General features: G+C 61.8%; 49 protein-coding genes, 2 pseudogenes and 1 riboswitch (1 of these 52 only partly in view). Of the genes and pseudogenes, 33 read left to right on the plus strand and 18 right to left on the minus strand.

The genetic code is table 11. The annotated features are described in order from the left end of the window. Nucleotides 1-161 precede the first annotated feature (161 nt). Complete coding sequence (groES, locus tag NKI54_RS22765; protein WP_006203049.1) at nt 162-458, minus strand: co-chaperone GroES; 297 nt, start codon at nt 456-458, stop codon at nt 162-164. A 217-nt stretch (nt 459-675) separates the two neighbouring features. On the opposite strand from groES, the gene NKI54_RS22770 reads away from it, so the two are divergent. Continuing rightward, nucleotides 676-1,611, plus strand: coding sequence for a bifunctional helix-turn-helix transcriptional regulator/GNAT family N-acetyltransferase (locus NKI54_RS22770; RefSeq protein WP_352636553.1), 936 nt, complete (start codon nt 676-678; stop codon nt 1,609-1,611). 40 nt (nt 1,612-1,651) lie between these two features. Here NKI54_RS22770 and NKI54_RS22775 read toward each other — a convergent pair whose 3' ends face one another. Then, the gene (locus NKI54_RS22775; protein WP_352636554.1) at nt 1,652-3,040 is read right to left on the minus strand and encodes an FAD-binding oxidoreductase; all 1,389 of its coding nucleotides are present in this window, start codon (nt 3,038-3,040) and stop codon (nt 1,652-1,654) included. A 140-nt stretch (nt 3,041-3,180) separates the two neighbouring features. Between NKI54_RS22775 and NKI54_RS22780 the strand changes: the two genes are divergently transcribed. Then, nucleotides 3,181-4,089, plus strand: coding sequence for a LysR substrate-binding domain-containing protein (locus NKI54_RS22780; protein ID WP_352517858.1), 909 nt, complete (start codon nt 3,181-3,183; stop codon nt 4,087-4,089). A gap of 79 nt (nt 4,090-4,168) precedes the next feature. On the opposite strand, the pseudogene NKI54_RS22785 reads toward NKI54_RS22780, so the two are convergent. Further along, nucleotides 4,169-4,286: pseudogene (locus NKI54_RS22785) on the minus strand (AraC family transcriptional regulator); the annotation flags it as partial. A 135-nt stretch (nt 4,287-4,421) separates the two neighbouring features. Continuing rightward, nucleotides 4,422-4,625: riboswitch (cobalamin riboswitch) on the plus strand. Nucleotides 4,626-4,717: 92 nt separating this feature from the next. Here NKI54_RS22785 and NKI54_RS22790 point away from each other — a divergent pair. The 7 genes from NKI54_RS22790 to NKI54_RS22820 all read left to right on the plus strand — a co-directional run bounded on the left by NKI54_RS22790 (nt 4,718) and on the right by NKI54_RS22820 (nt 13,947). Next, nucleotides 4,718-5,536: an ABC transporter ATP-binding protein gene (locus NKI54_RS22790; protein ID WP_502897392.1), complete on the plus strand. Its 819-nt coding sequence runs from the start codon at nt 4,718-4,720 to the stop codon at nt 5,534-5,536. After that, nucleotides 5,533-6,480 carry an ABC transporter substrate-binding protein gene (locus NKI54_RS22795; protein ID WP_352636555.1) on the plus strand — a complete coding sequence of 316 codons (948 nt, stop codon included), beginning with the start codon at nt 5,533-5,535 and terminating at the stop codon, nt 6,478-6,480. Before NKI54_RS22790 ends, NKI54_RS22795 begins: the two co-directional genes overlap by 4 nt. A 29-nt stretch (nt 6,481-6,509) precedes the next feature. Further along, nucleotides 6,510-7,511 (plus strand): FecCD family ABC transporter permease, encoded by a 1,002-nt coding sequence (locus NKI54_RS22800; RefSeq protein ID WP_352624298.1) that lies wholly within the window; start codon nt 6,510-6,512, stop codon nt 7,509-7,511. 81 nt (nt 7,512-7,592) lie between these two features. Then, nucleotides 7,593-8,072: a MarR family winged helix-turn-helix transcriptional regulator gene (locus tag NKI54_RS22805; protein ID WP_352517870.1), complete on the plus strand. Its 480-nt coding sequence runs from the start codon at nt 7,593-7,595 to the stop codon at nt 8,070-8,072. Further along, a complete protein-coding gene (locus tag NKI54_RS22810) occupies nt 8,069-9,247 on the plus strand; it encodes an HlyD family secretion protein (protein ID WP_352517859.1) in 1,179 nt (392 codons plus the stop codon). Before NKI54_RS22805 ends, NKI54_RS22810 begins: the two co-directional genes overlap by 4 nt. Before the next feature lie 303 nt (nt 9,248-9,550). Then, nucleotides 9,551-11,086 carry a DHA2 family efflux MFS transporter permease subunit gene (locus tag NKI54_RS22815; RefSeq protein ID WP_352636556.1) on the plus strand — a complete coding sequence of 512 codons (1,536 nt, stop codon included), beginning with the start codon at nt 9,551-9,553 and terminating at the stop codon, nt 11,084-11,086. A gap of 173 nt (nt 11,087-11,259) precedes the next feature. Next, entirely contained in the window at nt 11,260-13,947 is a 2,688-nt protein-coding gene (locus tag NKI54_RS22820; RefSeq protein WP_352636557.1) for an EAL domain-containing protein, read from the plus strand. A 43-nt stretch (nt 13,948-13,990) separates the two neighbouring features. Here the strand turns inward: NKI54_RS22820 and NKI54_RS22825 are convergent, their stop codons facing one another. Together NKI54_RS22825 and NKI54_RS22830 are read right to left on the minus strand one after the other, a co-directional pair. Then, nucleotides 13,991-14,509, minus strand: coding sequence for a CAP domain-containing protein (locus NKI54_RS22825; protein WP_352636558.1), 519 nt, complete (start codon nt 14,507-14,509; stop codon nt 13,991-13,993). A gap of 235 nt (nt 14,510-14,744) precedes the next feature. Continuing rightward, nucleotides 14,745-15,200, minus strand: coding sequence for a MarR family winged helix-turn-helix transcriptional regulator (locus tag NKI54_RS22830; RefSeq protein ID WP_352592996.1), 456 nt, complete (start codon nt 15,198-15,200; stop codon nt 14,745-14,747). Nucleotides 15,201-15,262: 62 nt separating this feature from the next. Between NKI54_RS22830 and NKI54_RS22835 the strand changes: the two genes are divergently transcribed. Continuing rightward, nucleotides 15,263-15,712 carry an SgcJ/EcaC family oxidoreductase gene (locus NKI54_RS22835; RefSeq protein WP_352636559.1) on the plus strand — a complete coding sequence of 150 codons (450 nt, stop codon included), beginning with the start codon at nt 15,263-15,265 and terminating at the stop codon, nt 15,710-15,712. A 276-nt stretch (nt 15,713-15,988) separates the two neighbouring features. Here NKI54_RS22835 and NKI54_RS22840 read toward each other — a convergent pair whose 3' ends face one another. Continuing rightward, nucleotides 15,989-16,354: a winged helix-turn-helix transcriptional regulator gene (locus NKI54_RS22840; RefSeq protein WP_023674333.1), complete on the minus strand. Its 366-nt coding sequence runs from the start codon at nt 16,352-16,354 to the stop codon at nt 15,989-15,991. 107 nt (nt 16,355-16,461) lie between these two features. Between NKI54_RS22840 and NKI54_RS22845 the strand changes: the two genes are divergently transcribed. Further along, on the plus strand, nt 16,462-17,166 hold the full coding sequence (locus tag NKI54_RS22845) for a glutathione S-transferase family protein (protein WP_023674334.1): 705 nt from the start codon (nt 16,462-16,464) through the stop codon (nt 17,164-17,166). A 143-nt stretch (nt 17,167-17,309) separates the two neighbouring features. Further along, nucleotides 17,310-18,134, plus strand: a complete 825-nt coding sequence (locus tag NKI54_RS22850; protein WP_023674335.1) for a DUF2189 domain-containing protein — start codon at nt 17,310-17,312, stop codon at nt 18,132-18,134. A gap of 6 nt (nt 18,135-18,140) precedes the next feature. Here the strand turns inward: NKI54_RS22850 and NKI54_RS22855 are convergent, their stop codons facing one another. Together NKI54_RS22855 and NKI54_RS22860 are read right to left on the minus strand one after the other, a co-directional pair. Next, on the minus strand, nt 18,141-18,773 hold the full coding sequence (locus NKI54_RS22855) for a LysE family translocator (RefSeq protein WP_023674336.1): 633 nt from the start codon (nt 18,771-18,773) through the stop codon (nt 18,141-18,143). Nucleotides 18,774-18,892: 119 nt separating this feature from the next. After that, complete coding sequence (locus NKI54_RS22860; RefSeq protein ID WP_023674337.1) at nt 18,893-20,848, minus strand: pilus assembly protein; 1,956 nt, start codon at nt 20,846-20,848, stop codon at nt 18,893-18,895. Nucleotides 20,849-21,179: 331 nt separating this feature from the next. On the opposite strand from NKI54_RS22860, the gene NKI54_RS22865 reads away from it, so the two are divergent. Then, nucleotides 21,180-22,040, plus strand: a complete 861-nt coding sequence (locus NKI54_RS22865; protein ID WP_023674338.1) for a TIGR01459 family HAD-type hydrolase — start codon at nt 21,180-21,182, stop codon at nt 22,038-22,040. Between the two features lie 9 nt (nt 22,041-22,049). Beyond that, nucleotides 22,050-23,033: a bifunctional riboflavin kinase/FAD synthetase gene (locus NKI54_RS22870; protein WP_023674339.1), complete on the plus strand. Its 984-nt coding sequence runs from the start codon at nt 22,050-22,052 to the stop codon at nt 23,031-23,033. 78 nt (nt 23,034-23,111) lie between these two features. On the opposite strand, the gene NKI54_RS22875 is transcribed toward NKI54_RS22870, so the two are convergent. Then, nucleotides 23,112-23,666, minus strand: coding sequence for an HdeD family acid-resistance protein (locus tag NKI54_RS22875; protein WP_023674340.1), 555 nt, complete (start codon nt 23,664-23,666; stop codon nt 23,112-23,114). Nucleotides 23,667-24,009: 343 nt separating this feature from the next. Here NKI54_RS22875 and NKI54_RS22880 point away from each other — a divergent pair, with 343 nt between their 5' ends. Both NKI54_RS22880 and NKI54_RS22885 read left to right on the plus strand, forming a co-directional pair. Then, nucleotides 24,010-24,906: an alpha/beta hydrolase gene (locus NKI54_RS22880; protein ID WP_352692486.1), complete on the plus strand. Its 897-nt coding sequence runs from the start codon at nt 24,010-24,012 to the stop codon at nt 24,904-24,906. A 198-nt stretch (nt 24,907-25,104) separates the two neighbouring features. Then, nucleotides 25,105-25,908 carry a MipA/OmpV family protein gene (locus NKI54_RS22885; RefSeq protein WP_023674342.1) on the plus strand — a complete coding sequence of 268 codons (804 nt, stop codon included), beginning with the start codon at nt 25,105-25,107 and terminating at the stop codon, nt 25,906-25,908. A 3-nt stretch (nt 25,909-25,911) separates the two neighbouring features. Here the strand turns inward: NKI54_RS22885 and NKI54_RS22890 are convergent, their stop codons facing one another. Both NKI54_RS22890 and NKI54_RS22895 read right to left on the minus strand, forming a co-directional pair. Then, nucleotides 25,912-26,346 (minus strand): RES family NAD+ phosphorylase, encoded by a 435-nt coding sequence (locus tag NKI54_RS22890; protein ID WP_023674343.1) that lies wholly within the window; start codon nt 26,344-26,346, stop codon nt 25,912-25,914. 5 nt (nt 26,347-26,351) lie between these two features. Beyond that, on the minus strand, nt 26,352-27,056 hold the full coding sequence (locus NKI54_RS22895) for an Xre family toxin-antitoxin system antitoxin (RefSeq protein ID WP_023674344.1): 705 nt from the start codon (nt 27,054-27,056) through the stop codon (nt 26,352-26,354). 42 nt (nt 27,057-27,098) lie between these two features. Here NKI54_RS22895 and ileS point away from each other — a divergent pair, with 42 nt between their 5' ends. Then, the gene (gene ileS, locus NKI54_RS22900) at nt 27,099-30,089 is read left to right on the plus strand and encodes an isoleucine--tRNA ligase (protein WP_352636560.1); all 2,991 of its coding nucleotides are present in this window, start codon (nt 27,099-27,101) and stop codon (nt 30,087-30,089) included. Between the two features lie 195 nt (nt 30,090-30,284). After that, entirely contained in the window at nt 30,285-30,965 is a 681-nt protein-coding gene (locus tag NKI54_RS22905; protein ID WP_352458053.1) for a hypothetical protein, read from the plus strand. 85 nt (nt 30,966-31,050) lie between these two features. Here NKI54_RS22905 and NKI54_RS22910 read toward each other — a convergent pair whose 3' ends face one another. After that, nucleotides 31,051-31,503: a nucleoside deaminase gene (locus NKI54_RS22910; protein ID WP_352636561.1), complete on the minus strand. Its 453-nt coding sequence runs from the start codon at nt 31,501-31,503 to the stop codon at nt 31,051-31,053. A 76-nt stretch (nt 31,504-31,579) separates the two neighbouring features. Between NKI54_RS22910 and NKI54_RS22915 the strand changes: the two genes are divergently transcribed. The 5 genes from NKI54_RS22915 to NKI54_RS22935 all read left to right on the plus strand — a co-directional run bounded on the left by NKI54_RS22915 (nt 31,580) and on the right by NKI54_RS22935 (nt 37,764). After that, a complete protein-coding gene (locus NKI54_RS22915; RefSeq protein ID WP_352636562.1) occupies nt 31,580-33,484 on the plus strand; it encodes a pseudouridine synthase in 1,905 nt (634 codons plus the stop codon). Next, entirely contained in the window at nt 33,465-34,019 is a 555-nt protein-coding gene (gene rsmD, locus NKI54_RS22920; protein ID WP_352636563.1) for a 16S rRNA (guanine(966)-N(2))-methyltransferase RsmD, read from the plus strand. Before NKI54_RS22915 ends, rsmD begins: the two co-directional genes overlap by 20 nt. Before the next feature lie 97 nt (nt 34,020-34,116). Next, on the plus strand, nt 34,117-35,481 hold the full coding sequence (locus NKI54_RS22925) for a M16 family metallopeptidase (protein ID WP_352636564.1): 1,365 nt from the start codon (nt 34,117-34,119) through the stop codon (nt 35,479-35,481). Nucleotides 35,482-35,647: 166 nt separating this feature from the next. Then, nucleotides 35,648-36,898: a M16 family metallopeptidase gene (locus NKI54_RS22930; protein ID WP_502898243.1), complete on the plus strand. Its 1,251-nt coding sequence runs from the start codon at nt 35,648-35,650 to the stop codon at nt 36,896-36,898. Next, nucleotides 36,895-37,764 carry a patatin-like phospholipase family protein gene (locus tag NKI54_RS22935; protein ID WP_352569779.1) on the plus strand — a complete coding sequence of 290 codons (870 nt, stop codon included), beginning with the start codon at nt 36,895-36,897 and terminating at the stop codon, nt 37,762-37,764. The genes NKI54_RS22930 and NKI54_RS22935 overlap by 4 nt, the downstream gene beginning before the upstream one ends. Before the next feature lie 169 nt (nt 37,765-37,933). Here the strand turns inward: NKI54_RS22935 and NKI54_RS22940 are convergent, their stop codons facing one another. Next, complete coding sequence (locus NKI54_RS22940) at nt 37,934-38,830, minus strand: MBL fold metallo-hydrolase (protein ID WP_352636567.1); 897 nt, start codon at nt 38,828-38,830, stop codon at nt 37,934-37,936. Between NKI54_RS22940 and NKI54_RS22945 the strand changes: the two genes are divergently transcribed. Together NKI54_RS22945 and NKI54_RS22950 are read left to right on the plus strand one after the other, a co-directional pair. Continuing rightward, complete coding sequence (locus NKI54_RS22945; RefSeq protein ID WP_023674354.1) at nt 38,808-38,939, plus strand: hypothetical protein; 132 nt, start codon at nt 38,808-38,810, stop codon at nt 38,937-38,939. The two genes, NKI54_RS22940 and NKI54_RS22945, sit on opposite strands and share 23 nt — an antisense overlap. Before the next feature lie 30 nt (nt 38,940-38,969). Beyond that, nucleotides 38,970-39,875, plus strand: a complete 906-nt coding sequence (locus tag NKI54_RS22950) for a LysR family transcriptional regulator (RefSeq protein ID WP_352692488.1) — start codon at nt 38,970-38,972, stop codon at nt 39,873-39,875. Between the two features lie 187 nt (nt 39,876-40,062). On the opposite strand, the gene NKI54_RS22955 is transcribed toward NKI54_RS22950, so the two are convergent. Beyond that, nucleotides 40,063-40,599, minus strand: coding sequence for a dihydrofolate reductase family protein (locus NKI54_RS22955; RefSeq protein WP_352593045.1), 537 nt, complete (start codon nt 40,597-40,599; stop codon nt 40,063-40,065). Between the two features lie 37 nt (nt 40,600-40,636). Here NKI54_RS22955 and NKI54_RS22960 point away from each other — a divergent pair. Further along, nucleotides 40,637-40,864: pseudogene (locus NKI54_RS22960) on the plus strand (hypothetical protein); the annotation flags it as partial. Nucleotides 40,865-40,883: 19 nt separating this feature from the next. Here the strand turns inward: NKI54_RS22960 and NKI54_RS22965 are convergent. Further along, nucleotides 40,884-42,614: an adenylate/guanylate cyclase domain-containing protein gene (locus NKI54_RS22965; RefSeq protein WP_352692504.1), complete on the minus strand. Its 1,731-nt coding sequence runs from the start codon at nt 42,612-42,614 to the stop codon at nt 40,884-40,886. 81 nt (nt 42,615-42,695) lie between these two features. Next, entirely contained in the window at nt 42,696-43,037 is a 342-nt protein-coding gene (locus NKI54_RS22970) for a dihydrofolate reductase family protein (protein ID WP_352692489.1), read from the minus strand. Nucleotides 43,038-43,622: 585 nt separating this feature from the next. Here NKI54_RS22970 and NKI54_RS22975 point away from each other — a divergent pair. The 6 genes from NKI54_RS22975 to NKI54_RS23000 all read left to right on the plus strand — a co-directional run bounded on the left by NKI54_RS22975 (nt 43,623) and on the right by NKI54_RS23000 (nt 54,245). Then, nucleotides 43,623-47,216 carry a YobI family P-loop NTPase gene (locus NKI54_RS22975; RefSeq protein WP_502898244.1) on the plus strand — a complete coding sequence of 1,198 codons (3,594 nt, stop codon included), beginning with the start codon at nt 43,623-43,625 and terminating at the stop codon, nt 47,214-47,216. Between the two features lie 551 nt (nt 47,217-47,767). Further along, entirely contained in the window at nt 47,768-48,829 is a 1,062-nt protein-coding gene (locus NKI54_RS22980; protein WP_352692491.1) for a LacI family DNA-binding transcriptional regulator, read from the plus strand. Between the two features lie 83 nt (nt 48,830-48,912). Then, nucleotides 48,913-50,166 (plus strand): ABC transporter substrate-binding protein, encoded by a 1,254-nt coding sequence (locus NKI54_RS22985; RefSeq protein ID WP_352692492.1) that lies wholly within the window; start codon nt 48,913-48,915, stop codon nt 50,164-50,166. A 285-nt stretch (nt 50,167-50,451) separates the two neighbouring features. Continuing rightward, nucleotides 50,452-51,378, plus strand: a complete 927-nt coding sequence (locus NKI54_RS22990) for a carbohydrate ABC transporter permease (protein WP_023674365.1) — start codon at nt 50,452-50,454, stop codon at nt 51,376-51,378. Then, nucleotides 51,378-52,235: a carbohydrate ABC transporter permease gene (locus NKI54_RS22995; protein ID WP_254817449.1), complete on the plus strand. Its 858-nt coding sequence runs from the start codon at nt 51,378-51,380 to the stop codon at nt 52,233-52,235. The genes NKI54_RS22990 and NKI54_RS22995 overlap by 1 nt, the downstream gene beginning before the upstream one ends. 27 nt (nt 52,236-52,262) lie before the next feature. Then, complete coding sequence (locus NKI54_RS23000) at nt 52,263-54,245, plus strand: glycoside hydrolase family 127 protein (RefSeq protein WP_352692493.1); 1,983 nt, start codon at nt 52,263-52,265, stop codon at nt 54,243-54,245. Here the strand turns inward: NKI54_RS23000 and NKI54_RS23005 are convergent. Together NKI54_RS23005 and NKI54_RS23010 are read right to left on the minus strand one after the other, a co-directional pair. Continuing rightward, the gene (locus NKI54_RS23005; RefSeq protein WP_023674368.1) at nt 54,232-54,972 is read right to left on the minus strand and encodes a gamma-glutamylcyclotransferase; all 741 of its coding nucleotides are present in this window, start codon (nt 54,970-54,972) and stop codon (nt 54,232-54,234) included. The two genes, NKI54_RS23000 and NKI54_RS23005, sit on opposite strands and share 14 nt — an antisense overlap. A 210-nt stretch (nt 54,973-55,182) precedes the next feature. Beyond that, nucleotides 55,183-56,565, minus strand: coding sequence for an FAD-binding oxidoreductase (locus NKI54_RS23010; RefSeq protein WP_352569790.1), 1,383 nt, complete (start codon nt 56,563-56,565; stop codon nt 55,183-55,185). Between the two features lie 224 nt (nt 56,566-56,789). On the opposite strand from NKI54_RS23010, the gene NKI54_RS23015 reads away from it, so the two are divergent. Further along, a protein-coding gene (locus NKI54_RS23015; protein WP_023674373.1) for an AraC family transcriptional regulator crosses the window boundary here: on the plus strand, nt 56,790-57,345 show its 5' portion. The gene runs 452 nt beyond the window's last position; the window shows 556 of its 1,008 coding nt (coding positions 1-556); its start codon is at nt 56,790-56,792; its stop codon lies off the right edge, out of view.

Here is a 57,345-nt window from a genome sequence, read left to right on the forward strand (position 1 = left end):
GGGGCCGAGCGTGACCTTCACCGCGTCGGCGAGGATGTTGACGCCGCGCAGCATGCGCTCACGAGCGTCGCGGGAGAATTTTACGTCTTTGGCAGCCATTTTTAGCTCCTGGCAGGGGCTTGGATTGAGCCCGAAGATTTAAACGAGGGTGAGGCCGATATTCAGCCGATGATGCCCATAATGTCGGATTCCTTCATGATCAGAAGGTCTTCGCCATTGAGCTTGACTTCGGTGCCCGACCACTTGCCGAACAGGATGCGGTCGCCGGCCTTGACGTCCAGCGGGACGAGCTTGCCGGCTTCGTCGCGGGCGCCGGAACCGACGGCGATGATCTCGCCTTCCTGCGGCTTTTCCTTAGCCGTATCGGGGATGATGATCCCGCCCGCGGTCTTGGATTCGGATTCGACCCGACGAACGACCACGCGGTCATGAAGCGGGCGGAACTTCGACTTTGCCATTTTTTATTCCTCGATGAGAATGGTGAGAACAGTTCCTCCGTCCGGCGGCGCCGGACATGTGGTTAGCACTCATCTTGGGGGAGTGCTAACGTGGCGCTGAAATAGGCTGGCAGCTCGTGCGAGTCAAGGCGCCCGCTGGGCATAATCAGGACAATTGCTTCAAACGGATACTTGACCAAGTCAACTAAATCGCTGATCTTGCCGGGAGGAGGATGCCATGACCATTCATCATCACCCAGGCAAGGAGCGGATCGACGCGGTGCGAGCCTTCAACCGCTTCTACACCCGCCAGATCGGGCTGCTCGACGAAGGGCTGCTGAAAAGCACCTTCTCGCTGACCGAGGCGCGGGTGCTCTATGAGCTGGCGCATCGCGATGGCCTGACCGCCACCGACCTTGCGCGCGATCTCGGCCTCGATGCCGGTTATCTCAGCCGGCTGCTGAAGAAGTTCGAGGAGCGTGATCTGGTCGAGCGCGCCACGATCGAGGCGGATGCGCGGCGCTCGTCGATCGCGCTGACCAAGGCCGGGCGGCAGGCCTTCGCGCCGCTGAACCAGGGTTCGCACGACCAGGTCGGGGCTTTGCTCGAACGGCTTTCGGTTGCCGAACAGGACAGGCTGGTCAAGGCCATGCAGACGGTGCAGCGTTTGCTGGGCGGAAGCGCCGAGCCCAAAATTCCCTATATGCTGCGGCCTCTGCAAGTCGGCGACATCGGCTGGATCATTCATCGCCAGGGCCTGCTCTACGCGCAGGAATATGGCTGGGACGAAACCTATGAAGCGCTGGTCGCCGAAATCCTCGGTGCCTTCGTCAAATCCTTCGATCCGAAATGGGAACGCAGCTGGATCGCCGAGCGGGAAGGCGAGGTCGTCGGCTCCGTCTTCGTCGTGCGCCAGTCGGACGCGGTGGCGAAGTTGCGCCTGCTCTATGTCGAGCCTTCGGCGCGCGGCCTCGGGATCGGCAAGCGGCTGGTCGAGGAATGTGTCGGCTTTTGCCGCGCCAGGGGTTACAGGACACTGACGCTGTGGACCAACGGCGTGCTCGCCGCCGCTCGCCACATCTATGAGGCTGCGGGCTTTAAATTGACCAACGAGGAGCGCCACCATTCCTTTGGCAAGGATCTGGTCGGCCAGAACTGGAATTTGGAGCTGTAGCAGCGCCGCAGAATTTCGAGCATCGGCCTGGGGCGGTCGCTCAGGCCGCAGGCTTAATGTTTTGGTTCAAGCGAAAGAAATTGGTGGGATCATACTTGTTCTTTAGTGCGGCCAACCTCGGATAATTCTCGCCGTAAGCCGCCAGAACCCGATCAGTGCCCTCTTCGCCGAGATTATTCGCATAGACGCCGCCGGTCGAGAACGGTCTCATTGCATCCCACAGGTCGCGCGCCCATCGGATGTGCGTTTCGTCGTCAGACGGATTGTCCCAAATCGATATCGGGAAGCAATCGTAAAGTGCATCTCTGTTGGCGTAGGGCGTTCCGTCCATCGGTACTCGCGAGATGGCGCCGCCAACCTGCTGCAGGACTAGAAGCGATTCGCTGGGTGCAGTCATGTAAGCCGCAAGCATGGTATCGATCGCCTGATCTGTGATTTCGCGCATGAACTGCGCCTTCCAGTAGTAGCGCCGCCCGCGCGGAAAGAGGCTGTCCCCGGCCGATTGGATTTGAAGATAGGGGACAGGAGCAACCCGGCGCTCAACTGGCGTGCCATACTCTCTCAGAGGTTGAATGATTTGCTGGCCTTCGTCGAGTGGGCCGATGTAGCACGCCGATATGCTGAAGAAGCGTTCGCCCGAGGGCGCCGTCACAAGTGCTGCATCCAGGCTCAGCTCATCCGTGGCGCCGCTCGAGAACGCACGATAGAACCGCATCGCTTCGCGTGCCTCTTCGTAGCGGTATAACATCGATCCCGCGATGAGAAGCGGACCCACTGGATGGAGCTTGTATTCGAAGGTGGTGACTATTCCGAAATTGCCGCCGCCGCCCCGAATGCCCCAGAACAAATCTGCATTTTCGGCCGCGTTTGCCGTGAGCAACCGGCCGTCCGCCGTCACGATTTCGACAGCGACAAGGTTGTCGCAGCTCAGTCCATGTTTGCGGCCAAGCTTGCCGAACCCGCCGCCGAGTGTCAGTCCGGCTATGCCGGTATCCGCGTTGACACCCATGGTCGTCGCAAGACCATGGACCTGTGTGGCTGCGTCGAACTCGCCCAGGTTCAGGCCGGCCTCTGCGCGCGCAACACGGCGGATCGGGTCGACTTCGATCCGCTTCATGCGTGACACATCGATCACCAAGCCGCCGTCGCATACCGAACTGCCAGCGACGTTATGACCACCGCCGCGGACGGCGACGAGGAAGCCTTGCGATCGGGCGAAGTTGACGGCCGTGACGACATCGCTGGATTCGGCGCAATAGAAAACAGCCGCCGGCCTCTTATCGACCATGCCATTCCAAACTCTGCGCGCCTGGTCATAGCCAGGGTCGTCCGGAAGGATCAGATCGCCGCTAATCGCCTGCCTGAGCCGGGCGATATCTGGCGCCTGCAACGTCGGCTCGGAACCGTCTATAAGCTTGAACATGCTCATCGAGGGATACCCTTCGTGATTCAGCACGGTTGGACAGGCCGCTGTCGTTCACCGGATCACAATGATCTCATGCGGCGCCATTCGCTGCAAAATCGAATATCTCAGTCGCTGGATGAGCTAAATTCATCTAAACTGCCTGGATGAGAAAACTTCCGCCGCTCGGGTCGCTTCGCGCCTTCGAAGCCGCTGCCAGGCTGATGAGCTTCAGGAAGGCCGCGACGGAACTCGGCGTGACGCCAACGGCCATCAGCCACCAGATTCGATTGCTGGAGGAGGTCTGTGGGCAACTGCTGTTCCGGCGGCGCCCACGACCGCTCGTGCTCACAGGCGTGGGCGAACGGCTATTCCCGGTAATTTGCAGCGGCTTCGACGCTTTCGCTGCGGCAATAGCATCAGCCTCGGCCGGAGTTGGCCAACGCCCGTTGCGCGTGACGAGCCCAAATGCATTTGCCAGCCGATGGCTGGTTCCGCGCCTGTCGAAGTGGCGCGAACAGCATCCGAACATTCCACTGGAGATCATCGGGACAGACGCCGTTCTGGACCTGCGAGCCGGTGACGCCGACGTCGCGATCCGCTATGCGCGCAGGATGCCGCGGGATGTTCCCGCGCAGGAAATTTTTCGGGACGCATTCTTTCCGGTATGCAGCCCGGAGTTGTTCGCAGGAGGCGACCGACAGATCGAGCGCGCCGCCGATCTGCTGCAATACCCGCTCATCCATTTCAATTGGACGAACCGCGACCCGGAAGCGCCGACTTGGCAACGATGGCTGGCGATCGCACGCTCGATCGATCCCAGCATCCCCAATGCCAACCAGGCATGGGACCTAAGCTTCCGCGAAGAGCTGCACGCGATTGACGCGGTAGCGGCAGGCCAAGGTATCGCTATCTGCAGCGATGTGGTCGTCAGTGGCGAACTCGAGGCTGGCAGGCTAGTCAAGGCACATGATCTCTGTCTGCCAGGCTATGGCTTTTACCTTGCCTGCGTAGCCAATCACCCCCGACAAGCGCATATCGAAGCGTTTTCCGCCTGGATGAGATCGATAGTCTGAGCATCTGAACGCCGATCTTCTGCATGCTCGTCACAAGCGGTAGCAGCGCTTCCTGCGCTTCGGGGTCGCCTGCCGCGCCTCACACTTTGACCGGTATCCAAATTTCCAGCCTTGCCGCTACAGGGATCGAATTCCGGCGCATCGGCGACCTCGCGCCCAGATGCCGGCAGCCATTTGTCCCAAATCGTGTTGGGGGTTGACAGAAGCAGACAACGTCCTCTAGGTACGTAATGTTATTACATTACGAGGTATGCATGACTCCTTCTGACAAGACCCTTGCTCCAGCGGCTGTCCGAACTCCGAAAATTTATTGCGCTGTGAGTGGCGGAAAATTAGGGTGGCTGAGTGATGGTCCCCGAGTCGAAAGGCAAGGGGTGAAAAGGGAACACGGTGAGGTCTTCGGATCGAGGCCGTGGCTGCCCCCGCAACTGTAAGCGGTTAGCAAGATCCGAAGTGCCACTGGCCGGCAAGGCTGGGAAGGCAGGATGGCGCAAAGACCCGCGAGCCAGGAGACCTGCCATCAGCATGAGTTGACCGGACGGGGTGTGCCGGGAGGAGACGTGGACATCGGTCTTGTCGGCCGGTCCGTCCAGCTTCCTTCCGTCGCCATTGAGAAAGTGACGGTAAGTTGGACGCCTCCCAGCCTCTTCTTGAAGCGCGCGAACTGAGTGCGACGGCAAATGGCCAGCGCCTGGTCAGTGCGGTGAGCCTTTCGCTAGCGGCGGGCGACCGCCTCGCCATCATCGGCCCTAACGGCGCCGGCAAGACGACGCTGCTGCGCATGCTCTGCGGTACGCTGCGGCCAAGCGCAGGAGACGTGAGATTCTCCGGACGCCGGCTGGAGAGATTTTCGGCCGCCGAGCGGGCGCTGCACATGGCGGTCGTCGGCCAGACCGATCAGCCCGACCCGCGGCTTGCCGTGATCGACTATGTCGAGCTTGGGCGCGTCCCCCATGCGGGCTTGCGACGAAGGAGCGAGCAACGCGACATCGTCATCGAAGCGCTTCGCAGAACCGGCCTGATGCCGCTGCTCGGCCGCACAATCGGCTCGCTATCCGGTGGCGAGCGGCAACGCGCCCAGCTGGCGCGCGCCATCGCCCAGGAGCCCAAAATCCTGTTCCTCGATGAACCGACCAATCATCTCGATCCGCGCGCCCGCAGCGACCTTCTCGAACTCGTATCGCAGTTTGGCATGACCGTGGTGGCGGTGCTTCATGATCTGTCGCTGGTCACGCCATTTGCCACCAGGGTCGCGGTGATGAACGAGGCCCGCCTGCAGGCACTCGCCGGTCCGCACGAGGCGCTGACCAAGCAATTGATCCGCGAGACTTTCGGCGTCGACATGCTTCGGCTGCGCCATCCCACCGAGGACCGCGAACTTACGATCTTCGACGTTCCTAACCGTGCCTCTTCCCATCCTGATCTGACCAAGGAGCAACATTCGTGAAACGCCTCGTATTGTCTTTTGCCCCCCTACTGCTTGCCCAGGCCGCCTTCGCTTTTCCCGTGACCGTTGACAGCTGCGGCACGCCGCTGACGTTCGAAGCCGCGCCGAAGCGCGCCGTTATCCAAGATCTGAACATGGCGGAGATGGCCTTCGCGCTGGGGCTGCAACCGTCGATCGTCGGCCTGACGGGCATCACCGGATGGTACAAGGTCGGTCCGGAATTCAAGGCTGAGCAGGGCGCGATCCCGGAACTCGCGCCGAAATACCCGACGCTCGAAAACCTCGTCGCCGTCGAGCCCGATTTCTTCTTCGCCGGCTGGTATTACGGCATGAAACCAGGTGGCGAGGTGACGCCCGATACGCTGGCGCCGTACGGCATCAAGACGCTTGTGCTGACGGAAAGCTGCGTCCATCTCGACAAGAACCGCCCCGCGGCCTCGATGGACCTGCTCTATGGTGATGTCGAAAAGCTGGGCAAGATTTTTGGCAAGGAGGCCCAGGCGGGAAAGCTTGTGTCGGACTGGAAGGCACAACTTGCCGATATCACGGCAAAGATCGGCGACCGCAAGGGAACGCGCGTGTTTCTTTACGACTCCGGCGAAGACAAACCTTTCACATCAGGCAAGTTCGCGATCCCCAGCGCCATGATCGCTGCTGCCGGCGGCGACAACATCATGGCCGACATGGCGACGAGTTGGGGCAATACGGATTGGGAGACGGTGGCGGCCCGCAATCCGCAATTCCTTATCCTGCTCGACTACCAGGACGGCGGCGGCTACAGGAAACTGCTCGATTTCCTCAAAGCCCATCCGGCGATGAAGGAGACTGATGCGGTCAAAAATGAACGCTTCGTCGCGCTGCGCTATGCCGAACTGACACCTGGGCCTGCCAACATCGAGGCGATCGGCAAGATCGCCAGGGCGATGCACCCGGAAGCTTTCTGAGCTTGCGCCAGAGAGCGTTCGAATTGGCCATGACAGCAGGAGCAGCAGCAATTGCCGCTCTTGCTTTGTTGTCGATTGCCTATGGATCGACGGTCATCGCGCTGAGCGACGTGATTGCTGCGCTCGGACATGCGGCCGGGCTGGACGGAGATATCGTGTCCGGTCCGGCCGGCAAGATCCCGATTGCCAAGATCGTTGTCGATCTCAGGCTGCCGCGCACGATTATGGCCATCTGTGTCGGCGCCGGGCTGGGCGTCATCGGCGCGCTGCTGCAGACGGTAACGCGCAACGACCTCGCCGATCCGTTCCTGTTCGGCCTGTCGTCCGGAGCGGCGGCCGGCGCGGTTTCCGTCATCACCATTTTTGGCGACCATTTCGGCATCTGGACGTTGCCGGTCGCGGCCTTCACGGGCGGCGTATTAGCCGCCGGCATCGTGCTGTTGCTGGTTTCGCGGGTGAGGGGGCAAGGCCCCGAACGGCTGATCCTCGCCGGGCTTGCTGTCTCCTTCATGTTCACCGCCTTGACCAACTATCTCGTCTTTGCCGGAGACCAGCGCGCCGCTCACTCGGTGTTGTTCTGGACGATGGGCGGGCTCGGGCTCGCGCGTTGGGACAATGTCGGGCTGGCTGCTCTGGGCGCAGGCACCATCCTTGTCTATGGACTTTGGAACCATCGTCGGCTCGACGCTTTCCTGGCCGGCGAGAATGCCGCCGAAAGCCTCGGTGTGCCGGTTGCGCGGATGCGCAGGATGACATTTCTCGTCGCCGCTTTCTCGACAGCAATCCTTGTCTCGGTAGCAGGCGTCATAGGTTTCGTTGGCCTGATGATCCCGCATTTGTCCAGGACCCTTGCCGGCCCGCTACACCTTCGCCTGATCGCAACCTGCGCTATCTTCGGAGCGGTGCTGTTGCTGGCAAGCGATCTTCTCGCGCGCACGCTGCTGCCGCCGCAGGAACTGCCGATCGGCATCATCACCAGTTCGTTCGGTGCTTTCTTCGTGGTCACGATGCTCATTCGCAATCGCTCATGATGTGACTGCCATGCACACTTGCCGGCTTCTGGCACAATCCGGCTCCTTGAATTATGAGCACGCTTATTATATATGTCGCTCATGGTTTCCGACGGCATCGACAGATTGGGCTTTTTGATCCACGACGTGCAGCGCCTGATGCGCAAGCGCTTCGAGGCGCGCGCCAGTGGTTTCGGCCTTTCTTCGGCGCAATGGCGGCTTCTGGTACGTGTCGCCAAGGAGGCGGGTGTCGCGCAGGCGCGGCTTGCCGAGCTTCTCGAAATCGAGCCGATCAGCGTCTCGCGTCTTGTCGATCGCATGGAGGAGGGCGGCTGGATCGAGCGCCGTCCCGACGCAACCGACAGGCGAGTGCGCATGATTTTCCCGACCGCCAAGGCCAACGCGGCCTACACCCACGTCAAGAGCCTTGCCGGCGAGGTTTATGAGGAATCGCTCGTTGGCGTTTCGCCGGAAGATCGCCACGTCCTGGTCAGGGCGCTGGAGACAATGGTGCAGAATCTTGCAGATGGTGAGACGCCGCCCTCGGAAAAAGTGAAGAATACGGAAGGCGCAGCAGCATGAACGCGGTAGCCAAACTAGATGAGAATGCGGCCAAGCTGGAGATGGAAGCTCCCGCGAAGCCGGCGGCAGCTCCGGTAACGGTCGCTCCGCAGATAGCTCCGGCGCCGGTGGCGCCGAAGAAGAAGCGCCGTGCCGGCCGCTTCCTTTTGATGTTTGTGCTGCCCGCTGCGTTGATCGCCGGCGGCAGCTATGTCTGGGTGACCGGCGGCCGCTATCAGGAGACCGAGAACGCCAATCTGCAGCAGGCCAAGGTGTCGATAGCCGCCGATACGGCGGGCCGCATCGTTCAGGTCGACATTTTCGACAACCAGTCTGTCAAGCAGGGCGACGTGTTGTTCGCTATCGATCCCGAGCCCTACCGGATCGCATTGGCCCAGGCCGACGCGGCGGTGGCTGGCGCACGGCTCAATGTCGAGCAGCTGCGTGCGGCCTACAGCCAGGCGCTGGCGCAGGAGAAGTCCGACGAAAGCCAGGTCCAGTACGCGCAGTCGCAATATGACCGCGCCGCCGACCTTGCCCGCAAGGGCATCAACGCCAAGTCGTCTCTGGACGAAGCCAAGAACGACCTCGACAAGGCGAAGCAGCAGCTGGCCGTGGCCCAGCAAGGGATCGCCAGCGCCAAGGCGGCACTTGGCGGCAATCCCGACATCGAGACCGACAAGCATCCAACGGTAATGGCGGCGCTCGCCGCACGCGACAAGGCGGCCTACGATCTGGTCCAGACCACGGTCAAGGCACCTGCCGACGGCATCATCAGCCAGGCCGCTTCGTTCAAGGTCGGCCAGTATGTCGGTTCGGGCACGCCGCTGTTTTCGCTGGTCGAGACCGGCGACACCTGGGTCGACGCCAATTTCAAGGAAACCCAGCTCACCAACATGAAGCCGGGCCAGAAGGCCGAAATCGTGGTCGATACCTATCCGGGCAAGACGTTCGAAGCCACCGTCAAGGCGATCGGCGCCGGCACCGGGGCCGAGTTCTCGCTGCTGCCCGCGCAGAACGCCACCGGCAACTGGGTCAAGGTCACGCAGCGCATTCCGGTCCGCCTGGAATTGGCCGATGCCGACGCCAAGACGGCGCTGCGCACCGGCATGAGCGCGACGGTCACGGTGGACACCGGCGTTTCCCGCGGGCTGCCGAGCATTTTCGGCCGCGCCACGGCAGGCGAGGCCAGGTAAAGAGGCCTGGTAGCGGCCGCATAGCAAACAGCGAGATGGATGCAGGATTGGTCCGAGGGAGGCGCAGGAAAAGTTGAATGCGTGGACGGGCTGCGCTGTAGCCTGCCTGAGCAGACAACGCCGCGCAGGATCTTCGGTCCTCAGGTTTCCGGGCGGCAGGCGCCCGCTTGTCGAGACGCTCAGTCGATGTAACCCCCACATCGATGCTCGCGTCCCACCGCGATGAGGGTCTCTCTACAGCGAGGGCCTCGCCGTCCGGAAACCTAATGTACACGTTTTGTTACCTGCTGGAAGTTTTAGCTCATGAGCAGCCCAGAACCCTTTCGCGAAGTACCGCACCGCGGCCTGATCACAGTTGCGCTCATGCTTGCGACGATCATGCAGGCGCTCGACACGACGATCGCCAACGTTGCGCTGCCGACCATGACCGGCGATCTCGGCGCCTCGCCCGACAACATCAACTGGGTGCTGACCTCCTACATCGTTGCCGCGGCGATCATGACGCCGGTGACCGGCTGGCTTGCCGACCGCTTCGGCCGCAAGGAGCTGTTCCTGACGGCCGTGGTCGGTTTCACCGTCTTCTCAATGCTGTGCGGCATCGCCTGGAGCCTTGAGACCATCGTTTTGTTCCGGCTCATGCAAGGCGTGTTCGGCGCGGCCATCGTGCCGCTGTCGCAGACCTTCCTGCTCGACATCAACCCCAGGGAACGCCACGGCCAGGCCATGGCCATCTGGGGCGCCGGCATCATGCTGGGACCAATCCTTGGCCCGACGCTGGGTGGCTGGCTGACCGAGAATTTCAACTGGCGCTGGGTGTTCTTCATCAACCTGCCGGTCGGCATCATCGCCTTCCTTGGCATGGCCGCATATCTTCCCAGCGTCGCCCGTCGCGTGCGCAGCTTCGATTTCTTCGGCTTCACCATGCTCTCGCTCGGTGTCGGCGCGCTGCAGCTGATGCTCGATCGCGGCGGCGAGGTCGACTGGTTTTCCTCGATCGAGATATGGATCGAGCTTGGTCTTTCCATCACCGGTTTCTGGGTATTCACCATCCACACGTTGACGGCGGAGCACCCCTTTATCGACCCGAAGATCTTCCTCGATCGCAATTTCGTCACCGGGCTCGCGTTCATCTTTGTCATGGGCGTGCTCATCCTGGCGAGCATGTCGCTGCTGCCGCCAATGCTGTCGACCATCTTCGGTTATCCGACCCTCACCATAGGCATCGTCTTGGGCCCGCGCGGTGTCGGCACGATGATCGCGATGCTGTTCGTCGGGCGGATCATGCACAGGATCGATGCCAGGATCCTCGTCGTCATCGGCTTCCTGCTGACCGCGCAATCGCTCTACACGATGTCGAGCTTTTCGCCGCAGATGGACAACTGGCTTATCCTCAGCTCCGGCGTCATCCAGGGCCTTGGAATGGGAATGGTGTTCGTGCCGCTGTCCACCGTGGCTTTCGCCACGCTCGACGCACGCTTCCGCACCGATGCAACGGCGCTGTTCAGCCTGGTGCGCAATCTTGGCTCGTCGATCGGCGTATCGGTGGTGACGGTTCTGCTGGTACGCAACACGCAGATCAATCACGCCGAGCTCTCGGCCTATATCAATCCGTTCAATCCCAACCTCTGGGCGGCATCGCCGGCAGCGGCGGGCGGCGATCCGACGGCGCTGTCGCTGATGGATAGCATGGTCAATATCCAGGCGATGATGATCTCCTACGTCAATGACTTCAAGCTGCTGATGATGATGACACTGCTTGCTGTCCCCTTTGTTTTCCTGCTGCGCAAGCCAAAGGCTGCGCCGCCCGCCGGTGGGGCGCCTGCCGCGCATATGGACTAAGTCTCACGGCTCCGGCACCGCGACCGGCTCACGGCTTCCGTTGCCTGTGCCGGTAGCGTCGGCGTTGAGCCAGGTTCACCTGCCATTAGTATATCCGGACCAATATGCAGTCGCTTTTGGGTTGAAGGCGAGCCTCCTTAGCTTGCCTCAAGCATCAGCGGGAGGAATTGTGTTTGGCCACGAAGTCATCCAGGCAAACCGCCGACGCGCCCGAATCCGCAAATTTGACGACGCTGGCACAACTGGCGACTGCCTCATATGAGGCCCTCGAGCGCGAGCTGCGCGCCACGATTGCGGCACTTCAGGACCAGGCACTGCGGTTCCAGACCGCGATAGAGAACATCTCGCAAGGCATCTGTTTCTTTGATGCCGATGAACGGCTGATCCTGTGCAATCGACGCTATGCGGAAATCTATCGCCTTGCACCGGAGCAATTGCAGCCGGGTGCGGCGCTGCGCGAAATCGTCGAGCGGCGCGTCGCTGTCGGAACCTCGGCAATGAATGCGGACGCTTATCTGGCGTTGGCCCGGGCAGTCAATTCGGGCACGGCTTCGGGGAACTGGACAGCCGAGCTCGCCGATGGCCGGACAATTCAGGTCTGCCATCAGCCGATGCCTGACGGCGGCTGGGTGGCCACGCATGAGGACATCAGCGAGCTCAGCGCCAACCGCTTGGTCGTCGACGAGCGTATCTCCTTGCAGACGCTGATCGACCTGGTGCCTGACTACATGTGGGTGAAGGACACCGAAAGCCGCTTCGTCGTCGCCAACCGAGCCATCGCGTCCGACAGCGGTCGAGACAGCACGAGCGACATGATCGGTCTGAGTGACTTCGATCTTCACGCGCCGGATCTTGCGCAGAAATTTCGCCTCATCGAGCAGCAACTGATGCGCGACGGAAAACCGATGATCGACCAGGAGGAGTTCGTCGTCGATGCGTCAGGCACCGGCAAATGGTTCCTGTCTACGAAACTGCCGTTGCGCAACGTTCAGAACAACATTTTCGGCCTCGTCGGCATTGCCCGCGACATCACTGCGCGCAAGCAGGCCGAAATCCTTCGCGACGGGCAGGCGCATATCCTCGAGATGATCGCAAAGAGCGCTCCCCTCGAAGACGTGCTCGAGCGGCTCATGCGTCTGGTCGAGTCCCAACTGGCGGGGATATTCGGTTCGGTCTTGCTGCTCGACAAGGATGGCAGCCACTTGCGCCACGCCGCCGCGCCGAGCCTGGCGAGAGACTACACCGACGCCGTCGACGGCGCCGCGGTAGGCCCAAGGGCAGGGTCTTGCGGTACCGCAGTCTATCGGCGCGAGCCGGTGATTGTCGCTGACATCATGCAGGATCCGCTTTGGCAGGACTATCGCGAACTCGCGCGGCCACACGGTTTGCGTTCATGCTGGTCGACGCCGATCCTGTCGCATCAGGGCGCCGTGCTCGGCGTTTTTGCGATGTATTCTATGACGGTGCGCGAACCGACCGAGGCCGAGACTCGCCTCATCGATTTCACCACGCGCATCGCCGGAATCGCCATCGAACGCAAACAGGCCGAAGACCGGATCCACTTCATGGCCAATCATGACGTGCTGACCGGGCTTCCCAATCGCGCCTTGTTGGAGGACCGGCTTTCACAGGCGGTCTTGTACGCCCAGCGATACGATCGCTGGGTGACAGTGGTGTTCATCGATCTGGACAATTTCAAATTCGTCAACGACACGCTCGGCCACAATGCCGGCGACGAGCTCCTGAAGATCGTCGCAAGTCGCATGGTCGACTGCGTCCGGGCGACCGATACCGTCGTGCGACTTGGCGGCGACGAATTCGTCGTCGTGCTTTTCGACCAGCCGGCGAACGTCGATCTCGTTTCCGAGACCTTGCAAAAGCTCAGGGCTGCACTCGCCGAGCCGGTTCAGCTCGGAGCGCATCTTGTGCGGGCGACGGCCAGTATCGGCATTGCCAACTATCCCAAGGATGGAACGGATCCCGATACGCTGCTGGCAAATGCCGATGCGGCCATGTATCGCGCCAAGGAGTTCGGCCGCGATAATTTCCAGTTTTACGCTCCGGAGTTCAACACCAGGGCGCATGAAAAATTCGTGCTTCAGGAAGAGTTGCGAAACGCCTTGGCGCGTTCGGAATTCACGCTGCTCTACCAACCGCAGGTGGACCTTCGGTCAGGTCGGGTTTTTGCGGTCGAGGCGCTGATACGCTGGAACCACCCAACGCTTGGCACGGTAATGCCGACGATGTTCATCCCGACCGCCGAGGAGACAGGTCTGATCGTACCGATCGGCGACTGGGTTCTGCATGAGGCGTGCCGGCAGAACAAAGCCTGGCAAGACGCAGGACTGCCGCCCTTGACCGTTTGCGTGAATGTGTCGGCGCGGCAATTCAGGGAGCGCAACCTGATCGATCGCATCGTCAGCGCGCTGAAGGACAGCGGCCTGGAGGCCAGGTATCTCGAGCTGGAGGTGACCGAGAGCCTTATCATGCAGGATATCGAGCTGGCGGTCGCCACCATGAACGCCCTGCAAAGCCTGGGTGTCCAGATCTCGATCGATGATTTCGGCACCGGCTATTCCAGCCTCAGCGCACTCAAGACCTTTCCCGTGGCGCGGCTGAAGATCGACAAGTCCTTCATCAAGGATCTCGCCGCCGACGAGAACGATCAGGCTGTGGCCAGCGCGGTGATTTCATTGGGGCAAAATCTCAACCTGAGGGTCATCGCCGAGGGCGTTGAGACAGATGATCAGGTGGCTTTCCTGCGCAGGAACAATTGCGACGAAATGCAGGGCTATCATTTCAGCAGGCCGGTTTGTGCGCAGGACATCGAGGAATTGCTCGGCGGCGGCCGCAAAAACTGACGGATCGGTCGCCAGCAGGCTTCCGCCGACCAAATGGCGGAAATTATCTGCCGAGCACAAGGCACCAATAGCGAAGCGTGCTGTCGCGGCCGTCGCGCACATAGGCGAGGCCGAAGCGGGTGAAGCGCGGGTCGAGCATGTTGCGGCGGTGGCCTGGCGAATGCACCCAGATATCAAACAGCTTCTGCTGGTCGAAGCGGCCTTCGGCGATGTTTTCGGCGGCAGCGCCGGCAATGCCATTGTCTTTGACGCGCGAGGCAAAGTCCTTGCCCCAGCCGGTGGTGTGGTTCATTCGGCCGCCGCGCGCCATATAGCCGGCCTGCTGCAGCGCCGCCTGCTCGAGCGGCGCATCGGGGACAAGCGGCCCGAGACCCGCCGAAGCACGGATGCCGGCCAGCGTGCCGGCGGCGGAAGCAGAGACACCGGCGCTTTCGCCGGTAGGCAGCACGGCGGTTGCGCATCCGGTGAGCCCGGCAAGGGCGCCAAGGCCGGCAGCTCTGAGCAGCACGCGCCTGCTTAGGCTTGGTTGGGCCTCATAATTTTCGATTTTCGTAACGGTCATGCCGGCCTGACATAACCGCGATCATGGCTTTTGCCGGGCAGGGCGGTGAAAATGCGTGATGAATGGTTTCGACGCGATGGCACTGTGTCAGATTGATTTCACCGCTCAATCGAAACAGGCTTGCTCGGATGGCAGCATTCGCCCAGGCGGCTGTTCGGGCTCGACACTCCCAGGGACTCGATACCCAGTCAGGCATTCACGGACAGAGAGCTTCTTTTGCCCTACCTTTGCGGCTTCACGAGCGCTGGCGAGGTATCCTCGGTTGCAAATTTTCGCTGGGGGATATCGCTTGCAATGACGACCGGAGCGATTCGTACGCCTGAGCACCAAGCAGCCTTCGGTATTGGTCTTCGAGACGCTGATTGAAATCGTGGACGGTCCGGATCACCGCAAGCGCCTCGTCAGTTGCAACGATTAATTTGGCCCGTCGGTCGTTCGGATCATGTGAACGCCGAACATAACCGAGGCGCTCCAGTTCATCGATCAACTCACCCATCGATGCTTTGCCAATGCCCGCACGCTCTGCGAGGACGCTGGGTCGGGTTCCTTCCGCGTCGATGTTGGCGAATACAGCGCCGTGTTTGGGCTTGATTGCCGAATGGCCGCTCTCCCGGAGCACCTGGACCAAAGCGCTCGCCGACGATTGATAAGCATAGAGAAGCAGAGACTGCGTGTATGGCTGATTATCCATCTTTCCAAACTTATATGGTGCCCATATAGTATGGCAACCGAACTATATGACAGGAGATCAGCATGGCTACCGGCAACATCCGAACTGAAGGGGTGGAAAGTGTCGCGCACAGGCTGATCGAAGCTTGGAATCGTCACGATGCTCGCGCCTTTGCCGCCGTATTCGCGGCAGATGCCGAGTTTACAAACGTCTTCGGTATGCAGGCGACTGGACGTGACAAGATCGAGCAGTTCCATGCCCCAATTTTTGAGAAGATGTTCAAGCACAGCCATCTATCCGCCGAAAGCGTGCGGAACAGGCTTGTTCGCCCTGACGTTGCCACGCTCGACCTGCGGTGGTCCATGACTGGCGCGCTCGATCCGATGGGAAACGAATGGCCGCGTCGGCGCGGATTAATCAGCGTAGTGGCGACGCGGGATCATGATGAATGGTTGATTACAACGATGCACAATATGGAACTTGGGGACGATCAAATGGCAAAGTCTCAGGAGAAACTTCAAGAGGATAAGTAGGCTCTTCATTCACGTCAGAATCGAAAGCGACAGCCATCCAGCATAGTCAAGCCGATCTGATCGGGCAATGAGATCGAACGGCGGGTCAGGTGATCGGGATTGGCGAGCTATGCTACAGGAGTTGGTGCTGGATGGCCCGTGCCTTGTCCGGTTTGGCCGACCACAATGGCGCGCCTCATAGCCGGTCGCCTTGGTCTTGCGGGATCTAATGTATGAACGGCTTGGAGCGCTGGGCTCTCGCCGGCAGTTCTTGGCGGCGCGGTGATCGCCGGTCGGCTATTCCGCCGCCACGAGTTTGGTTTCCGGCGTCGATGTAGCCCGGCTGGCCCGATCGTCCTCGGTATCTTCCCACCAATCGCCCAGGGCGTCGATGAGCGGCACAAGCTTGAGACCGGGCTCCGTCAGGTCGTAATCCACGTGTAGCGGATAGCCGGCATGCGCTGTTCGCCGCACAATCCCGGCTTCCTCCAGCTTGCGTAGTTCGAGCGCCAGGATGCGGTGCGACACTGTCGGATTGTCACGCCTCAGGTCGCTGAAGCGCTTGGTACCGTCCTTGAGATAATAGAGCAGCAAGGTGGGCCAGCGACCGCTGAGCACACGCATGGTCTCCTCGATCGGGCAGCGTGAGACGACATCTTTCATGGCGGGACCTGGTTACAGAATAGTGCGTAATTTACATGGGGCGACCAGCGTTTAGGGTCAAGTTTCGCTGCGCAGCGTGACCCCTAAATCATGGAAGAGACAAAGAAATGGAACCTATTCTCCTTTACGGCTTCCCGCTGGGAAGTTCGATGGGGCTTGTCGCTGCTTTTGAACGCCTCGAACAACGCTACCGCCTGTGTCGTGTCGACATGCTCGCTGAGATGAAGAACGACGCCTATGCCAGTATCAACGGCCGCCAGGAAACGCCGGTGTTGATCACCGACGAAGGCAGGGTGCTCACCGAGACCATGGCGATTGCCGCCTGGCTCGAAGCTCGCGATACGCAACGTCGTATCAGCTTTGAGTCTCGCTCGCCGGAAGCCGACCGGATGCACCAGCTGATGGCTTTCGTGAACACCGGTTTCACCGCCGCTTTCACCCCGCTCTGGGCTGCTTATGAAATGGAGCCGGCCGAACCGGTGCTGCTGGCGACCTTGCGTGACTTTGGCCGCAAGGTCGTTACCAACCGCCATGACCAGCTCGAGGCGATGATCCTCGACACGGATTTCCTGGTCGGCGACCGGCTGACGCTTGCCGATACCACGCTGATCGGCGTGGCGCGCTGGGCGGAGTTCCACCAGGCGGTCGACGGCGCCGCTTATCCCAGGGTGGCGGCGCTACGTCGCCGCATCGAAGCCGATCCGGCCGTGCGATACGCGCTCGCTGTCGAGGCTGGCGAAAAGCCCGCCGGGTCAGGCGCTTGCCTCGGTCACGTGCCGCTGGCCGAGGTGATCGATCGCTTCGCGGCCTAATCCGTTCGTTCAGCCGCCCGGCGCCCCGGCGCCGGGCGGTGGCGACAAGCACGCCGAGATCCGCTATCTTACGGGCGTTCTTGAAGTGGCAGCTGCGGGCGGCCATCCTGGCGGTGACCGCCCCGACACACGGGAGAAAGGTTATGGCCGGCTTTCATGTCATGGCGGACGCACGTGGAATGCATGTACAGCCCACGGTGCGCCGCATCAGCACCGAGGATCTGATAGATGCGCTCCGTCTCGGCGTAGAGGATTTCTGGGCCAAGCCGTCGCATTATGTGTTCCTGTGCCTGATCTATCCGGTGGTCGGCCTGATCCTGACGCAGTGGACCTCGGGCTCGAACGCCATCCAACTCATCTATCCGCTGATGTCCGGCTTCGCATTGGTCGGTCCGTTCGCCGCTATCGGCCTTTACGAAATCAGCCGCCGGCGCGAGTTCGGCATGGATACATCCTGGTGGCATGCGCTCGACGTGCGCCACTCCCCGGCGCTGCCCGCGATTGCAGTCATCGGTATCACGCTGGTGGTACTGTTCCTGCTCTGGCTGTTCACCGCGCAATCGATCTACACCAGCCTGTACGGCAATCAGCCTCCGGCCTCTATCGTCGGCTTTATTCGCGAAGTGCTGACGACCAGCAAGGGCTGGACGCTGATCCTGCTCGGCAACCTGGCCGGGTTCGCCTTCGCCGCGATCGTGCTGGCGACGACTGTCGTCGCCTTTCCGCTGCTGCTCGACCGCGACGTCGGCGCGGTCTCGGCAGTCGAGACGTCGGCGCGCGCAGTTATGACAAACCCGCTGCAGATGGCGCTGTGGGGCCTGATGGTCGCCGTGCTCCTGGTCATCGGCTCGATCCCGCTATTTGCCGGGCTTGCCGTCGTCATGCCCATCCTTGGCCACGCGACCTGGCATCTCTACCGCAGGGTGGTCGAACCGGAGCGGGCAGAGCAGGTCAGGCGGCCGATGTAGGACCGATCAGCGTTGCGCGTCGGTTGCCATCTTGACGGCCAGCGCGGTCAGCACCGTGCCCATCATCCAGCGCTGGATCACCAGCCATAGCGGCCGCCCGGCGAGGAAGATGGCGATCGAGCCGGCCGTCACCGCGATGATGGCGTTGACGGTCAGGCTGATCGCGACCTGCGTGGCACCGAGCACCAGAAGCTGCGACAGCACGTGGCCCTTGCCGGGGCTGATGAATTGCGGCAGCAGCGACAGATAGAGCACTGCCACCTTCGGGTTGAGCAGGTTGGTCATCAGGCCCATGGCGAACAGCTTGCGCGGCCTGTCTTTCGGCAGTTCGCGGATCTGGAAGGGCGAGCGCCCGCCGGGCTTCACCGCTTGCCAGGCGAGCCACAGCAAATAAAGCGCGCCGGCAAGGCGCAGCACATCATAGGCAAAGGGCACGGCGAGCAGCAGCGCGGTGATGCCGAACGCCGCCGACAGCACATAGAACAAAAAACCGAGCGCCACACCGCCCAGCGAGATCAGCCCGGCCTTCGGCCCTTGCGACAGCGAGCGCGAGATCAGATAGATCATGTTCGGGCCGGGCGTCAGCACCATGCCGAGGCAGACCAGCGCGAAGGCAAGGTGGTTGGCGGGTTCAGGCAAGAGCGCATCTCCGGGTGGGGACACTCACCACATGCTTCCATCACCCGCAAGGGCATGACGGCAGGAGCCTTTGCGCCAGCGCGCCGGGCCCCCTGCCTTAGTTGCCAATCCCATCGCCTTCAGCCGACGATGCGCAGGTTCGACAATTCGTTGGCGATTTCCTTGAAATTGTCGGACAGCGTCGCGCCGGTTGCATTCCAGAACAGCTTGGCAGGCTTGCTCGGGTCGGCCGAATCCTTGCGGAAGCGCGAATCCGACGAACACGCCTTCAGCGCATCGATTGCCTTCTTGTCGCTGGCATCTGTGGGCGACAGGTCGAGCGCCACCGTCATCACCAGAACGTTCGAATTCTTTGCATTGGCGCAGAGCGTTTTCATCTGCTCGTCGAGTGCTGCCGTGTAGTTGGCACCGGTATAGGTGGTCTTGCCGATATCGGTGCTGGTATTCATGAACAGGCGGGTTACGCTTCCAGATCCCGGATAGGTCAGCCCAGTGTAGCCGTAGGCGGCGTAGGTCGACCTGTTGTTGGCGTAGCTGCCGTCGCTGACGGCACTATAAGTATTGGCTCCGTCGGTCAGCACCACGACCACCTTGTCGTTGCCCCTCTCGCTGTTCGGCCGACCATCGGTGAACGGTGGGTTGCTCGATACAGTTCGCCAGCCCCAGGCAAGGCCCTCCGGCACGTTGGTGTTGCCGTTCGGCGCCATGGCGTCGATGGCGTCCTTGATCTCCTGCTTCTCTGCGTCCTGGCTGACGTCCTTCAACGGCGTGATCGGGTTGGTGGTGCAGGAGGAATTCGGCCCATCGCCCGCGGCTGCGGATTGCGAACCGTATGGTTTTACCAGGAAATATTTGCGCATGTCAGACTGGCGCTGGGAAGCGGTAGGACCGGCGACATAGGGCCAATCGGCCCACCAGTTGTTGCCGTAATTGTAGGACGTGCTGATGACGTCGTTGATGCCGTCACGGTTGAAATCGAGCCACAGAGTGCCAGCCTCATCCGGGGCGAACATCGGCACGAAAAGCGTGGCCGGCGCGGCTGTATCGGGCGTGGTGTCGTCGACATTGTAGGGATATGGCCGTGCTTCGACGCAACCTTGCCAGCTCGCATAGCGGCTTGTGGTGTAGATATATTCCGGTGCGCTCCAGTGGCCGTACTGGCAGGTGCCGTTCTTCTTGTATGTGTCGCAGACATATTGCTTCGAATTGGGTACCTCTTCGCGGCCCGATTCGACCGTCATGTCGGCGTAGAGGCTGAAACGCGTCAGCGGCTGGTCCTTGGTCTCGCCCCAGCCGGTGCCGCGCTTGTACCAGACGCCGTTGAGCTTCTCGGCATATTTGTCCGGATTGTTGGCGGCACTCATCGTCGTCCAGTCGAAATCCTCGTGCTGGATCGGGGAGATGCCGTCCTGATCCATCCAGCTGTCCTGGTCGTGGGTAGGGCCGACATTGACCGAGGCCGCAAACGGCACGAGAGAAAACTGCACCGGTTTGGTGATCTGCTTCATCTGCTGCGCCTGAAGCGCCAGCGTATCGACAAGCTGCTTGGCGGCCGACTTCAGCAGGTCTATTCGCTTCTCGCCGGTGCCGGAGCCGAGATCGCTCATCGAGCCGGAATTATCCAGCACAAGCGCGACTTCGAGGGTGTTCTTGAGGCGGAGTTCCGAACATTCGGTGAAGGTCGTGTCGCTTGCCGTGCCGCCGATCAGCAGGCTGGCGGCCGGTAGAAAATAGGGGTGGAAGGTGAGGCCGGCGCAGAGCTTCAAGGTGCCGCCGCCGGCATTGTTGTTGGGCAGCGTGACGGTCAGCGCTGTGTTCGCCGGGTCGATACGTGCGAGATTGGTTTCGAAAAATGTCTTGGCGTAGGCCTTGACGTCGTCGTCGCTGGCGCCGGCAACGATCTGCTGGGCGGCGGCGAGGCCGGCCGCATCAAGTGCGTTCAGCGTTTCGTGCTTTTGGCGCAGCAACTCCCCGTAATCGACACTGAGCGCCAACCCGCCCATCAGCGGTACAATGGTGATTGCGGTCATTAAGGAGTAGTTGCCACGTCTGTCGCGTCGGAAATTTCCGATCATTGCCTTCAGCATTCCCGCCCGCCCTGTTTTTTTCCGGACGATGCCACGCATTTTTAAATTTCCGATTGCTAAAATACGTTCAAGGTCGGCACGGTTTTTCAATGCCCGTTAACCACACGTCCGCAATCGGCAATGCTGCTCCGCGGCAAAGCCCCATAAGGCTCTGAAAAAGAAGGCTTTCGCCATCACGTCCTCGCCGGCGTCCCCGGGCGGCAATCTTGCGGGCACAACGAAAGCTGGTGACAGAGCGAAGCGCTTCGGTTAATCCGGGCCGGCCGCTACGGACCGTCGGTCGCGGCGCTTGCAAGCATCATGGTACAGGGACAACGGCATGGCGGATTCGCCCGACATCATCGGTTCGCTCGCAGACCTGTCGGGAGCCTATTCAGCCATCCTGTGCGACGTCTGGGGCGTGGTGCACAATGGCGAATGGCATTTCCCGGCGGCGGCTGCCGCGCTGATCGCTGCTCGCGCGGCGAAAATACCTGTCGTGCTGATCACCAATTCGCCGCGTCGCAGCGCCGACGTGGTGGCACAGATGAACGCCATCGGCGTTCCGCCCGCCGCCTACGACCGTGTCGTGACGTCCGGCGACGTTACCCGCGACCTGATCGCCGAAGGGCCGCGAAAGATCTTCCACATAGGCGCCGATCGGGATTTCACGCTCTATGAGGGCCTCGACGTCGAACTCGTCGAGGAGTTCGAAGCATCCGGCGTGGTCTGCACCGGCCTGTTCGACGACGAGGTGGAGAAGCCGGAAGATTATGCCGATCTTCTGCAGAGGCTGCGTGCCAGGAACCTGCCCTTCATTTGCGCCAATCCCGACATCGTCGTCGAGCGCGGCGAACGCATGATCTGGTGCGCAGGCGCTTTGGCCCGCGAATACGCACAGCTTGGCGGACGCACGCTGATCGCCGGCAAACCCTACGCGCCGGTCTATGACGTCGCCATGAAGGAGATCGCCGTCATTCTCGGCCGCCGGGTCGAGCGTTCGCAAGTTCTGGCCATCGGCGACGGCATGATGACCGACATCAAGGGCGCGGCCGACAATGGCTTCGACGTGCTCTACGTATCGGGCGGCATCCATGCCCGCGATTACGGTGAGACGCTGCAGCCGGATCCGGCCAGGCTCGCGGCCTTCCTGGAAAAATATGGCTACAGGCCGGTCGCGGTGATTCCCAGGCTGCAATAGGTTCAAGCCATGACGGCCATGTTCGAACGCATTTCCGCAACCGCACCGCTGCCGGCCCATCTGCGCGGCGGCGTGGTGGCTATCGGCAATTTCGACGGCGTCCACCGCGGCCACCAGGCGGTGCTCGAACGCGCGCGCGCCGAAGCGGAGCGTCGCGGCGTACCCGCCCTGGTGCTGACCTTCGTACCGCATCCGCGAAAGGTGTTTAGGCCGGACATGCCGTTGTTCGTGCTGACGCCGCCGCCGATGAAGGCGCGGCTGTTGTCGCATCTGGGCTTTGCGGCGCTGGTCGAACAGCCGTTCACACGCGAGTTCGCCTCCTTGTCGGCGGAGGCCTTCGTCACCGGCGTGCTCGAGCGCAACCTCGGCATAAGCCACGCCGTTACCGGCTTCGATTTCCATTTCGGCAAGGACCGCCAGGGCGGTCCGGCCTATCTGATGGCTGCCGGCGAGCGCCACGGCTTCGGCGTCACGCTGGTGGATGCGTTTCGCGACGAAAGCGCCGAGGTGGTGTCGTCGAGCCGCATACGCACGCTGCTGTGCGAGGGCAATGTGGCCGAGGCCGCCGGCTTGCTCGGCTACCGTTTCACCGTCCAGGCGGAGGTGATCGGCGGCCAGCAGCTCGGCCGGACACTCGGCTTTCCGACCGCAAACATGAGGCTTTCGCCGGAAGCCACCCTCAAGGAAGGGATTTATGCCGTCCGCTTCCGCCGCGCCGACGGTTCGCTACATGATGGCGTCGCCAGCTTCGGCCGCCGGCCGACGGTCGACGACAGTGGCGCGCCGCTGCTGGAGACCTTCGTCTTTGACTTTTCCGGCGACCTCTATGGAGAGATTTGTGCCGTGTCCTTCTTCGGCTACCTGCGCTCGGAGGTGAAGTTCGATGGGCTTGACGCGCTGGTCGCCCAGATGAAGCGTGACGAGGCCGAGGCGAAGGCACTGCTCGCCGGCGTCAGGCCGCTTTCCGGGCTGGACGCGGCCATAGCTTTTTAGAGCATGGTCCCGAACTGAAGGTCAGCGAAGCAAAAACTGGGAACCGGTTTTCCGATTAAGATCATGCTCAACCAGAATTTATCTCTTCAGTGCCAAGCCAAGGGCGATGAAGGTCCAGCCCTGGAAGATCAGGTCGACGGCCAGGAACAGGCCGAGCACCCACACGCTGTTGACCGGCCAGCCCATGGCGATGACCAGTCCCGCCAGTGCGCTGATGATGCCGGCCGCGACCACCCAGCCCCAGCCCGGCTGCGGCCGGTGGCTGTAGCCTACCCAGGCCCTGAGCACGCCTGAAGCAAGCAGCGCGACCGCCAGGAGGAAGGTCAGCACCGTCGAGGCGAGGACCGGATTGTCGAAGGCGAAGAAGCCGGCGACGGCGTAGAGGAGGCCGCTGAGCAGCCAATAGAAGAAGCGGCCCCATGTCTTCACGCCGAAGGCATGGATAATCTCAACAATGCCGGCCATCAGCATCAGCCAGCCCACGACAAAGACGGAGGCGACGGTTGCGATGAACAGATTGCCGAAGGCGATGCCGCCGAAGACAAGCAGCAGCACCCCGAGCGCCACGAACCACCCCCATTTCGCCCGCGTCTGGCCAATGGCGTCTTTCATGGCATCGCTGTGCACGGTCATTGCCCTTCTCCCTCAAGGTTGCCTAGCTTCTTTGTTCCGGAAGGTAGCGCCGATCGCCTTGCCCGTCCAGCGAGCAGGCTGTGAGCGCCACACTCCCGAGCGATCCGCTAGACCTCCGTTTTTGACCCGAAGCGGCCAAATACCAGATGGAATAATTCGATCATGTGGGGGGTGAGCCAGTGCTAAAAGATAACAAGCGGGTTTACGGGCGACCCGTCGTCCCGTGTATTCGCCGCGGCGCAAGTGTAACGAAAATTCCCAGTGCTGGCATTGGCCCTTTATACGATGACGTGTGCTGCTGCTATATGCCGTTTTCTACGCTTGATGAGGCTAGGGAAGCAAAATGAGCGATGCGGACGAACACCTCGATCTGACGGAGATCAACGCCGTCCGCAGGTTGTTGACCTCAAAGCCTCGAACGGTCCGCTGGGACGAACGCCGGGCACGGCTCGACGAAGTCGGTTCGGTGTGGCCAGTCGCGGAGGACATCCGATGCGAGCATGTGGTTTTCGATGGCCTCGCGGGCGAGTGGTCCCTGGCGCCTGGGAGTGACAGGGATAAGGTTCTGCTCTTTTTCCACGGTGGTGGCTACTGCTCCGGCTCCCTTAAAAGTCATCGTCGAATGGTTACCGAGGCAGGTCGGGCAATGGGAATACGCACCCTCGCGATCGACTATCGCCGCGCACCGGAACATCCTTTCCCTGCGCAACATGAAGACGCACTCACCGCATGGCGCTTTCTGAGCCGGCAAGGCATCGCGTCGGATCGCATCGTGGTTGGCGGAGACAGTGCGGGCGGCAACCTCACTCTGTGCCTGGTCAGTATATTGCGCACGGCAGGCGAGCCGTTGCCGCGATGTCTTTGGCTGGTTTCGCCTTGGACGGACCTTTCGATGTCCGGCGCGACACTATCAACCAAGGACGCAATCGACCCTATCATCCACCGGGCGTATTTGGAGGAACTGGGTGTTCCCAATGGCGTTGGTCGGCGCGATCCGCTGATCTCGCCTTTGTTCGCCGATCTGAGCGGATTTCCCCCAATGCTGATACAAGCCGGTTCGGCCGAGACGCTGTTGTCGGACGCAACTCGGCTCGCCGAAGCCGCTGGCGCGGCTGACGTTAAAGTAGGTCTCGAAATTTGGCCTCATATGATTCACGCTTGGCCGGTTTGGAATGCGGGGTTGAGCGCCGGTCGCCGCGCTCTTCACAGCGCAGGCATGTTTGTCCGCGAATGTTTGTAACCCCTGCCGAGGCAACTGCTATCGTATTCCAAACACTTGATCTGGAATCTTGGTGCGCCAAACAATCGACTGCAACGCGGAACAGGCCGGCCAACGCTGCCAATGTTGCGGATATTAAGTCAAATTTTACCGAACTGGCGCCATGGCTTCAGTCAAGGCTGGTTGTATCGGCCAATGCGTTCGACGTATGGAGTAACGATGCGGTCTGTCCCGACGATCTTGGCCGCATTCATGCTCGGCACCTGCGGCGTTGCCAAGGCCGGCGAGGGAACCTTCGGCTGGCTGTCCGGAGACTGGTACCTGACGGTCGGCGCCACCGGCATGGTTGCCCCGAATTTCGAGGGCGGCAAGAAGTACCTGCTCAGTGCCTCGCCGATCATCTCGCTCGGCAAGGCTGGTCCCGCGGCGCGCTTCACCTCGCGCAACGACAATATCTCATTGGCATTGATCGACGATGGCGGCGTCCGCGCCGGCCTGACAGGCAAGTTCCTGTTTTCCCGCGACGGTGGTGACGCCGACGAATTGAAGGGTCTCGACCCGGTGCACTGGGGCGGCGAGGCTGGCGGCTTCTTCGAATTCTATCCTTTGGATTGGCTGCGTGCCCGCGCCGAATTGCGGCACGGCATTCGCGCCCATAACGGCTTTGTCGCCGACATCGCCGCCGACGCCTTTTACGATGTGACGTCCGACGTTAGGATTTCGGCCGGACCGCGCGTTTCGTTCGCCTCATCGGACTATTTCGACGCCTATTACGGCGTTGATGCCAAGGAGTCCCTGGCCTCGGGACTTAGCGAATATCATCCCGGCGGCGGGGTGAAGTCGGCGGGCCTGGGCGGCGCGGTGACCTGGAAGGTGACCGAGCCGATGACGGCCAGTCTGTTCGGCGAATATTCCCGCCTGATGGGCCCGGCCGCCGATTCCAGCCTGGTCAAGGAGCGCGGCTCCAGGGATCAGTTCATGATCGGCGTGTCGACGACCTATCGCTTCGATTTTTCGATGTGATGTCTACCCCAGCAATCGGGTATCGATAGGATGCGTTGTGACCTCAACGATGTGGATGCCGTCGCGCGCCAGCAAATCTGGGTTGAAGAGATAGTTCCTTGTAAACGGGACGATCACACAGGGGACTTCCATAACGGCGTGCTTGGCTGTGGCGATAAAATCCGTGCCGAGCCGCTGCGTCGTGGCTGTATCGTGCTTCCAGTCATCAGATAATTCCAGAGATGCAACGGTAACGCCGTCCGGCACTTCGATTTCCAGAAGCTGATAGGTCTGGGGCAGGTCTTCCGCGTCCACATGCACCAGAATTTCGAGAAGCGCTGTAGCTGGATGATCGGCGCAGTAGACGATCGGTGTCCCCATGACATGCCAACGGCCGGCGCTGACCATGCCACCGGCGCCGGAGAGATCGGCGTAGCTGGAAATGCGCCACAGCCGCATATGTGTTAGGCGAGAATGCCGTAATCGATGCGATGGAGCTCTTCTTCCACCAGGACGGCACCCGTCTCGGACTGCAAGAGGTTGATCGGTATCTCGTTGAGCACTCTGCTGCGCTTGCGCAACCAACGCTGCGCCTTTTCATGACTGCCGAAAACCCGGTCCGCCATCGCTGAAACCCGCTCAAGTCGCTGGACGCGGTCGGATTCGGTGATCGTCAGAGTCTCGTTTCGCTCTTTACGACGCGCCAGGGTCCGTCGCGGGCCGACGATCTTGTAGATTTCATCACTACTGAAGCCCCGTTGACGGAGCCCTTCGACCCTGGTGACATGAACGAGAAACCGTTCCGTCGCGGTATCGGGAATTGCGGCGTCGGCGGGATCGGCTTCTGGGCGAACCTTGCTATGCAGACTAGACATGAGCTGGCTCCGCTGCCACTTGCCCCTAGACATAGGCGCAAGTGGCACATCATGCAAGGAAAACCACGACAACAAACTAACGACCATGATGCCCCGACAGGAAACCGCCGAGAGTTCGGGCTTTTCAACATCGCCTGTGTCGGTTAAAAGCCCAGCCATGACGAGCTTTTCGCGCCTTCTCGCGACTGCGATACGAATTACAGGCCCGGTGTTCCGGGCGGCCTGACCGCCGCCGGAGCCGCCGGGAATCTTGCGCGCGGCCTCTCGCGCTTTTTCCAGATCATGATAGTTCAACGCCCGGGCTCTTTTGCCGCCGGCAACGCATATGGCAGACGAATGACTGATACCGAGACCGCCGAGACGATCGATTATTCCAAAACGCTCTACCTGCCGCAGACGGATTTCCCGATGCGCGCCGGGTTGCCGGAAAAGGAACCGCTGCTGGTCAAGCGCTGGCAGGACATGGACCTTTACCGCAAGTTGCGCGAAGACGCAGTCGGCCGCGAAAAATACGTGCTGCACGACGGCCCGCCCTACGCCAATGGCAACATCCATATCGGCCACGCGCTGAACAAGATCCTCAAGGACGTCATCACCCGCTCGTTCCAGATGCGCGGCTATGACTCGAACTATGTACCCGGTTGGGATTGCCACGGCCTGCCGATCGAATGGAAGATCGAGGAGCAGTACCGCGCCAAGGGCAAGAACAAAGACGAGGTGCCGGTCAACGAGTTCCGGCAGGAATGCCGTGAGTTTGCGGCGCACTGGATCAACGTGCAGGGTTCCGAATTCCAGCGGCTCGGCGTCGTCGGCGACTTCGACAATCCCTATACGACGATGGCTTTCCATGCCGAGGCGCGCATCGCCGGCGAGCTGCTGAAATTCGCAATGTCCGGCCAGCTCTATCGCGGCTCCAAGCCGGTGATGTGGAGCGTGGTCGAGCGCACCGCGCTGGCCGAGGCGGAGGTCGAATACCAGGACTATGAGTCGGACACGATCTGGGCGAAGTTTCCGGTCGTCAGCCTCGCTCGCCAGGTCATCAACATCGAGGATGGGCAGCCAGCCCTGGACCCCAAGCTGACGCAGACGTCGCTCGATCTGCTTGATGCCAACGTCGTCATCTGGACGACGACGCCGTGGACAATCCCCGGCAACCGCGCCGTCAACTACTCGCCGCGCATCAACTATGGTCTCTACGAGGTTACGGCGGCCGAGAACGCCTTTGGTCCTCAGCCCGGCGAAAAGCTGATCTTTGCCGAGAAACTTGCGGACGACGCTGCCGCGAAGGCCAAGGTCACTCTGAATCGGCTTCGCAGCGTTGGCGCCGAAGAGATTGAAAACCTTACGCTTTCGCATCCCCTCAAAGCTCTGGGCGGCGGCTACGATTTTCCCGTGCCGATGCTCGCCGGCGATCACGTCACCGACGATGCCGGCACCGGTTTCGTCCACACCGCGCCGGGGCATGGCCGCGAAGACTTCGACGCCTGGATGGATGCTGCCTCTGATCTTCGCCAGCGTGGCATCGACACCGCGATCCCCTTCACCGTCGACGATGCCGGCTTCTTCACCAAGGACGCGCCGGGCTTCGGCCCGGACCGCGAGGGTGGAGCGGCGCGCGTCATCGACGACAATGGCAAGAAGGGCAACGCCAACCAGGCTGTCATCGACGAGCTGATCAAGCGCAACGCGCTGTTCGCGCGCGGCCGCCTGAAGCACTCCTATCCGCATTCCTGGCGCTCGAAGAAGCCGATCATCTTCCGCAACACGCCGCAATGGTTCGTCTATATGGACAAGGAGCTTGGCGACGGCACGACGCTGCGCAGCCGCGCCCTGAAAGCCATCGACGATACCCGCTTCGTGCCCGCCGCCGGCCAGAACCGCATCCGCGCCATGATCGAGGAGCGCCCCGACTGGGTGCTGTCGCGCCAGCGCGCCTGGGGCGTGCCGATCGCCGTCTTTGCCGATGCCGACGGCAATGTGCTGCGCGACGAGGCAGTCAACCAGCGCATCATGGACGCCTTCGAGAAAGAAGGCGCCGACGCCTGGTTCGCCGCCGGCGCCAAGGAGCGGTTCCTCGGCAATCACGATGCCTCGAAATGGCAGCAGGTCATGGACATCCTCGATGTCTGGTTCGATTCAGGCTCGACGCATGCCTTCACGCTTGAGGACCGGCCCGACCTGAAATGGCCGGCCGACGTCTATCTCGAAGGCTCCGATCAGCATCGCGGCTGGTTCCACTCCTCGCTGCTCGAAAGCTGCGGCACCAGGGGCAGGGCGCCCTACGACACCGTCGTCACCCATGGCTTCACCATGGATGAGGAGGGGCGGAAAATGTCGAAGTCGCTCGGCAACACCGTCGTGCCGCAGGATGTCATCAGGCAGTCCGGCGCCGACATCTTGCGGCTGTGGGTGGTGACGACCGATTATTGGGAAGACCAGCGGCTCGGCAAGAACGTGCTGCAGACCAATATCGACGCCTACCGCAAGCTGCGCAACACCATCCGCTGGATGCTGGGCACGCTCGCCCACGACGATGGCGAGGAGGTGCCGCTGGATAAGATGCCTGAACTGGAGCGGCTGATGCTGCACCGGCTCGCTGAGCTCGATGAGGTCGTACGCTCGGGCTACGACGCGTTCGAATTCAAGCGCATCACCCGCGCGCTGCTCGACTTCATGGTGGTAGAGCTGTCGGCCTTCTATTTCGACATCCGCAAGGATGCGCTTTACTGCGAAGCGCCTTCCAGCGTGAAGCGCAAGGCTTCCGTGCAGGTGGTGCGCCATCTCTTCGACTGCCTGGTGAAATGGCTGGCGCCGATGCTGCCCTTCACCATGGAAGAGGCTTGGCTCGACCGTCATCCGGATGCGGTCTCCCTGCATCTCGACCAGTTCCCGGAGATCCCGGCGGACTGGAAGAACGAGGCGCTGGCGGAGAAGTGGCGCAAGGTGCGGCAGGTTCGCCGTGTCGTCACCGGCGCGCTGGAAATCGCCCGCGCGCAGAAGGTCATCGGCTCTTCGCTGGAGGCGGTGCCGGTCGTCACCCTCGACGACGCCGCGCTCGAAGCGGCGATTGCCGATGTCGATATGGCCGAGATGGCGATCACCAGCGATCTGGTAATCGTGCACGGCAAGGCGTCGGCGGGCAGCTTTACCCTCGACGACGTCAAAGGCGTCGCCGTGGTCGTCGAGAAGGCGGAGGACCGTGGTCTGGTGAAGTGCGCGCGCTCCTGGCGCTACACCGCCGATGTCGGCTCAGATCCGGAATTCCCGGATGTTTCGGCCCGTGACGCCGCTGTTCTGCATGAGCTGAAGGCTTTGAGCCGTCTTTAAGGCGGTGCACAAATGCCACGGCGGGCGGCCGATCGGCCCCCGCGCGTTGCCCTTAACGAGTGGTTGAGGTAAACACGCGAAACTCCGGACGACAAATTGTCGCCGGAATTCCGTCGGAAGAGCATAGGCGATGGGGACCGGACCTTTCTTTGGCCGGCGGCAATCGAGAGGCTGTCTACAGTGGGACTTTTTGGCATGACCGAGAGAACTTACGCGCGCGTTGCGCTGCTGGCGCCGCTTGTCGTATCGGGCCTCGCTTTGTCCGGCTGCATGGGCTCGCCCACTTACGGGACCGACAAGACCGCGGGCGCGCAGCTTGCCGGCGACCTCACCGGGGCTTTTTCCTTCGCACCCAAGCGCAAGGATAGTATCGACTACAAGCCGCGTCCCACGCTGGTGAAGCCAGGTCCGGGGCAGAAGGAAGTCTTGCCGCCGCCGCAGGAAAGCATCGAGACGGCAAGCGCCGAATGGCCCGAATCGCCGGAGCAGCGCCGTGCCCGCCTGCGCGCCGATGCCACCCTGCATCAGGACGACCCGGCCTACCAGGCGCAGGTCATCGATGACGTGCAGACGGATCCGGCGTCGGTCAAGGCCGCGCTGAAGCAGTCGGGCTCGAGCCACCCGCCAGCCTGGACTCCGGCCGATTCGGACAAGAGCCGCGCCGCGGAAATCATGCGCCGCCGGGCTGAAGGCAAACAGGGCGACCCGACCACCCGCAGATATCTGAGCGAGCCGCCGGTGCAATACCGCGCTGCCGCCGCCACCGCGCCGCAGGGTGACCTCGGCGAGGACGAGTACAAGAAGGAACGCCGCCTCAAGAGGGAGGCGGCCGCCAAGAGTAAGAGCGGCGGCATGTTCGACTGGCTGCCCTGGTAGGCTGACGGCGCCAGAGACGTTCTTGCCCTGGATTGGCTGGCTGGATTGGCTGACTTGGATTTGGACCGTCTGCCGGACCAGAAAATCAGGGTCCGCGTCGCTCTCGAAAAAAGTCCTTCAGCAATGCTGCTGCTGCGTTCTCGGCCATGCCCGGATAGATGTCGGGCACATGGTGGCAGGTCGGTGACGTGAAGAAGCGAACGCCGTTGACCACTGCGCCGCCCTTCTCGTCGGCAGCGCCGAAATAAAGCCGGCGCAGCCTGGCGAAGGAGATGGCGCCGGCACACATGGCGCACGGCTCCAGCGTCACATAGAGATCGTGGCCGCTGAGCCGCTCGCTGCAAAGCTTGCGGCAGGCCTCGCGGATCGCCAGCATCTCGGCATGGGCGGTGGGATCGGCAAACTCGCGGGTGCGGTTGCCGGCACTCGCAACGACCGTATCGCCGCCGACGACGACCGCGCCAACCGGCACCTCGCCACGCTGGGCGGCGGCTTCGGCTTCTTTCAGCGCCAGGGCCATGAAATCCTGCCGCTTCACGCGGTTTCCATTCCGATTATCTCCTCGCCACTAGAGCGCGATCCTGTTACTACCCGCGCAAACGAGCAAAGGCCACATGGACGACAAAAACAAGAAATTCCCGCGCAAGGCCGGCCCGAAGCCGGCGGGGCCGCGTGGTCGCGATGGCGCTCCCGGCAAGGGCGGCAAGCCACCCTTCGGCGCCAAAAAACCTTACGCTCCGCGCGGCGACCGGCCGGCGGCGGCCGAAGGCGAACGGCCGAAGCGCGACTTCAAAGGCGGCGACAGGCCGTTCAGCAAAGGGCCGCGTCCGGAAGGCAAGCCTTATGAACAGCGCGAGGGTCCACGCAAGCCTTATGCGCCGCGCGGCGACCGGCCGGCAGCTGCCGAAGGCGAGCGGCCGAAGCGCGACTTCAAAGGCGGCGACAGGCCGTTCAGCAAAGGGCCGCGTCCGGAGGGCACGCCTTATGAAAAGCGCGAAGGTCCGCGCAAGCCTTACGCACCGCGCGGCGACCGGCCGGCAGCTGCCGAAGGCGAGCGCGGCGAGAGGCGCTTCGACCGTCCCAAGCGTGATTTTGGCGGCGATCGACCGCAAGGGGCACAAAGGGCACAGGCGGCATCGGAAGGCGGCTTCAAGCCGCGCCCGCGTCGCGTCGAGGCAACGGAAGAAGCCGGCGAACGCATTGCCAAGCGGCTGGCGCGTGCCGGCCTGGCCTCGCGCCGCGACGCCGAGGAACTGATTGCGGCCGGCCGCGTCAAGGTCAATGGCAAGGTGTTGTCCTCGCCGGCCTTCAACGTCATGCCCGGCGACATCATCCATCTCGACGGCATGGAGATCCCGCCGATCGAGCGCACCAGGCTGTTCCTGTTCCACAAGCCGGCCGGCGTGGTCACGACAAACCGCGATCCCGAAGGCCGCAAGACCGTCTTCGACGTGCTGCCGCCCGGGCTGCCGCGGCTGATGACCATCGGCCGGCTCGACATCAACACCGAAGGCCTGCTGCTGCTCACCAATGATGGCGGCCTGTCGCGCGTGCTCGAACTGCCGGCGACCGGCTGGTTGCGACGCTACCGCGTGCGCGTCCACGGCAAGGTCGAGGAAAGCGCGCTTGCCGGCCTGCGCGAAGGCATTGCCGTCGACGGCGTCTTTTACGGCGCCATCGAAGCGACGCTCGACCGCGAGCAGGGCTCGAACGCCTGGCTGACACTCGGCCTGCGCGAAGGCAAGAACCGCGAGGTCAGGAACATCCTGGGCGCGCTCGGTCTCGACGTGACGCGGCTGATCCGTATTTCCTACGGGCCGTTCCAGCTCGACGATTTACCGGAAGGCCATGTGCTGGAGATCAAGGGCCGCGTGCTGCGCGACCAGCTCGGCGAGCGCCTGGTCGAAGAGTCCGGCGCCAATTTCGATGCCGATATCGCCAAGCCGTTTTCCAACAAGCCGGTCAGGCGTGAGCGCGAGGAGGAGCCCGAGCGGCCGAAATTCACCCGCGACGGCGAACGCCGGCCGATCGGCGAGGGCGGCCTGATCAAGAACCGCAAGCGGCGCGAGGGCAGCCGCGACGAAGCGCTCGGCAAGCTGTCGACAAGCCCTGACAGGAGCTTTGGGCCAAAAAAGAGCTTTGGCGAGCGTGGCCCCAGACCTGAACGCAGCGACTTCGGGGACAAACCCCGTGGCGACAAGCCTCGTGGCGGCTTCGGTGGGAAAAAATCCGAACGCGAGCAGCGGCCGATCGAGCCGCCGGGCCAGCGCAAGGCCAATGTCTGGATGGCGCCGGGCGCACGGCCGATCGGCAAGGGCAGAGCGGAGGCAGACGCCGCCAAGGCGGCAGAAAACAAGGCGCGCAAGGCATCGTTCAAGCCGTCTTACGGCAAGCCCGGCGGCAAGCCGCAAGGCGGCGGTGCAAAGCCGTTCGGCAAACCGCGCGGCGAGCGCCCGGATGGCGGTGGCGACCGGCCGCGCGGCGGCCCGAAAGGAAGCAATGCGGATCGTCGGCGGTGAGTTTCGCGGGCGTCCGCTGGCGACGCCCCGCACCTTTGCCATCCGCCCGACCACCGACCGCACGCGTGAGGCGGTCTTCAACGTGCTGGCGCATCGCTTTCCCGAAAGACTGGACGGCGCGCGCGTGCTCGACCTGTTCGCCGGCACCGGCGCGCTCGGCCTCGAAGCGCTGTCGCGCGGCGCCTCCTACGCTGTCTTCATCGAGGAATCCGCCGAAGGGCGCGGCCTGATCCGCACCAATGTCGAGGCCTTCGGCCTCACCGGCCGCACCAAGATTTTCCGCCGCGACGCGACGGGCTTGGGCGAGGCGGGCACCATCGCCGCATTCGGCCTGGTCTTTGCCGATCCGCCCTATGGCAAAGGCCTTGGCGAACGCGCCTTGCGCTCGGCCAAAGCAGGCGGCTGGCTCGCCCCCGGCGCGCTATGCGTCGTCGAGGAAGCGGCGGCGGCGCCGTTCGAGGCAGGGCCGGGCTTTTCGGTTGTCGACGAGCGCAACTATGGCGAGACGGTCATCCGGTTCATCGAGGCCGCCTGAGTTCGGCTTCCACGATGGCGCCTTCAAAATGACGAACAATTCGCTTTGCCTCGACCAGCAACCCCGCCTATCGTCCCACTACAAACCGGAGCCATCTATGACATTTCAGGCTGAATGGCTGCGCGGAACGCTCTTGGGACTGGCTCTGGTGATGGCCGCGCCGGCTCTGGCGGATAACAATCCTGACGATGGCGTCGTGACCGATTTCCTGCTCGACAACGGCATGGAGGTCGTCGTCATCCCCGATCACCGCGCCCCCATCGTCACCCATATGGTCTGGTACAAGATCGGCAGCGCCGACGAGCCGCCGGGCAAGTCCGGCATTGCCCATTTCTTCGAGCATCTGATGTTCAAGGCGACCAGCAACCATGCGGCGGGCGAGCTCGACCGTGCCGTCGCCGCCATCGGCGGCTCGGACAACGCCTTCACCTCCTACGACTACACGGCCTTTCACGAGACGGTGGTGCCTCAGGCGCTCGGTGAGATGATGGGCTTCGAGGCCGACCGCATGCGCAATCTCATCCTCAACGACGACGTCATCAAAACCGAGCGCGACGTCATCCTCGAGGAGCGCCGCTCGCGCATCGATAGCAATCCGCAGGCGGTGCTCGACGAGGAGATCGACGCCACGCTGTGGCAGAACCAGCCGTACCGCATTCCGGTCATCGGCTGGATGCAGGAGATGGAGAAGCTGAACCGCACCGACGCGATGGCCTTCTACAACAAATATTATACACCCAATAACGCCGTGCTGGTGGTGGCCGGCGATGTCGAGCCGGAAACGGTCAAGGCGCTGGCCGAAAAGACCTATAGCAAGGTCGCGCGCGGCCCGGATCTGCCTCCGCGCATCCGCCCGGTCGAGCCGGAGCAGAACACCAGGCGCACGGTGACGCTGACCGACGGGCGCGTCAGCGTGCCGAGCTTTACCACGCAATGGGTGGTTCCGTCCTATCACACGGCAAAGCCCGGCGAAGCCGAAGCGCTCGACGTGCTGTCCGAAATCCTCGGCGGCGGCAACCGCAGCCGGCTCTACCAGGAGCTTGTCGTCAGGCAAGGCATCGCCGCCGAGGCCGGCGCCTTCTTCCAGGGCACCATGCTCGACGACACCAATTTCACCGTCTACGGCGCGCCGCGCGGCGATGCCAAGCTTGCCGACATCGAGGCCGCGGTCGACGCCGAGATCGCCCGCATCGCGAAAGACGGCGTCACCAGCGACGAGCTGGAAAAATCCAAGGACCGTTTCGTACGCTCGATGATCTTTGCCCGCGACAAGCAGGAGGACATGGCCAACATCTACGGCTCGACGCTCGCCACAGGCGGTAACGTCCAGAACGTCCAGCAATGGCCGGACCGCATCCGCAAGGTCACTGCCGACCAGGTCAAGGCGGTCGCTGCCCGCTATCTCAATCTCGACCACGCAACGACCGGCTATCTTCTGCCGCAAACCCAAGCTGGGAATTGATTTGATGATGAGCCAGCATGGTCCTGCTCTGCCTTCTCCCCTCGTGGGCTCCTCCCCTTCTTCCCTTGTGGGAGAACGGAAGCGCCCGCACGCCGGCTCTCTTCTAGCAACCCTGTTCCTCTCCCTTCTCTTTGTCATCCTGCCGGCGCTTTCCGCTCGCGCCGCCATGAACATCCAGGAGGTGACCTCGTCGAAGGGCATTGCCGCCTGGCTGGTGGAGGATTATTCGGTGCCGATCGTCGCCATCCGCTTCGTCTTCGATGGCGGCGCGACGCAGGATCCGCCCGGCAAGGAAGGGCTTGCCAATCTGATGAGCGGCCTGTTCGACGAAGGTGCCGGCAACCTCGACAGCGAGGCCTTCCAGATCAAGCTTGACGATGTCGGCGCCGAGATGAGCTTCGATGCGCAGCGCGACGGCATCTACGGCTTGATGCGCATGCTGGCCGAGCAGCGCGACGGCGCCTTCGACCTGTTGCGGGTGGCGGTCAACCAGCCGCGCTTCGACCAGGTGCCGATCGACCGCATCCGCGCGCAAATCCTGTCCGGCATCATCGCCAACGAGCGCGATCCCGATACGCTCGCCCAACGCAAATGGCTGGACGCGATCTACGGCAGGCATCCCTATGCGCGGCCCGACCAGGGCACCAGGCAAAGCATCGCGACGATCACGCCGGCCGATCTCAGCGCCTTCCACAAGGCAAGTTTCGCCCGTGACGGCCTGCATGTCGCGGTGGTCGGCGCCATCGACGCCGAGACGCTGAAGCAGAAGCTCGACCTGGTGTTCGGCAGCCTGCCGGAAAAGCAGGCGCTTACGCCCGTTCCCGACATCGACCTGAAGCTCGGCCAGCAGCTCGAGGTCGTTTACGACCAGCCGCAGGCCTCGCTGCAACTCGCCTATCCCGGCGTGAAGCGGAATGCGCCGGATTTCTTCGCCGCGGTGCTGATGAACGAGATCCTCGGCGGCGGCACCTTCACCTCGCGGCTGTTCGACGAGGTGCGCGAGAAGCGCGGCTTGGCCTACAGCGTCAGCTCCGACCTCGTCGACCACCAGCATTCCGAGGCGCTGTCCATCACCACCTCGACCCGCGCCGATAGGGCGGCCGAGACGCTGGCCGTGGTGCGCGATGTGGTCAAGCGCATGGCCGAGGAGGGGCCGACCGAAGCCGAGCTGGCGGCGACCAAGAAATACATGATCGGCGCCTATGCCATCAACAATCTGAATTCCTCCGGCGCGATCGCCTCAACGCTGCTCGAGATCCAGCTCGGCAAGCTCGGCATCGACTACATGCAGCGCCGCGCCGCCCTGATAAACGCGGTGACGCTGGACCAGGTGAAAGCGGTGGCGAAAAAGCTGCTCTCCGCCGAGCCGGCCGTCATGGTGGTCGGGCCGAAGCTCGGCGCGGCCAACAAGGGATGAGCCCTAGCTTCGGCATCGCCTTTGGCGGCGGCGGGGCGCGTGGGCTGGCGCATATCCATGTCATCGAGGCGCTGGACGAGCTGGGCATAAGGCCGGCAGCAATCGCCGGCTCGTCGATCGGCGCCATCATGGGCGCCGGCATGGCCTCGGGCATGACCGGCAAGGACATCCACGACTATACGCGCTCGATCCTCGGCCGCCGCGCCGAAGTGGCGACGCGCATGTGGCGGGCGCGGCCCGGCACTTTTGCCGAAGCGTTGCAGGGCGGCTTGCGGGTCAGCCAGTTCAATGTCGAGCGCATCCTCAAGGCGTTCCTGCCCGACGCCATTCCCGAAACCTTCGCCGAATTGAAGATACCGCTGAAGGTGACGGCAACGGACTTTTATGGCCACCAGCTCGCCGTGTTCGACGAAGGCGAGCTGCATTCGGCGCTGGCCGCCTCGGCGGCGATCCCGGCGGTGTTCCGTCCGGTGATGCGCGACGGCAGGCTGCTGATCGACGGCGGCATCTACAATCCCGTGCCGTTCGACCTGATCGAGCTCGACGCCGACATCATCATCGCCGTCGACGTGGTCGGCGCGCCAACCGAGGCCGGCCGCAAATTTCCGACCTCCGTCGACCTGATGTTCGGCGCCACGCAGCTGATGATGCAGTCGATCATCGCCAGCAAGCTGAACCAGAGCCGGCCCGACATATTGATCAGGCCGGCCGTTTCGAAATACCGGGTGCTCGATTTCATGAAGGTCGAGGCGCTGATGGCCGAGACGGTGGCGATCAAGGACGAGCTGAAGCGCGAGATCGAGAAGGCGGTCGAGGCCCGGGCCAAGGCCGAAGCCAGCAAGCGCACGAACCGTCTCGGCGGATGACAGCCATCAGTCGTCGGGCGTCAGCGCCCGCTGGACCATGAGCGTGTCGAAATCAGGCGGGCAGGGGCGGTAAGTTTGGGCGAGGCGCCCTTGGCCGAGACGGGCGAGCTTTGCGCGCCGAAAGCCGAAGCTGCGATCTCCCCCTCAAGGGAGGAGATTGGCGCCCATCTCAGCCCCACTTCATCTCGCCGGTGGCAACCTTGGAGCCGATGTCGAGCGCGACGCCCATGCCGAGGCCGGGGAAGCGGGCTTCCATGGCGCTCTTCAGCGCGGCAGCGTCCTTGGCCTTGGCCAATTCTTCCTCGAAGGCGACGAGATAGGTTTTGGTGTGCTCGACGCCCGAAAGGTCCGTAGCGGCCTCAGGCGTCATGTGCCCGGGCACGACGATTGCCGGCTTGCGCGCCGCGATCTTTTCGAGATTGGCGAGCCAGGCGGCGCGCAGTTCCCTGGTCGGCGTGTCGGCGGTCCAGACATGCACCCCGGCAAAGATCATCACCCCGCCGAACACCGCATTCAGCGACGGCACGAAGAGATAGCGCCGGTTGGTGAGGCCTTCCGCGGCGACGATCTCGATGGTCTCGCCATCGACGCTGAGCGTCTTGCCGTCGAATGCTTCGGGGATGACGACGTCGGCCAGCGCCTGCGGGCCATTCTCCTTGAGCTGCGGCCCCCAGACGGCGAGCTTCTTTTCGACATTGCCGTTGATGGCGGCCACCGTCTCGGCTGCGGCGATCACCCGTGCCTGCGGGAACGCCTGCTTGATCGGCTTGAGGCCGAAATAATAGTCCGGGTCGGACTGGCTGACATAGATGGTGGTGAGCGTCTTGCCGGTCGCCTTGATCGCCTCGGCCACGGCCCGGCCGTCGGGGTAAGTGAAACCGCCATCGATCAGCACGGCTTCGGCGGCGCCGGAGACCAGCACCGGGGCGCGGAAGAAGCCGTTTTGCCCGGCGGGGAAATGTTTCCAGGAAAGCCCGCCGGCCGCATGGCCAAGCCCGGCGGGAGCAAAGACCGCGGCAGCGCCGGCGGCGAGGGTGGTTTTCATGATGCTTCTCCGTGTGAACATGGATGTCTCCTGGGATCCGGAATTCGGCGGCCTCGATGCCCGCAAGATGGCAAAAGCGGAATGCGTATTGAAGGCCGACAAAATAGACGTAATGTATGCCATTGCCTGACAATGAGACTGCCTCTGCCATGAGCGAAGCATGAACCTGAACCGGCTGGCCTATTTCGTGGCGGTGGTCGATGCCGGCTCGTTCACGCGGGCCGCCGAGCGGCTGGGCATCACCAAGGCGGTGGTCAGCCAGCAGGTGGCGCGGCTGGAGCGCGATGTCGGAACGACGCTGCTGATCCGCACGACGCGGCGCGTCCATCCGACCGAGGCCGGCCGAACGTTCCATGCCCGCTGCCTGCAGGTCCTGCAGCAGGCCGAGGATGCCTTCGACGAGCTTGCGCAGGCCGCCGCCGAGCCGACCGGCACGCTGCGCATCGCCGCGTCCAACGACTACGGCACATCGGCGGTGGTGCCGGTGGTCGCCGCCTTCAGCGCGCGCTATCCCGCCTGCCGGGTGGAGCTGACGCTGGGCGACGAGACGATCGACCTGGTTTCCGGCCACATCGACGTGGCCATCCGCGTCGGCTGGCTGGCCGATTCCAGCCTGCAGGCCCGGCGCATCGGCACCTTCCAACAATTCATGGTATGCGGCGCCGGCTTTGCAGGCCGGTTCACCGCCGGCGAACCGCAAGACCTCGCCGGGCTGCCCTTCGTCGCCAACATGGCGCTGCGCGAACCGCTGCTATGGCAATTTTCGCGCGGCGATGACGAGCAGCAGGCCGTGCGCATGCAGGCAACGATTTCGATCGACGCAACGCCGGCAGTGCTGGCAGCGGTCCGCGCCGGCGCCGGCCTGTCGGTGCTGCCGGACTTTTTGGTGCGGGACGAACTGGCCGCCGGGCGGCTGGTGCAGATCCTGCCCGAGTGGCGGCTGCCCTCCGGCGGCATCTACACAGTCTACCCCGCCGCCCGCTTCCGCCCGCCCAAGGTGACGAGGTTCGTCGAGCTGCTGATTGCGGCCGTGCAGAAGGTAGAGGCAGGCGGGCGGGGGCGGTAGCTTGGGTGAGGCGCTGATGGCCGAAGCTGCGATCTCCCCCCTTGAGGGGGAGATGGCCGGCAGGCCAGAGGGGGTCGGTTCGACCGGGCGCGGCCTGCCTCTTGCGTCGGTGGGGGTTGGCGCATTACGCGAGACGCCCCCCTCTGCCCTGCCGGGCATCTCCCCCTCAAGGGGGGAGATTGGCTCATCACCCCATTCCAGCCGCATACTCCAGCGCCACCACGCCGTTGCTGAATTGCGTGGCCGAGATCAGCTCGAGCGGCAATTGCGCGCCAGGCGGGAACAGCAGCTTGCCCTGGCCGACGGCACCGGGGTAGCTGAGCAGCCTGATGCGGTCGACCAGGCCATGGCGCAGCAATTCCTGCGCGACGCTGAGGCTGCCATGCACATAGATGTTGCCGCCGCTGCCTTGCTTCAGCCCTCTGACCGCTTCCGGCAATGCGCCCTGCAGCAGCTCGGCCGGCTGCCAGTCGAGCGCCTGCAAGCTGGTCGAGGCGACATATTTCGGCAGCGCGTTGAACCGGTCGGCGAAGTCTCCGGTCTCCTTGGGCCACGAGCCGGCAAAGATCTCATAGGTCGTGCGCCCCAGCAGCATGGCGCCACTGTCGGCAAGCTCGTCGTCCTTGAACTTTTGCATCTCATCGTTCCACGCCACGCTCGGGAGCTTCTCGACCTCGGCAATGCCATCGACGCTGATGAATTCGGTGATGATGAGTTTTCTCATGGCGGGTTCCTTCTGTCGGGACGGCCGTGCGGGTCTTGTGCGAACTGCACCGTCAACTAGCGCGGCGCTTTTTCAGGGGGAGGGCTTTCCCTGTTCAGAGTCGATCTACAATGACCGCCCCGCTGAGCAATGCCAGTTTCCTGACCAGTATCTGCGCCACGTCGAAGCATGCGTCGGCGACTGGATCATCTACTATGAGCCCAGCAAGGTAGAAGAGAGCCGTAGCTATTTCGCTGTGACTAAGGTCCAACAGCTTATCGCCGATCGTGCGAGTCACAGGCTGCCTACAGGTTGGCAATACCGGCTTTCAGCAGTCCTTCGCGGACGTGCTGCACATCAGACTCCTGGGCAAAGTGCAGGGTGGCGATAAATGAATCGAGGTCGAATTGGGGATCGAGCGTTCTGATCTTGCCTAGATGCGCCGCGGCCGCGATTTCGTCGCCGAGCCAGCCGTAGCAGGCAGCGGCGAAAGCGTGCTGAGCCGAGTCCATGGTTGACAGATGCATGAAAGCTTCGATCGCCTCGCCATACTGGCGCGCGGCGAAATGCGCCTTTCCCAGATGGCTCCAGAACCTCTCAGGGTGATGCGGGTTCAACTGCATTGCCTTGCGGATCCATTCAATTCCCTCTTCCGGCCTCCCCAGCCACGTCAACAACTCGCCTTGCTGCACCACCACGAGGTCGTAATTGGGATTGAGGGCCAGCGCCCGCTCTTGATGGTAGCGCGCAGTGGTCAGCTCATTGTTGTTCACGTTCACTGCCGCGAGAATGCGGTGGACATCGGCATCGTTGTTGTCCAGCGCCAGCGCCCTGTCCAGCGCCGCCATAATGTTGTTCCAGACGGCATCCCTGTCTTCGCACCAGTTATGGACCCAGGCCTGGCCAAGAATGCAGGCCCGCCAGGCATGGGCATGGGCATAATTGGGGTCGAGCGCGACGGCCCTTTCTATCAAGGTTTGCGCGCGTTCATTATCCGCAATCGTGCTTCGGTGATGCAGCACCTTGGCAGCAAGCACACATTCATACGCGGCCATGTTTGCAGGTTTCGCCCGCGCGAGCTGGTCCCGCTGAGCCGCCTCGACACGACCGGGCAGCGTGGCTGCGATCGCCGCGGTCACCTCATCCTGAATCGCGAATATGTCGTCCAGCTTCCGGTCATATTTGTCTGCCCAAATATGAGCGTCATTCGCCGTGTCGATAAGCTGAACCGTCACGCGCACCCTGTCGCCGATCTTGCGGACGCTTCCCTCCACCAGGTATTGGACGGTGAGTTTCTCGGCCACCTCGCGCACATTCACGGCGCGGTTCTTGTAGACGAAGCTGGAATTGCGCGAGATGACGAACAGCTCATGGTGGCGGGACAGTTCGGTGATGATGTCCTCGGTCAGTCCGTCCGCGAAAAATTCCTGCTCGGGGTCGCCACTCATGTTGGTGAATGGCAGCACCACTATCGAAGGTTTCGAGATGGATCGCTTGGCCTCGACTTCTGGCAGGACAGAACTATCAAACCCAACGCGATAGAGGCGAACCGGGCGGCTGATGTTCTTCAACGTCTTCTCGCCCAGGTCCTCCATGGCAATTTCGAGACGGTCGGCAATTTGGGTCGCCACCGCTGCGGTCACGCAGATACCGCCGACGTCGGCGAGTTGCTCGATGCGCGAGGCAATATTGACGCCGTCGCCGAAAATATCCTCATCGTCGAAAATGATGTCGCCGAGATTTATGCCGATCCTGAATTCGATACGCCGTTCTTGCGGCACATCCGAATTGCGCCTTTTCATGCGCTGTTGGATTTCCACGGCGCATTTCACGGCATCGGTCACGCTCTGGAACTCAACGAGCATGCCGTCTCCGGTGGTCTTGATGATCCGGCCCTTGTTCTTCGCGATGGCGGGATCGACCAGTTCTATGCGATGGGTCCGAAGGCGTGCGAGCGTGCCGGATTCATCGGCCTCCATTAGCCGACTGTAGCCCGCCATATCGGCAGCCAGAATTGCGGCTAGTCTCTGTTCCATCGCTTGAACCAAAAACCAAGCCTATTCTTCCTGGGCTGCCAAATCCAGCAATTTGGGCTTGTGGCTGAATCAAGACGTCTTCTACGGCAGTAGCAAGAAAGGGCGGATCAGAACCTTCCGCCTTCCGCTAGGTGGCTGCCAACTCGATCGCATCAATCGCGGGAGGGATCCGCGCGGCGTCAAGCTGGTCGAGGCGACATATTTCGGCAGCGCGTTGAACCGGTCGGCGAAGTCTCCGGTCTCCTTGGGCCACGAGCCGGCAAAAATCTGATAGGTCGTGCGCCCCAAAAGCATGGCGCCGCTGTCGGCAACCTCGTCGTCCTTGAACTCTTGCATCTCATCGTTCCAGGTCACGCTCGGCAGCTTCTCGATCTCGGCGATGCCATCGACGCTGATGAATTCGGTGACGATGAGGTTTGGCATGGCGGGTTCCTTTCTGGCAGGAGCCGGGCCGAGCGGGGCTTCCGAGAACCGCGCCGTGAAAAACAAAATAGAGCAGCGCATTGTTGTTTTAAGGCGACGTCAGACACGAGCGTCGACCTTCGTCGATCTGAGGCTTTGCGCCAACTCAAACCGGCAGCAGAAGCGCGTGGGCGAGCGGAAACAATGTGGACGGCCGGTGCTTGTTTGTCCACGATGGCCGCTTTTGACCCGAAGCAGACTCTCGCAAACCGAGCCGTGCACGACAGCTTTGCGCCCAAACTCGGTCATTCCAGCCCCTTTGTCAATTTCCCGAACGCGGACGTCGGAGAGGTCTCGGTCGAACGGCTGCAATTGGGGACAATTTGGAATGTCTTCAATCGACTGCGCACAAGCGAGAACAGACATTCACCCAGTTGGTATGTAACGTGCCATCGGTTTGAGCAGTCAATACCAAAATCCAGGGCAACGCATTGTTCTGTGGAAACCGCGTCAAGCGTCTCTGCGTCCGCGACTGTGGCCTGTATCCTATCGACTTTGGATGCACTCGGAGAGGTGTTAGTACGATGAATCATTTGGCCTCAATTCATGCGACTCTGGAATAACTTGCGGAAAATCTTTACTAGAATACCAGGTTGGCTCGGCCGATTGAACGAGTCGGCTGGCGGGCAATCGAAGTTCATTGACCTCGCTCCCACCGATAAGGCGGACGAGGCAGGGGTCTATTCCGATGCGCTGCTCTACGCGACGAATAATCCTAGAGTTTCGAATATTGCGCTGACAGGCCCGTATGGTTCGGGAAAAAGCAGTATCATCAAATCATTTCTGAAAAAATACAAACGCCCCATCCTGCAGATATCGCTTGCTGCATTCCTGCCCGAAGCCACGGCCACTGGTGGCGAGGTAAGTAAACAGGAGATAGAAAGAAGCATTCTTCAACAAATGCTTTATGGCGCTGACGCGAATAAGCTTCCCCTCTCAAGGTTCAAGAGAATCCAATCTCCAAGCAGGTGGTCGATATTCACATCATTATATATTATTTTTGGTCTATTCGCATGCTGGAACCTTCTGCAAAATCGCGAAAAGATTATCAATGGCGAGTACCTCCTCCCCCTGGCCGCCAGCAACTGGTTCAATCTCACCTGCTTCGCCGTAGGGGTCTCGTTCCTCTGGCTAGCCCTGCACCATTTCTACGTCGCGAGTTTCGGCGTCTCCTTGAAGAGCATATCGCTGAAGGACATCGAAATTACTCCCGAAGCGGTAAATCAGGAGTCAATATTAAACCGCCATTTGGACGAGATTATCTATTTCTTCCAGTCAACGAAATATGATCTCGTAGTCATCGAGGATCTGGACAGGTTCAATAACTCTGAGATTTTCGTCACCCTGCGTGAGATCAACAGTCTCGTAAATGAGAATTCGGGCGTAAAACGAACCATCCGCTTCCTCTACGCGCTTCGTGACGACATGTTTGTGAATACAGACCGGACCAAATTTTTCGAGTTCATCATCCCTGTCATACCGATCATTAACAGCTCGAACTCGATCGATAAGGTATTAGAGCAGGGAAAGAGGCTCTCACTGGATAACCGGCTTGACCGGCAGTTTCTGCGTGAAGTTTCGCGGTATCTCAATGACCTAAGGCTTATCCAGAATATCTTCAACGAATACGCGATCTATGTCGCCAATCTGGAGACCGGTGGCGAGAACGTGCTGGATGCGAACAAGCTCTTGGCGGTCCTAATTTACAAGAACGTATTTCCCAGGGATTTTGAGAACCTGCATCGCGGCAAGGGTGATCTCGCACGGATCCTTGACCGTCACCATGAATTTATCGCCGACGGTGAAGCAGAATACAGGGCTAAGATATCTAGCCTCGAAGAGCAAGTCGATAATGCCGACAGGCAGGTCCCTTCCGATCTACAAGAACTGCGCAGAATCTATGCGATGGCTCTAATCGAGAAACTTCCAACTTCGGTGTCTCACATCGGCGTCAACGAGCAAAATCTTATAGAACTTTCTTCCCTCGCGAAGCACGATTCATTGGAGCAAATTATCGAAGCACCGCAGGTCACTTATAGATTACATCAAACCTATCCGCAGAGGCTCAACATCGCTGGATTTCAGGCTGAAATCGATCCTCTTAGGACTTATAAGCAGCGCAGGGGCGAGATTGAGCGTCGGGCCGTTGGGTTTAAGAACGCCGCCTCGAAAAACATTAACGACTTGAGATCGAAGGTCTCCGTTCTACGGATAGCCAAGTTCAACGAAATAATTCGGCTGAACGCCAAGGCAGCGGAGGATCTTTTTGAGGCATTCGGTGATAACAGAGAACTTGCTCGGTTTTTGGTATTCGAAGGGTATCTTGACGACACCTATTACCAGTATACATCGCTTTTCCATTCAGGGCGACTTTCGCCAAATGACAACAAATTCCTGATTCAGATACGTGGGTTCGTTAGTCCAGAACCGGGCTTCCAAATAGATAATCCTAATGAGGTCATCGCAGCGATGCGCGATGACGATTTTCGGCAGGGCTATGTTCTCAATGTAAAGATCGTGGATTGTCTGCTTAGCGATTCATCCGCATATACTCTGCAGACGGCGAACCTTTTTGAATTTATCGAGTCCGATTTCGAAAAATGCGAGGCGTTCTTTACGACCTACTACGCGACGGGCGCCAAGGTTTCTGCCTTGGTATCAGGGCTGGTCGAGACGTGGGCAGGGTTTGTTCCTGCTGCTATCGGCACGCCCAGGAACCTGTCGCATGTAGCGCAAATCATCGCGCATTTACCAGCGCGGGCCCTGGAAGCACTACCCGGTAAGTATCCAGACATTTCCGGGTTTGTCTCGGTCAATCTGCCGCAGATACTGGCATTGGGGATTGATTTCGAGCCCGCCAGGCTGAAGTACCTTGGGATCGAGATAGCAGACCTACCCGCCATTGAGGGCTTTGCCGGGATTGCGCGTTTCCTCTTCGAGGAGGGGCTCTATAGCCTTACCATCGACAACGTGGAGTTCATATTCCGGGCCGTCATGGGCTTGGGCGATCCGCATCACTTGCGGACACAACATTACACTACTGTCCTGAAGACCGCGAATGCCGCGCTGATTTCCAGGATCGAGCGCAACTTCGGAGACTATCTTAAAGATATAATTTTGGAACTTGAGGAGAATTCGCAGGAGAGCATTCCAGCTATCCTTTCCGTTATCGCGCGCGAGGAGATCGACCTAGGCGACCTCAGCACCTTCCTCGAGAAGCAATCGGCGCTCATTCCTTCGCTAGAACAGGCGCCCACGCGTCTCCACGCTCTGCTTTTCCAGTTCGCGAAGGTCGAAGCGTCCTGGGACAACTGCCTTGCGTTTCTTGCTAGCGGAAACTTCGACGCCAACAGCCTCACCGCCTACCTGAACACGAAGCCGACGCTGGCAGTACTCTCGCAGCATGCAATTCCCAATGATGAAAAGGCATCTACCTTGCGCAGCTTCCTCATCGAAAACGATGCTCTGCAAGACGCCGTGTACCGCACTTACGTCCAAGGCTTGCCGAGGCATTTCTCCAAATTTCCGGAGAATCTCGGGGCCGGCAAGTTGCAGATCGTGATAGAAGAAGGAAAGGTCACGTTCTCCCACGCAAATCTGTCGTTCCTGGAGGCCAATAGCGACCTCCAAGTTTTGTTCGTGACCAAAAACATCGAGCAATATCTGGACAACGAAAGCACGTTCGCCGTTGATGACGAGTTTCGCGAAAAGCTGCTCGCCTCCGATGTCCGCGATGACCATAAACTGGCGATTGTCCGGTCAATGGATCTCACCCTGCTCGCCAGCCTGCCGTCTCGCGCGGGTGCCGTGGGGCCGATACTAGACCGGACCGGGGCAGACATGAGCGTGCTCGATACAGGATCTGCGCGCGCAATTGTCGTGAACTCGGCGCCTATCTCCGTTCAGATTTCGTTGTTCAACAAATGCAAAAGCATCCTAGGTGATGGGGATGTACGCGAAATCCTCGCATTGCTCCCCGAGCCGTTCTCAGACATCAAAACCGGGTACAGCACCCCGAGGATTAAGAAGACGGAGGGAAACATTGAACTGGTAAAGTGGCTCGACTCTCGAGACATCATCTCCTCGTGGAGGGAGGCGCTATTCTCGGATGAAATTCGTATAAATCTATACAGACGCTGATTAGAATGGCTGAGAATCCGGAGTCTGGCATAGTCCGCAGTGAACGTTCGCTCTACCTGGAGGAGCAGAATTGTGACTGCACCGGCTGTTGTCCGACAGCATTTTCGTAACGTCATCCTGAAAGGCCTGCGAACGACGGGTTCGTCCCAATCTCCCTCACAGGAACGAGTGGGCAGTTGAGGGCGCGCGATTTGGTTCCTTGAACGTCCGCTTTTGGGGCGACTGCTAACCGGCTCGCCCGAATGTCAGCTTTCCCAATTCCCGTGCCTGAAACCGGACAAGCGGGAGACGGCCCCAAACGGGATGTCTGAGTAGTGGTTCGGCAATGACCGTCCTTGGCGCAAAGTGGTCGTAGGATACCGCACTCAACAGGAAATCTCGAATACCCATAACCAAGTTCTCCCTCTTGCCATCCCCTCTACCTTCCCCTAATCTCCCAGTTGAGAAAACCTTTTCCCAAATCGCCCCGCATCCGCTGACCTCACCATTCAGCACCTCGCAGGACCATAAGAGAAAAGCTTTTCTCAAATGGGAGGATCGATATCCAAATCATGGCGTCCGACGCGCAGCCAACGCCTGTTTCTGCCAAGCAGCCGGTCACCTTGCGTGAGGTGGCAGCCCTTGCCGGCGTCAGCGTCGCCACGGCTTCAAAAGCGCTGAACGGGCAGGGGCGGATGACGGCTGAGACGCGGACCCGCATTCGCGAGACGGCGCAGCGGCTTGGCTTTCGCCCGAACAGCCTGGCGCAGAGCCTGTTGCGGCGGCGCTCCTTTACCGTCGGGCTTTTGACCAACGACACCTATGGCCGCTTTTCGCTGCCGCTGATGGCCGGCGTTTCCGATGCGCTGGTCGATGCCGGGGTCTCGGTGTTCCTGTGCAATGTCGAGGACGACCCGCGCCTTGCCCAGCTGCATGTCGATGCCATGCTCGACAAGCGCGTCGACGGCATCATCGCCACCGGCAAGCGCATCGACCGCCATCTGCCGGTCGATCTTGCCAATCTGGGCATTCCGGCGATCTATGCCTTCACCGAGCCCGATCCAAACGCCATCGCTTTTGTGTCTGACGATGCCGGCGGGGCGCGGCTGGGGGTCGAGCACTTTTGCCGCCTCGGGCGGCGGCGCATCGCCCATGTCAGCGGTCCCGCGAGCTTTGCCGTGGTGCATGCCCGCGCCGAGGCCTATCGCGAGGTGCTGGCCGAGAACGGCCTGCCGGTCATGGAGCCGCTGCTCGGCCAGTGGTCGGAAGCCTGGGGCCACGAGGCGGTCGCAAAACTGTTCGACGGCGAGGGGTTCGACGGCACGCGCGAAAAGCCCGATGCGGTGTTTTGCGGCAACGACCAGATCGCGCGCGGCGTCATCGACGCCTTGCGCGAGCGCGGTATCGGCGTGCCGGACGCGGTCGGCGTCATCGGTTTCGACAATTGGCAGATCGTCGCCGAGGCAACCCGGCCGCCGCTGACCTCGGTCGACATGAACCTTGCAGCACTTGGCCGCGAGGCCGGCCTTGCCTTGCTTTCGCTCGTCGGCGGCGAACCCGCTTTGCCGGGCATCAGAAAACTGCCGTGCCGGCTGGTGGTGCGTCAGTCATGCGGCCGTCCGCCGGACGGCTGAACGAAACGGGCCGTGTCGATAGTCACCCGCTTGGGGGCGCGGCTAAATTAAGACGCTAAATTAAAACCATGTGGAGGAGAAGCATGAGAACCACCATTACCGGGCTCGCCATCGCCGCGAGCATTTTCGGCACGCTGGCAACAGTCGGCTCGGCCGCCGCCGACACCGCCAACATCTGGGTTCGCGCCGACGGCTCGAACTTCATGCCGCGCGTCGTCGATGCCTTCAACAAGGGGCATCAGAACCAGATCAAGCTGGACATCATCCCCAATGCCGAAATCATCCCGAAATACGGCGCTGCGGCTGCCGGCGGCACCGCACCCGACGCGCTGTCGCTCGACCTGATCTACACGCCGTCCTTCGCCGCCGCCGGCCAGCTGGAGGACATCACCGACTGGGCGAAATCGCTGCCCTATTTCGCCAGCCTGTCGCCGGCGCATGTCAAGACCGGCACCTATAAGGACCGCATCTACGGGCTGCCGTTCTCGGCAGACTCTTCAGTGCTGATCTGGAACAAGAAGCTGTTCAAGCAGGCCGGCCTCGACCCGGAAAAGGGCCCAACCAACTGGGCCGAGATCGAAGCCGACGCCGAAAAGGTCAACGCGCTCGGCGGCGACATCAAGGGCTTCTACTTCTCCGGCAATTGCGGCGGCTGCAACATCTTCACCTTCACGCCGCTGATCTGGGCCTCGGGCGGCGACATCCTCACCGAGGACGGCTCCAAGGCGACGCTGGACACGCCGCAGATGCGCGGCGCCATCGACCTCTACCGTTCGATGGTCAAGAAGGACCTGGTGCCTTCAGGCGCGCAGACCGACACCGGCTCCAACTTCTTTGCCGCCTTCGCCACCGGCAATATCGGCATCTCGCCGTCGGGCGCCTTCGCCATCGGTGCGCTGAACACGCAATACCCGGATATCGACTACGGCATCACCTTCCTTCCCGGCAAGGATGGCAGCTGGTCGTCGTTTGCCGGCGGCGACAATTTCGTCGTCACCAAGGGCACCACCAAGGTCGCGGTGGTGAAGGAGTTCCTCGATTTCGCCTATTCGCTCGAGGGCCAGACCATTCTGGCGAAATACGGCAGCCTGCCGGTGCGCGGCGACATCGCCAATGAGGCGCTGAAAGACCTCGACCCGCGCTACAAGGTCGCCGCTGAAGCCATGGCCAAGGGCCGCACGCCCTATTCGGTGGTGTTCAACGACCTAATCAACTCGGCCAACGGTCCGTGGAACCAGATGATGAACGAGGTCTTCTTCGGCGAAGACGTCGACGGCGCCATCGCCAACGCGCAGGAGACGATGCAGTCGATCATCGATTCGGCGCCGCAGAAGTAAAGCGCCACCTCCCCCTCGAGGGGAGGTCGGACCGAAGGTCCGGGTGGGGTCGTTGCGGCAGTGCTCGACGTTTCTGTCGGCGCACTTCGCACAAGACCCCACCCCCGCAGCCCCTTAACCTCCCCCTTGAGGGGAGGTCGGACCGCAGGTCCGGGTGGGGTCATCGCGGCAGTGCTCGACGCTCTTTTGATGTCGGCGCGCTTCGCGGAGGACCCCACCCCCGGCCTTCGACCGGACCCTCCCCTCAAGGGGGAGGGGGACGTAGCGCTAACGGAAGACCACGGCATGACCACCATCACAGCAATCTCCGCGCCAGCGCGCGCGTACAAACTGGTCGGCGCCGGCCGCCGGCAGTGGATCGGCCTGCTCTATGTCGCGCCGGCCGTCGCCCTGGTCGTCGTCTTCTTCATCGTGCCGCTTTGCATGACCGCCTGGATGTCGCTGCACAACTGGCCGCTGATGGGCGCGCATAGCTTTATCGGCCTCGACAATTACTGGGCGATCCTGCGCGACACCCGCTTCTGGAACGCGCTGAAGTTCACCGGCTACTACACGGTGGTGGTGACGATCGCGATCTTCGCCGTCGCCTTTCCGCTGGCGCTGTTCATCGAAAGGCCGCGGCAGCTGACCGGCTTCTACCGGACGTCCTTCTTCATGCCGGCGGTCATCGGTTTCGCCTCGGCCAGCCTTTTGTGGTCATGGCTGCTCAATGTCGATTCCGGCCTGTTCAGCCCGGCCGCTTTCGAGCTCGGCCTGACCGAGAAGAAATTCAACCTGCTGGCGACCTTCCAGCCGGCCTTCTGGTCGATCATCGCCATGGTGGTGTGGAAGGTGGCGGGCTTCACCATGATCATCCTGATGACCGGCCTGCAGTCGATCCCGCCGGACCTGCAGGAGGCGGCGATGATCGACGGGGCAGGGCCATTCGCGCGGTTCCGGGCGATTACCTTGCCCTTGATGCGCCGCACGCTGGCGTTGGCGCTGATCCTGTCGGTTGCCGGCTCGATCCTCGCCTTCGACCAGTTCTACATCATCCTGCGCGGCGGCCCGCGCAACCAGACGCTGACCGCCGTCTACTGGATCTTCAACCAGTCCTTCGTGTCGTTCAAGCTCGGCTATGGCGCAGCACTTTCGATGGTCCTGCTGGTCATCCTGGTGGCGCTCAGCCTGATCCAGCTGCGGCTGCTGCGCAATCCGGAAGGGGTCGACTGATGGCGCAGGCAAGGAGCCGCAAACGCCGCATCGGCATGCAGATTGCCGAGCACTCGACCGGCATCATCGCGTCGATACTGTTCCTGGCGCCGATCGCCTGGACGGTGCTTTCGGCCTTCAAGCCGGCGCAGGAAGCGCGCCAGCCGCCGCTGCCGCCGTGGCCGACCAGCGGCATCTCGCTCGAGAACTACGCCACGCTCAACACCTTCGGCGACGGCCTGTGGCTGCCGGCGCAAAACAGCATCTACGTCTCGGTGATGACGGTGGTGCTGTCGGTGATCGTCAGCGTGCTCGCCGGCTACGGTTTCTCGCGCTTCCGCTTTCCGCTGAAGAACCTGCTGTTCGTCGTCATCCTGTCGACGATCATGATCCCGTTCCAGTCGATCCTGACGCCGATCTTCCTGGTGCTGACCAAGATCGGCCTGCACAACACGCTGACCGGGCTGGTCTGCGTCTACGTCACGCTGCAGCTGCCGTTCTCGATCTTCATGATGCGCAACGCCTTCGACGCGGTGCCGCGCGAGATCGAGGAGGCCGCGCGCATGGACGGCGCCAACAATGTCACCATGCTCTTGAGGGTGATGCTGCCGCTGGTCTGGCCGGGCATCGTCACCATCGCGCTGTTTGCCTTCCTCGGCGCCTGGAACGAGTTTTTGGCGGCGCTGGTGCTGATGACGGACCAGTCGAAATTCACGCTGCCGATCATGATGACCGCACTGCAGTCCGGCCGCTTCGGCGCCATCGACTGGGGCGCCGTGCAGGCCGGCGTCACCGTGATGATGGTGCCGTGCCTGGTGCTCTTCCTTTTGCTGCAGCGCTTCTACATCCGCGGCCTGATGGCAGGGGCCGTGAAGTGACCAACCGAACCGAACCGGAGTAAATTGATGACCGCATCGCAATCCGCCAGTCAGGGCGCCAAGCCGAAACTCGCCTTCCGCCCGCTGCCGGTGCCGCAGGTCGATGTGCGCGGCTTCTGGGGCGACCGCGTCGATGCCGTCGCCGCAAAGACCGCCGGCATCCTCTACGACCGCTGTGTCGAAGCGCGCATGCTCGAGCAGATCGACCCGGACCGGCCGTCGCCCGGCGTCGTCATTCCGTTCCACTCACCCTCGCCGGACGAGGCAGCCACCGCCGGCAACGAGTTCACCGGCTCGACGGTGACGACGCAGATGTTCTGGGACTCGGATTGGGGCAAGACCATCGAGACCGCCGCCTATTCGCTCTACCGCCGCCGCAACGACGAGCTGGAGAAGAAGATCGATGCCGTCATCGACATGTATGGCAAGCTGCAGCAGCCCGACGGCTATCTGTCGAGCTGGTACCAGCGCATCCAGCCGGGCCTGCGCTGGACCAATCTGCGCGACTGCCACGAGCTCTATTGCGCCGGCCACCTGATCGAAGGCGCGGTCGCCTATTACCAGGCCACGGGAAAACGCAAGCTGCTCGACATCATGTGCCGCTATGTCGATCATATTGCCGAGACGTTCAGTCCCGAGCCCGGCAAGAAGAAGGGCTATTGCGGCCATGAGGAGATCGAGCTGGCGCTGGTCAAGCTGGCACGGGTGACGGGCGAGCGCAAATACATGGAGCTTGCCAAATATTTCATCGATCAGCGCGGCCAGCAGCCGCATTATTTCGACGAGGAGGCGCGAGCACGCGGCGCCGACCCCAAGGCCTACCATTTCAAGACTTACGAATACAACCAGTCGCACAAGCCCGTACGCGAGCAGGACAAGGTCGTCGGCCATGCGGTGCGGGCGATGTATCTCTATTCGGGCATGGCCGACATCGCCACCGAATATGGCGACGACACGCTGCGGGTGGCGCTCGACCGGCTGTGGGACGACCTCATGACCAAGAATCTCTACGTCACCGGCGGCCTCGGGCCGTCATCGCACAATGAGGGTTTCACCGCCGATTACGACCTGCCCAACGACACCGCCTATGCCGAAACCTGTGCTTCGGTCGGCCTGGTGTTCTGGGCAAGCCGCATGCTCGGCATGGGTCCCAATGCGCGCTACGCCGATATCATGGAGCGGGCGCTCTACAACGGCTCGATCTCCGGCCTGTCGCTCGACGGCTCGCTGTTCTTCTATGAAAATCCGCTGGAGAGCCGCGGTGCCCACCACCGCTGGAAATGGCATCGCTGCCCGTGCTGCCCGCCCAATGTCGGGCGCATGGTCGCCTCGATCGGCAGCTATTTCTATGGCCTGTCGGACACAGCACTTGCCGTCCACCTCTATGGAAACGGCACGGCTCGTTTCGATATTTCTGGGACGCAGATAGAGCTCACCCAAACGAGCAATTATCCCTGGGACGGCGCGGTCTCGATCTCTGTCGAACCGGAAGCTCCGACCGAGTTCACCTTGCACCTGCGCCTGCCGGCCTGGTGCCGCAAGGCAGCGCTCAAGGTCAACGGCGCCGATGTCGATCTGGCTGCCATCACCAGCGACGGCTATGCCGCGATCCGCCGCGAATGGCGCAAGGGCGACCGCGTCGAGCTCGACCTCGAAATGGCCGTCGACCGCCTCTACGCCAATCCCCAGGTGCGGCAGGATATCGGCCGTGTCGCACTGACGCGCGGCCCGCTGATCTATTGCGTCGAGGAGACCGACAATTCCAGCCAGCTGCACCGCATCGCTCTGCCGCGAACGGCCGACATCGCGGCGCATCAGCAGCCGAACCTTCTGGGCGGCGTCGTGACACTTTCGGCGATTGCCAAAAAGGAGGCTTTCGAAAACTGGGAAGAGGGGCTCTACCGCACCGAACCGCCGGCGGTCGAGGACGCGAAAATCACCGCCGTGCCGTATTTCGCCTGGGACAACCGCGACCCCGGCGAGATGCTGGTCTGGCTCAGGGACGAATGAAGCCCGATCGCAGCGCCCGACCGATCTCCTCGGCCACAAGTTCCTGCAACTGCCAGAGATTGCGGTCGCGGATGCCGCAGGCGTCGAGATGGCGAATGGTCTCGAACAGATATTCGGCGCCCGAACCCCAATGGCCGACGGCCGTGGCCAGGGTCGCCGCTATCGCTCGCTTTTCGAGCTTGCCGGCATAGCGCGGATTGGCGGGATCGACAACGAAACCAAGCGCTTGGCCCGTGCCGTCGCCCGTCCTGACCTGCAGCCAGCGCGGCACGTTGACGGCCGGCAGGATGGTCATCTCACGTCGCAGCAACGTTTCGAGATTGGCCCCCACTGGCTCGGCGATCTCGAATACCATGCCCTGACACTGGCCGCCGCGGTCGAGGGCCATCATCAGGCCGGGCTGCTCGATGGTGCCCCTGAAGCGCTGCACCGTAAAACAGAACGAACGATGCCAGCCCGTCGCCACGGCCCGTTCGCCACCCCTGACCTCGCCGGCCGGCTTCCACAGCAGCGAGCCATAGGCGAACAGCTTCACCGGCCCGCCCGGCGCGCCGGCCAGCACCTCGTCGCGAATGCGCGCGTAATCGGCATCGGTCATGTAGACCATGCCCGGCGTCGGCCCGGCATCCTCGACCGCACGCAAGGTGCGGGCGACCAGCGCCTCGGTCAGCGCCATCGGTGTCTTGCGCGGCGAACGCCGTGATGCGGCGGAAATGACCTTGCTCATCCTCATGCTCTCAGCCTTGCCGCCATGTTGCCGAAGGCTGAAGGATTCTCAAGGGCCGAGTACACCAGCGCGGATCAGCATCCGAACTGTCATGTACAACAGCTTGACTGGATTCGACGAAATACCCAGCGGGCTTAAGCGCGTCGACTGAACCCATTTCAGCGCGACGCGCTTCAGTGCGGAGGCTGATCTGGCCGGCCGCCACCGCCGTCAAGCAGCCGGTCGAATGTTCTGGTTCACCCGGAAGAGGTTGTTTGGGTCGTATTTCTTCTTCAGCGTAGCCAGGCGCTCATAGTTGTCGCCATAAGCCGCCTTGAGCCTTGCATCGCCCTCGTCATCCATCATGAAGTTCAGGTAGGCGCCGCCCAGATCGAACGGATGCACGGCCTCCCAGTAGGCCTTGGTCCAGCGCGTCACCGGCCCCGCTTTCTGTGGGTCCGGATCGATCCCGGCGATGACCATCGACCAGGTCGCATCACGGTAATTCCAGGGTGTCTCGTCTTTGCCGACGCGATGGACCGCACCATCGATCGGGTAGAGGTGCATGAGCGATAGCTCGCTCGGCGTCTTCGCCGCCTGCGCGAGATGGGCGTCGATCGCCTCGTCGGACAGCGTCTTGACGAAATCGCCCCGCCAGTACCACTGCATTCCCTTCGGGTAGAGCCCATCGAACATGCTCTGCACCGCGGGATAGGGCATCGTTCCCATCCAGTTGAACCAGGGCGCGGGCAGCGCATCGAGCAGCGGGGCCAGCGCCTCTCTGCCCTTTTCCTCCGGGCCGTTGTAGCAGCACATCAGCAGACACATCCGCTTTCCCCAAAACTCTTCCGGGAAGGGTGCGCTCGAGAGGACGGTCTTGAGCCCGAGAAAGATCCCGAGTTCTTCGGGCGCGTTCGGCAGGAACTCGCGATAATGCTGCATGATGGTGCGGGCGTGGCGCTGATCCCATGCGATCGGCCCCGCAAAGACCATGCTGACCTGGTGGAGCTTGAACACAAAGCTGGTGACGATGCCGAAATTGCCGCCGCCGCCGCGAAGCGCCCAGAACAGGTTGGGGTTCCGCTCCTTGCTGGCGGTGACGAAGCTTCCATCGGCAAGCACGACATCGGCCTCGATCAGATTATCGATGGTCAGGCCATATTTGCGCGTCAGATAGCCATGGCCGCCGCTCAGCGTCAGTCCGGCGACCCCGGTGGTCGAGATGATGCCCGCCGGTACGGCCAGGCCAAAGGCATGGGTGGCATGGTCGAGGTCGCCCTGAGTACAGCCCGGGCCTACCCGCGCCGTGCGGGCATCCGGATCGACGCGCACGCCGTTCATCGCCGACAGGTCGATCACCAGACCGTCGTCGCAGCTCCCCAATCCTGGTCCGTTATGGCCGCCGCCACGTACCGCAACCAGCAAATTGTTGTCGCGGCCGAAATTCACCGCTGTGATTACGTCGGCGACGTCGACACAGCGGGCGATGATCAGCGGCCGCTTGTCGATCATGCCGTTGTAGAGCTTGCGGGCCTCGTCATAGCGGGCGTCGCCGGCGTGGATGACTTCGCCTCGCAGGCTTGCTGCGAATTTGGTGATGTCTTCATCGTTCATGACATTCCTCCCTATTATTGGACCTGTCGGCCGGTCGATGAAACGCTAGTCTCGTCCGCTGTTCCCGCAAATGTCACATCGTCCATTTCTGTTGCCCGATCGTTCAGAGTAGGATTAGACCAGATGGATGGTTGCCCGGGCGGCCATATTGCCGGATAGTTCGATGCCTGACCGAAAAACTCGTTGTCAAAGGGAGTAGCCGATCGTTTCCGGAGGTGCAGTGCATGGATGTCCTTTCCGATGTGCTCCGAGCCGTTCGCCTCACCGGTGCGATCTATTTCGACGTCGACGCCAGCTCTCCCTGGGTTGGCGAGTCGCCGGGCACGGCCGACATTGCCGCCGCCGTCATGCCGGAGGCAGAGCACATCATTTCTTTTCATGCCGTGATGTCGGGCTCGTGCTGGGCCGCGCTGGGAGACGATTCGGTGCCGCCGGTGCTCGTGAACGCCGGTGATGTCGTTGTCTTCCCCGGTGGTGTTCCGAACGTGTTGAGCTCCTCGCCGGGGGCGCGGGGCGAACCCAATATGGCGATGTATTATCGGCCGATAGACGAGAGCCTGCCGTTCGCGGTGATCCATGGTGGCGGAGGAGACGAGCGGACCCGGTTCATTTGCGGGTATCTTGGCTGCGATGCACGTCCCTTCAATCCTCTCCTGGCCGCATTGCCGGCCATCCTGTGTGCCCGCAAGCCCGCCGATGGAAGCAGTTGGGTTATCGACCTTTTTCGGCTGGCGCTGGCCGAAGGTGGCAGTGGGCGGGCGGGCTGTGAAACGATACTCG

The organism is Mesorhizobium sp. M0663, assembly GCF_040320585.1.
Lineage (GTDB): Bacteria > Pseudomonadota > Alphaproteobacteria > Rhizobiales > Rhizobiaceae > Mesorhizobium.

Bases quoted from the DNA above. Each gene is read 5' to 3' on its own strand.
- groES (WP_006203049.1), bottom strand. From the start codon at position 458: ATGGCAAAGTCGAAGTTCCGCCCGCTTCATGACCGCGTGGTCGTTCGT.
- NKI54_RS22770 (WP_352636553.1), top strand. From the start codon at position 676: ATGACCATTCATCATCACCCAGGCAAGGAGCGGATCGACGCGGTGCGA.
- NKI54_RS22775 (WP_352636554.1), bottom strand. From the start codon at position 3,040: ATGAGCATGTTCAAGCTTATAGACGGTTCCGAGCCGACGTTGCAGGCG.
- NKI54_RS22780 (WP_352517858.1), top strand. From the start codon at position 3,181: ATGAGAAAACTTCCGCCGCTCGGGTCGCTTCGCGCCTTCGAAGCCGCT.
- NKI54_RS22800 (WP_352624298.1), top strand. From the start codon at position 6,510: ATGACAGCAGGAGCAGCAGCAATTGCCGCTCTTGCTTTGTTGTCGATT.
- NKI54_RS22805 (WP_352517870.1), top strand. From the start codon at position 7,593: ATGGTTTCCGACGGCATCGACAGATTGGGCTTTTTGATCCACGACGTG.
- NKI54_RS22810 (WP_352517859.1), top strand. From the start codon at position 8,069: ATGAACGCGGTAGCCAAACTAGATGAGAATGCGGCCAAGCTGGAGATG.
- NKI54_RS22815 (WP_352636556.1), top strand. From the start codon at position 9,551: ATGAGCAGCCCAGAACCCTTTCGCGAAGTACCGCACCGCGGCCTGATC.
- NKI54_RS22825 (WP_352636558.1), bottom strand. From the start codon at position 14,509: ATGACCGTTACGAAAATCGAAAATTATGAGGCCCAACCAAGCCTAAGC.
- NKI54_RS22830 (WP_352592996.1), bottom strand. From the start codon at position 15,200: ATGGATAATCAGCCATACACGCAGTCTCTGCTTCTCTATGCTTATCAA.
- NKI54_RS22835 (WP_352636559.1), top strand. From the start codon at position 15,263: ATGGCTACCGGCAACATCCGAACTGAAGGGGTGGAAAGTGTCGCGCAC.
- NKI54_RS22840 (WP_023674333.1), bottom strand. From the start codon at position 16,354: ATGAAAGATGTCGTCTCACGCTGCCCGATCGAGGAGACCATGCGTGTG.
- NKI54_RS22845 (WP_023674334.1), top strand. From the start codon at position 16,462: ATGGAACCTATTCTCCTTTACGGCTTCCCGCTGGGAAGTTCGATGGGG.
- NKI54_RS22850 (WP_023674335.1), top strand. From the start codon at position 17,310: ATGGCCGGCTTTCATGTCATGGCGGACGCACGTGGAATGCATGTACAG.
- NKI54_RS22860 (WP_023674337.1), bottom strand. From the start codon at position 20,848: ATGATCGGAAATTTCCGACGCGACAGACGTGGCAACTACTCCTTAATG.
- NKI54_RS22865 (WP_023674338.1), top strand. From the start codon at position 21,180: ATGGCGGATTCGCCCGACATCATCGGTTCGCTCGCAGACCTGTCGGGA.
- NKI54_RS22870 (WP_023674339.1), top strand. From the start codon at position 22,050: ATGACGGCCATGTTCGAACGCATTTCCGCAACCGCACCGCTGCCGGCC.
- NKI54_RS22875 (WP_023674340.1), bottom strand. From the start codon at position 23,666: ATGACCGTGCACAGCGATGCCATGAAAGACGCCATTGGCCAGACGCGG.
- NKI54_RS22880 (WP_352692486.1), top strand. From the start codon at position 24,010: ATGAGCGATGCGGACGAACACCTCGATCTGACGGAGATCAACGCCGTC.
- NKI54_RS22885 (WP_023674342.1), top strand. From the start codon at position 25,105: ATGCGGTCTGTCCCGACGATCTTGGCCGCATTCATGCTCGGCACCTGC.
- NKI54_RS22890 (WP_023674343.1), bottom strand. From the start codon at position 26,346: ATGCGGCTGTGGCGCATTTCCAGCTACGCCGATCTCTCCGGCGCCGGT.
- ileS (WP_352636560.1), top strand. From the start codon at position 27,099: ATGACTGATACCGAGACCGCCGAGACGATCGATTATTCCAAAACGCTC.
- NKI54_RS22905 (WP_352458053.1), top strand. From the start codon at position 30,285: ATGACCGAGAGAACTTACGCGCGCGTTGCGCTGCTGGCGCCGCTTGTC.
- NKI54_RS22915 (WP_352636562.1), top strand. From the start codon at position 31,580: ATGGACGACAAAAACAAGAAATTCCCGCGCAAGGCCGGCCCGAAGCCG.
- rsmD (WP_352636563.1), top strand. From the start codon at position 33,465: ATGCGGATCGTCGGCGGTGAGTTTCGCGGGCGTCCGCTGGCGACGCCC.
- NKI54_RS22925 (WP_352636564.1), top strand. From the start codon at position 34,117: ATGACATTTCAGGCTGAATGGCTGCGCGGAACGCTCTTGGGACTGGCT.
- NKI54_RS22930 (WP_502898243.1), top strand. From the start codon at position 35,648: ATGAACATCCAGGAGGTGACCTCGTCGAAGGGCATTGCCGCCTGGCTG.
- NKI54_RS22935 (WP_352569779.1), top strand. From the start codon at position 36,895: ATGAGCCCTAGCTTCGGCATCGCCTTTGGCGGCGGCGGGGCGCGTGGG.
- NKI54_RS22945 (WP_023674354.1), top strand. From the start codon at position 38,808: ATGATGCTTCTCCGTGTGAACATGGATGTCTCCTGGGATCCGGAATTC.
- NKI54_RS22940 (WP_352636567.1), bottom strand. From the start codon at position 38,830: ATGTTCACACGGAGAAGCATCATGAAAACCACCCTCGCCGCCGGCGCT.
- NKI54_RS22950 (WP_352692488.1), top strand. From the start codon at position 38,970: ATGAACCTGAACCGGCTGGCCTATTTCGTGGCGGTGGTCGATGCCGGC.
- NKI54_RS22955 (WP_352593045.1), bottom strand. From the start codon at position 40,599: ATGAGAAAACTCATCATCACCGAATTCATCAGCGTCGATGGCATTGCC.
- NKI54_RS22965 (WP_352692504.1), bottom strand. From the start codon at position 42,614: ATGGAACAGAGACTAGCCGCAATTCTGGCTGCCGATATGGCGGGCTAC.
- NKI54_RS22970 (WP_352692489.1), bottom strand. From the start codon at position 43,037: ATGCCAAACCTCATCGTCACCGAATTCATCAGCGTCGATGGCATCGCC.
- NKI54_RS22975 (WP_502898244.1), top strand. From the start codon at position 43,623: ATGCGACTCTGGAATAACTTGCGGAAAATCTTTACTAGAATACCAGGT.
- NKI54_RS22980 (WP_352692491.1), top strand. From the start codon at position 47,768: ATGGCGTCCGACGCGCAGCCAACGCCTGTTTCTGCCAAGCAGCCGGTC.
- NKI54_RS22985 (WP_352692492.1), top strand. From the start codon at position 48,913: ATGAGAACCACCATTACCGGGCTCGCCATCGCCGCGAGCATTTTCGGC.
- NKI54_RS22990 (WP_023674365.1), top strand. From the start codon at position 50,452: ATGACCACCATCACAGCAATCTCCGCGCCAGCGCGCGCGTACAAACTG.
- NKI54_RS22995 (WP_254817449.1), top strand. From the start codon at position 51,378: ATGGCGCAGGCAAGGAGCCGCAAACGCCGCATCGGCATGCAGATTGCC.
- NKI54_RS23000 (WP_352692493.1), top strand. From the start codon at position 52,263: ATGACCGCATCGCAATCCGCCAGTCAGGGCGCCAAGCCGAAACTCGCC.
- NKI54_RS23005 (WP_023674368.1), bottom strand. From the start codon at position 54,972: ATGAGCAAGGTCATTTCCGCCGCATCACGGCGTTCGCCGCGCAAGACA.
- NKI54_RS23010 (WP_352569790.1), bottom strand. From the start codon at position 56,565: ATGAACGATGAAGACATCACCAAATTCGCAGCAAGCCTGCGAGGCGAA.